Below are 55,334 nucleotides of genomic sequence, written 5' to 3'. Positions count from 1 at the left end.
GTCTCCGCTGTCAGCGTGAAGGTGACGGCTGCGGAGCTTGAGGCGCTCGATGAAGTGTTGGCCGCGGCGGGGATTGAGAGCCGGGCCGAGGGTCTGCGGCGGCTCATCCAAGCGGCTGGCGGAGTGTTCGTTCCGGACGTACAGATAGCAACAGAGATGGCGCGATACAGGGCCTCTTTGCACGAGGTCGGCAATGGGGTCGCGCAGATCGCCAAGCAGATGACGCGGGCCAACCGGATAGGGCGGGGGGCCGATGGTGGTACGCCTGCCGAGTTCTCCGAATTGCGCCTCGCACAGATGCGCGGGCTGGCGCGGTTCATTCTGGATTCCGCTGACGAGATCGACCTGCTACTGCGCCGCCGTCGGGACGCAATGCAGCTGCAGGCCACGGCCGCGCTGAGGGAGTTTGCGCATGCGGCTGAATGATGCCGTCCATGCCGTTACGGGCGAGGTCTTCCGGGACGGCTGGAGCCGGATCCGGGGCTCGATGCAGGGGCTGCATGTCGCCAAGCAGAGCCAGCTTGTGCGTGCGGCGGCAGGGCATCGGCCAGCCGTCTTCAAGGCGATCCGGGGCGGCGGTACGCATACCAAATCGCAGCTTGCAAACCAGCTCGAGTACCTCACCACCAAGTCCACTTATATCGTCGACAGCAGCGGGTTCCTCGATGGCAAGGCGAAGCTCGAGGCCAAGGACATCAAGGATCTGACCGAGCGCTTTGCCAAGCGGTGGGATGCAGGTTTCAAACCCAAGCTTGGCCAGACCACCCACATGCTCATGTCTTTCCCGATCGGCACGCGCGGCGAGGATGTGCGCGACATCGCGACGGATGTGGCCGAGCGGTTCTTCCAGACCGACGCGGGGCATTTCGACTACATCATCGCGGTGCATGAGGACCGGGATCACCCGCATGCGCATCTGGTGCTGAACCGCCGCTCGCAAGAAGGCGAGTTCTTTTTCTTGGGGCGGAACCACCGCTTCAACTATGACGACTTCCGCCTCGCCATGGTCGAGGAGGCGGAGAAGTATGGTGTGCGCCTGGAGGCCACGCGGCGTGTGGATCGCGGGGTTGTGCATTACCCCGCCCGGACCAGCGAGGTCTACGCCGCGAAAGAAGAGGGTCGCGCGCCCCGCGAGCGCGAACGAGTGGGGCAGGACCTGGCGCGGACGCTGGCGGAGATCGCCAACACCAGAACTGTCTACCACTCGCTTGCTGCGGAGGCTTCGCGCGAGGCCCGCGAGGATATTGCCACAGCCCTCTTTCGCGCGGGCGAGGTCTTGGCGCATGGCGGGCAGGTGGACCGAACAGGAGATGTGTATATGGCAGAGGATCAAAGTTTCGAGGATCTAAGAAGCCTCTATGCGGAGAAGCTCGCGCGGGTACAGGGCATGATCGCCGAGAAGGCGGACTCGGAACGCCCCCTGCTGGAAAAACGCCTCATCGAGATCCAAACGCAGGTCCAGCACATGCAGCCTCTCGGTTTGCGATCATCCACGCTATCAGACGCCCCCTCGGAGGGTGGGATCTATTCCGAGGCGAACATCGACACCAGTCAGCTGGACCGTCTGGCCGAGACGGACTTGCGGTCGCGCATAGACACTGCCCTGCGCGGCACCGGGATCAGCACAGCGGAAGTGGTCGCCCGGATCGAGACCGGGGCCTCGAATGCCGCGCTTGAACATCAATGGATCGCCGATGATCTCTCCAAGGTGGCCGAGACGCGGGACCTGAACCTCGAGCGTCGCGCTGATCTGGAACAGGCGCGCGACATTCTCAACGATGTCCATGTCGAGCTTGGCACGCTGCTGGAACGGGATAACGTGCTGCGCCGGGACGGTGTCGTGGAGGAGGACGCGGTCAGCGAGCGGTTCCACTATCACGAGGACGCGGTGCGGGAGATGGAAGGGACAATCCGTCATGAGATGCGCGCCGAGGGTTTGACAACGCAGGAGATCGAGGACCGGGACTGGGAGGTGGCCTCAAAGGCGGAGCGCCGGATCGAAACAGAGCAGCGCGCGTATCTCGAGGTACATCCGGAGCTGCTCGCACGTCCTGGCGATGTGATCGACCGGTCCGAGCCCTACAGGGAGACCATCACCGACGCGGCCCGCGCCAGCGAGATCACCCGCGAGGTCGACCGGATCATGGAGGCACGCGACCTCCGCACGCCTGTTGCAGATGCGGTCGCGGATGACATCTCGGAGCGCTATCCGGACATGCCGTCCCACCTCGCCCGCGGGCTCGGCGCGACCTATGCGGCCGTTGTGGAGATACGCGACACGGAGGCCATCAATCAGGTCCGCCGCGAAACCGAGTTGCGCGACGGGATTGGGGTTGGCACGCGCGAGGAGACCCTCGCGACAGGGGATGAAACTGCACCGCAGTTTGACCGGTCCGACCGCCTCGCAGGCGAGATTGCGCGCGTCCTGGACCATGAGCGGGCGGGAGAGTTGTCCGCGCCCTTCGAGACCGAGGCGGAGCGGGACGCCTTCCGCGAGGAGCATTCGCGGGTGCTGGATGACCGCCAATTGGGCCGCCTCACATCCGGCGATGCCGATGCGCTGGACAAGGTACTCGAGGACCGCCTCGACCGGCTCTATGTCGCCAAGGTCTATCTGCAATCGGATGCAGCGACGGCCAACACGGAGGCCTTGCGCCAGGTGGTCGATGATCTCGCCGACGCTGAGTATGAAAAACAGCGCGCGACAGACGTGGATGGCGAGACCGAGCGGGGACAGGTCCATTGAGCGCCTCCATGGGAAAAGCGCGGATCGCAACAGGGGTCTTGCTGGTGACGCTGGTGACCGCCGCCATGGGCTATACCATCGCCTCGGCGGTGCTGACCTACCAGGATCTCGGATTTGGGGCCGAGATCGACTTTGCCTATATCGCGCAGAACTATCTGGCGATTCTCGATCGCCGCCCGGAGGATGCCCAACTTATTCACCTGATCATCGGCAGCTTCGCCGCCGCCGGCCTGATGCTGAGCCTCGCCCTGTCGGGATCGGCCCTCACACGCTTTGGCCAGACCCATTGGCAGACCGCGCGCGAAATGAAGGCAAATGGGTTCTTCGGGGCGCCAGGGACCGGGTTCATCCTCGGCAAGCTGGGGACGCCGGGCTCCCGCGCAAGATACATTTGCTCCAAGGTCTTTCCGCATGCGCTGATCGTGGCGCCCACGGGCCGTGGCAAGACCACGGGCTTTGTCATTCCGAACCTGCTGACCTGGCAAGGCTCCGCCGTGATGCTCGATGTGAAGGGCGAGTGTTTCGAGGCCACGGCCCGCCACCGCGCAGTCCAAGGCGACAAGGTCTATCGCTTTGCCCCCACCGATTGGGAGGGCAAGCGCACGCATCGCTACAACCCGCTCTTGCGCATCTATCAACTGAAAGATCCCGCGCGCCAGCAGATGGAATTGCAGCTCTTAGCGACGCTGTTCCTGCAAAGCGACAACGACCGGGTGCAGGGCCTTCTGAAAGGCGGGATTGATCTCTTTGTGGCGGCAGGGCTCTTGGCCTTCCAGCGCAAGCGTCCGACCTTGGGCGAGATCTATCGCATCGCCGCTTCGGGCGGGAACAAGCAGAAGGAATACTTCGCGCGGGGCCACGAGGTGGACAACAGGTCCGCCAAGCTGATCTTCACGCGGCTCGCTTCGACCAATAACGACACGCTGACCTCTTATGTCTCGCTCCTGATGACCTCCGGGCTCGATCAATGGCAGAACCCGGCGATCGACGAGGCAACGGCGGTGTCGGACTTTGATTTCCGGACGATCCGCAAGAAGCCCTTTTCGGTCTATCTTGTCGTCCAGCCGCTGATGGTGAAACCCCTCGCGCCGCTGATCCGGCTCTTCTTCTCCGATCTTCTCTCCGCCATGCAGGAGAAGGATCCCGGGCCGGATGAGCCCTGGCCGGTGATGATCATGCTCGACGAGTTCAATCGCTTGGGCAAGATGCCCATCGTGGTCGAGAGCATCGAGACCCTGCGGACCTATCGTGGTCACCTGGCCGTGGTAACCCAAACCATCCCCGCCCTCGATGAAATCTATGGCGAGAACACCCGCCGTGCGCTGCAGGGCAATGCCGGCGTGAAGCTTTACCTGACGCCGTCGGATGAAAAAACCGTCGAAGAGCTCAGCAAGGCTGTCGGCAAGACCACGAAAACCGTCATCACGCGCTCCCAGTCCATCGGCAAGAACCCCTTCGAAGGGCGCAGCCAATCTACACGGACTGAAGAGAGCTCTCTGCTGCCCGAAGATGAGGCGCGCCGCTTGCCGCTCGACGAGATCGTCATGGTGATCGATGCCCAGATGCCTGTCCGGGCGAAGCGGATCCAGTATTTTGACGACCGGCTGTTTAAGGCCATCCATGCGGCGCAGACAGGCGAGTTGCCATTTCCAGAGCCGGGGGGAGGGGGGCCGCAAGGCACGCTGCCGCTGAGCATGCGCGCCATGCCGATGACACCGCCACTGGACGGGTCTGGCGGATCCGAGGCCGACGTTGAGGCCGAACGCCAGGCTGCTGATGGCCAATCGTCAGGGAAAACTGATGTCGCTCCAAAGAAAACTTCGCCGGTCGTTCAAGCCGTTATCGCCGAGGAACAGCGACAGATTGAAATGGATTTTGGGGGGGAAGTGGCTGCTCTTGGTTCGGTGAAAGATGCGGATGTCGAGCAGGTACGAACGGCCGTACATGATTTGGGCGAGTTGGAGACAGCCCTAACACAGGGGCTCTAACTTGATGGGTTGTTACATCCAGAAGTTGATGCAGTAAGAGGTGGTCACCAGCCGCGTTCTAGAAGTCTGAGATTTCGCTCTCTATCAGGTTTGACCCTTTGCAAGGGTAACCTCCATATCTTGTTGCTCCTCCCTTATGTTGCTCCAGATAAAGTGTTAAATCTCGAAAAGCCTGTTTTCGGGAATCGAGATGTGAATAAGAAAGTTACAACCAGCCAGCGAATTGGCGAAATCGGGGAGAAGGCGGCTAATCTTCAATTCTTGCGAATTGGGTTCCAATTCGATGGGCGTTCGCGGTTGGAAGCAGGGATAGACGGCATCGCTGAGGTGATGGACGATGATCAGCCGACTGCGAAGATGATTGCCGTTCAGGTCAAGGCTACTGAGCGTGGCAGCTATGTCGGCGAGACGAACGCCGGTTTCACCTATCGTGTCCGCGCTTCAGATTTCGACTATTGGCGTGGCTCCAACCTACCCGTCATCCTAGTTCTCTACAGGCAATTAGATGACACATTCTTCTGGAAGTCGCTCGAAAACCTCGTTGGCGAGGCCGAACGCACATTGCAGTTCGACAAGGAGCGCGACGTCTTGGACGGACGTGCGAAGGATCGCCTCGCTGCCCTGACCGTCGCCAAGCAAGGACACGGTTACTACGTCCCGCCACTTGGGGGAGGGGAGGACGCGATCATCAACATGGTGCCATTGCAGCTTCCTGAGGAAATCTTCGTCGCACAGACACAGCTCTCCACCCAGAAGGCGCTCGCCCGGATGAATAAGGTCCGGGAAGGCCAACGGTACGATTGGATGATCGATGAAACCTCGCTTTGGACATTCTGCGACCCGCTAACCACACCCGTTCGCGACCTAGTTGAGCGGGATCAGGTCGAACGGATCGAAACCGACTTTCTGGCACAACACGACGCCGTAGATCAGCAGCACAAATTTGCGGGCCTGTTGCGACATACTCTGGCGCATGACTTTCGGGATTTGCTTGGATGGGACCGAAAGAAAAAGCAGTTCTACTTCTTGCCGACACCTGGAGGCGTCGCGCGCAAGTTTCGCTATCTTGGTGCGAAGCAGAAGACACAGGCCGACGTTGTCAGCGTCTATCAGAAGTCGAAGGGGGAGGGGCCCATCGACTATGTGCGGCACCATTCATTCCATCCCCGGTTCGAGCGCTTGGCGGACCAATGGTACCTGATCATCAACCCATCCTACTACTTCACTTCGGATGGAGCGCGCGCGCTCAACTATCCGGATGCCTTGTTGTCCGGGAAGAAGCGCCTCGACACAAACAGCACCGTTCGAGGCCAGGTGATCATGTGGCATCGATTGCTGTCAGGTCTGGAATTTGAAGATGCCGGCGAACTGCTGGCACCCGACACCAAGACGGATCGTATCATCAAGTTTGGTGACCCGCCTTCCATCGAACTGCCGAAGAGTGTGCCCGAGGACGTGTGGGGCGCGAAGGCGCAAAAGTCGAGGAAGCCGTCCGGCTCGAATGAACAAGGCAGCTTCGACCTATGAGCGACTTCAAGACAAAGATCTTCCCGGAGCCTGAACTGGAATTTGGTGACCAACACCATCATCCTGATCCACGATTGGGGTTGCTACAGGCGGGCCCGTTGCAAACGAACCTGGGGGACACGATCAAAGTCGGCGTTGTTGGCAGCGCTCTGACCGTCGAAAAATCAGGCGAGTTTCTGAATGCGATCGAAGATGGGTTCGAGGGTAAGACCGAAAAGCACCCGAACCTGCACCCGGATTTCCCCGGGTTGAGAAACCAGAACCCCTATCGGTGCCGGTTTGAAATGGTGGCTGCCGAAGATGGAGTACTGACCAAAGGTCAGATCGAGAAGATTGCCAAGGAACCGAGCGATGCGCGTGCTGTGGAGATGGCCGTCGACGCAGTTATGGCGCAACTGGAAAAGCTGGAGGGGCATCATGAACGGCCGGACGTGGTCATGGTTTCTCTCCCTGTCAAGTTGATCGAACGGGTCTGGAGAAACGAGCGGGCGCGCGATGACGAAGTTATAGAGGACGAAGCGGCCGACGCGAAAGCTGGCAGAGAAACCTCTCCGAACTTCCGTGGCTTGCTCAAGGCCAGAGCGATGGACCTCAGATTCTCAATTCAGATTGTTTGGGAGGATGTCATCAACCCCGATGCCAAGATCCCTCGCAAAATCAAGGAGAACTCTGACCGCCAAACCCAAGACCGAGCTGACCTCGCATGGAACCTTATGACGACGCTCTACTATAAGGGCAGCGGCAAGGTGCCCTGGCGCAGATTGCCGGAAGAAGGCGAGTTCACCGCCTGTTACATTGGCATCAGCTTTTTCAAGGATGCCGAAACCGACGAGATATGGACCAGTGCTGCGCAAATGTTCGACGAGCGGGGCAGAGGGTTTATTCTTAGAGGCGGTCCTGCACAGTCAGAGTCGCGGGGTCGCCACCCGTTCCTCACTATCGATGAGGCTCACAAGCTTACCGAGAGCGCCTTGGCCGCCTACAAGTCGGTCCATAGAACGATGCCGGCACGCGTGATCGTCATGAAGACGTCGCGCTTTCGCGAGGACGAGGCCGAGGGTGTTGGCAAGGCGCTCGACGAGGCAGGTGTGGAACTGCGCGATCTCGTTTGGATTCATGAGAGCTATTCAGTCAAGGTGCTGCGCGACGGCGACTTCCCTGTCCTCCGCGGCACCTTCGTTGAACTGGACGGCAATGGGCTGCTCTATACCAACGGCAGCATTCCCTACTATGGGACCTATCCTGGCCTCTATGTCCCGAACCCCCTGTTGCTCTGTCCACACCCGCAAAGCGAGAGCACAATCGAACAGATTGCGAAGGAAGTTTTCAGCCTCACGAAGGTGAACTGGAACTCGACCCAGATGAACCAACGCTTGCCGATTCCGATCCGAGCAGCCCGTAAGGTTGGTGACGTATTGAAATACGTTCCCTCGGGGCAAAAGGTCAGCAGTGACTATCGGAAGTACATTTAGAGCCTCTTGGGCCTTCGGGAATTTGCAGAAAACCGATTTGAAAAAATAGAACGCTAGGGAATTCGGATGAAGATTGACACACTTTTTATACGGAACTTCCGATGCTTCGGCGCAGAGGCTGAAACTCTCAGGTTTGAGAACGGGGTTACGGCATTGGTTGGCGGAAACGGAGCCGGAAAAACGGCGGCGCTTCAGGCGTTAGCACGGCTTTTTGGTGTCTCAAGTGCAGAAAGACAGATCCAGACACGCGATTTTCATCTTAGGCCTGACCAAACCGAGCTCGATCCTGGAGCGACGCTGTCGATCGAGTGTATCCTGTCCTTCCCAGAATTAGACGGTCTTGACGAGGCGGCGGCGGCCGACGCCGTGCCGGATTTTTTCAACCATATGGCAGCAACCGGCCCTGGAGAACCGCTTAAAGCGCGCATGCGCCTGCAGGCAGTCTGGACGGATGACGGAACGCCCGATGGTACGGTGGAAGAGGACATTCGCTGGATTGGTACGCTCGGTGATGATTACGATTGGGATGAGTGCCAAAGGGTCGCCGCCGTTGATCGTGGCACCATCCAACTTGTTTATGTGCCGGCGACCCGTAATCCGGCGGATCGTGTCACTGATTTGCTTAAGGGGCGTTTGTGGCGGGCTGCGAAATGGTCGGATCGCCTGTCCAAGACGACCGAGCGCGGAGCCAAGCTCATCCAGAAGCGTTTTGAGCGCGAAGCACCCGCAGAATTCATCGTCGAGCGGCTTACGAAGCGCTGGCGGCAGGTCCACGAAGCCGACACAGATACGACGCCAGTGCTCAGACTTGTGGAAAGTCGGCTCGAGGAACTGGTCAGGCGCGTCGAATTTGCATTCCATCCCGATGAGGCCGGTCGCGAGCGGGCGCTTGTCGACCTAAGCGACGGTCAACGCTCTCTGTTTCATATAGCTCTAACTGCGGCGACGCTTGAAACCGAAAAAGATGCTCTGCGACTGGCCGCTGCCGATAGCCCGTTCGATCAGGAAAAGCTGCGGCGTGCTCATCTTACGATTCTGGCCATCGAAGAACCGGAAAACAGCCTGTCGCCGTTCTTCCTCTCTCGCATTATGAACCAAGCGCGCGACATCGGAGCGCTCAGCTCGGCGCAAGTACTGATCTCTAGCCACAGCGCTAGCATTTTGAGCCGTATCAAGCCGGACGAGGTGCGCTACTTCCGGCTCGATACGACCAGCAGGGCCTCATCGGTGAAATCTTTGACGCTACCTGACGATGCGACCGAGGCGGGTAAGTATGTCCGGCTCGCCGTGCGGGCGTATCCGGAGCTCTACTTCGCGCGGTTCGTCATCCTCGGCGAGGGGGACTCCGAACGAATTGTGTTGCCTCTGCTCGCGGAGGCGATGGGCGTCCCTCTTGATCCTTCTTTCGTGCCTGTTGTGCCGCTCGGCGGTCGCCATGTCGATCACTTTTGGCGGCTTCTTGACGCGCTGAAGATACCGCATGCAACGCTGATTGATCTCGACCTGGGGCGCTCACATGGCGGTGCGAACACGATAAGGGCGACCGTCGGATCGCTCGCCGAAATTGGAAACGATCTCAGCAACAACTTGAATGTGATGATGGAAGTGGTCGAGCTCGCCAACCTTCCTGCCCTGTCCGACGAAGAGATGACTGATGGATTTGCTGAAAACAACTGGATGCAGGCGCTGAAAGACGAAGGTGTTTTTTTCTCCGATCCACTCGATCTGGACTTCGCGATGCTCGCGGCATTTCCAGACGCCTATAAGGAGCTCGATCCGGGCGCGCACGGTCCTGACGACAGTGAAGAGGCCTTGGAGCGCAAGAAAGCCGCCACTCTCAAAAAGGACGGGAACGCTGGTCTCTACGATCCTGAGTGGGATGATTGCTTTATCTGGTATCCATACCTGTTCTTGAGCCGAAGCAAGCCTGAAACGCATCTGGCCGCGATTAATCGCATTCCGAAGGCAGATCTTGCCGCAAACGCTCCGCCTGAACTGTGCGCGCTGGTTCAATATGTCAAAATGAAGCTCGGTCTCGAGAACGGCGCAGATTGATGTTGGTGCTTCCCGATGATTGGAGGCCTCAGGGCGTCGACGAACTCGAGCCGGGCGCGTGGCAAGCGCTGCGCGAAACGGACCGAAGCGTATGCGTTACCGCCGGCGCAGGCGCGGGCAAGACAGAATTCCTAGCGCAAAAAGCAGCATACCTCCTGCAAACTGGCATCTGTCTGCCGCCCAAATGCATCCTGGCCATCAGCTTTAAAAGGGATGCTGCACAGACGCTCAAGGCGCGCGTAGGCAAGCGTTGTCCGCCCGATCAGGCGCGCCGTTTTCACTCGCTTACCTTCGATGCGTTCACCAAAAATATGTTAGACCGCTTTCGGGCCGCGATCCCTCAACCCTTTGGGCCGCCCCGCAACTATGAAATTGGGTTTCCGCGGCGCGATGATTTGGAGGACTTCCTCACCCGGAGCGGTCGGCGTGACATCGGCTGGCAAAAATTCGAAAAGGCGATCGCACGCGCGCCGCTTCCGTTCGATGCGGAGGGAATACCACCGGCTTGGCGCGAGCTACTTCATACTTATTGGCAGGAGCAATTGGAGCGTCCAACCGGTACGTTGCTCTCGTTTGCCATGATTAACAGACTTGTCGATTATTTGCTGCGCGAGAACCCCGCGATACGGCGTGCCCTGCAGCTCACCTATCCCTTCGTTTTCCTCGATGAATTCCAAGATACGACATATGCACAATATGATCTGGTGAAGAGTGCTTTTCATGGCAGTGATGCCGTTTTCACAGCCGTCGGCGACGACAAGCAACGCATTATGGGCTGGGCCGGGGCGATGGACAACGCCTTTCAGGAATTTGCTTCTGACTTCAATGCAGTGAACGGAGCGCTACGCTTTAACTGGCGGTCTCATGCGGATCTGGTCGCCATTCAACAGGTGATTGCGGAGCGCATCGATCCAAACGTAGAAGACGTTGAAGCCAGGGGGCAGCGCGCCGTCGACGGTCAGGTCGCTGCGCTTTGGCGTTTCGATACACGCGAGCAGGAAGCACAGCAAATCGCGGCTTGGATCGATAGAGAAATTGAGCACGGCATTCTGGAGCCGCATGATTGCGCCATTCTCGTGCGTATGCGCGCCGACGATGTTGAAGCCGAACTGACGGACGTATTTGCAGCGCAAGGCCTGAAGATCAGAAACTTGGCGCGTAGTGTTGGTGGAATTGCGATTCAGGAACTACTTGCCGAAGAACTGACAGGTATCTTTATACCGCTCTTGAGGCTCGGTACTGGTGAACGTAGCCCGGGTGCCTGGAACGCCACTCAAGAACAGCTGCAAGCGCTATTCGCCATCGATACTGGCGATGAACGAGCCCAGGAGCGGCTGCAGCGAAGTATTGAAGAATTCTCCTCCACTTTGCGTGCGGCTATGCGCGATAACGAACAGAATGGCGAGAGCGCGGCAAATGTGTTTCAGATCGCCCTTGAATTTGTCGGTGCCGATCGGCTGCGCCAGGCTTTTCCCGCCTATAGACGGGACGCGGACTTCGAACGGGTACGGACAGGGTTCATCACGCTGTTTTGCGAATGCGCCGAAGCTGTGGACGCTTGGTCAGACGCTCTCGATCGCTTCGAAGGCATAGGCCAGGTGCCACTTATGACGATCCACAAAAGCAAGGGTCTTGAGTTTCACACAATGATCTTCTTTGGTCTCGATGCACAGACTTGGTGGAGCCTTTCACCCGGACGGGATGAAGAGCTGAATTCCTTCTTTGTCGCCTTCACGCGTGCCATGCAAAGGGCCTTCTTCGCTTATTGCAGTGAGCGCGGACAAGCGATCGGATGGCTTGAAAACATGTTGCTGCCGGCCGGTCTGGAGCGGGTCGACGGGCTCCTGCACCTTGCGGTTGGAGATGAATAGCAAGTTTAGTTTCAATCCACGGCTTAGTGGCCCGTTGGTGCACACGGGGGTATGATCCCGGCTCAGAAGAAGGTGATCTCCCGCAGACCTTGAAATGCACCTTCTCTAAACGCGCCCGTTTTATGCAGCCGAGGGAAATCTGGAAGCCTGTCTAGCTCGACTAACGGAAGCAAAATGTCAGCGCTGAACCATGGCATTTTCGCGGACCTGCTTTCATCATACATCTTCGAAAGTGCCCTTCCGACCGCATAGGCTCCGGCCAAGTCAATTTTGGAAACGCGTGTTCTATTTCTGGGCAGCAGGCTCCCAGTTGTCGATTTACCGCCGACATTGAAATAGATCAGGTCATGGCCCCACCCGAGGCGTATGATATGTGTCCGGTCGGACCGTTGGATTGAAACTCCCGGATATAGGTCTCTGACCCAAACCTTATGTTCATCGCACCAGTCGAGGGCTTCCTTCAGCATCGCTACGCCGCCGAGGTCTTTCTTCCAGATCGGACATAGGTGCTGAAACCCGGCGAATTTGACCCGCTTCTGACTTCTGATGTCATTGGCAATGAAAGCGCCTTCGCGCGTGACCTTCGGAGACCACATTTGTTCCTCGAGCGTGGCTGCGTCCTCCAAACCTATGTGTAAGTCATGAATCGCAACTTTGGTATCCGCGGAAATGGTTCTGTGTCGTGCTTCAAGCAGTGTGATGGGCGGTAGCGGTTTCCTCGGGTATTGGTCGAGGATCGAAGGCCCGTTGGGTCGAACGATATCGTCAGAAACATCAACTGGTCTGTCCGTTTTCACGTCGTGGTCGACCAGCCAGCGGTACGGTGTCCCGAGGTCCATAGGATCATCATTCATGAGCGAAAGATGTGGCAGACCTTTTTTGAGGAACGCCATGATCTCGCGCGTATCCTGACGTTCCGCCCCCATGAGGCGTCCGTGAAAGGATTGGCGGTCTGACTTGCTTTGACGGGCTTTCAGTGTGTTTTCGATGCGCTCTCGTTCGATATCGCTTAGCTGGCGCCGCATGTACGCAATCGAAACATCTACGTCCCCATAGTCGTCAAGCTCCTCGAGCGCGCTGCCGAACAGCTTCAATGTGATACGTTGCAGGCGGTTCGGATCGCTGTTGATGACCTTGGCCCGAGCAAGCAGTTCAGAAATGATGGTCTGAACCTTATCGCGCCCGATACGCTTTCGCTTGGATTCCGTTGCGAGGCGAGTTCCGTTCGGCGTTAGCTGCCAGTAAAACAAACCGTCAAGGATGTCGGCAGGCTCCAAGTACCCAGCCTCGGCCATCTGGCGCAAGACTCGGTTGGCGTGATGTGCATCGCAATCCAGAACACGAATTGCCTCTTCAAGTCCGACAGATCTTCCATTCACTGCTGAACGCAGGATTGTTTGCACCAGCTCCAATGGTACCGTTCTTACTGGTGAATGTTTAAGGGACCTCCGTTCATCCATGGCTCGGTAGCCTTGCAAAACAAAACTTCTTCATCTCCGCCCCAGCCTTCCCAACCGAGCCAGTTGCGCCAGCATCTGGGACCCGGCACCCGGTGACCCTGTGCCGCTTCCCTGACCCGTCTGCCCCATCCCCTGCCGCAGTGGCATCTGCTGTACCCCGAAGAACTGCCGAGCCCTAAGGGCTGCATACTCCGCGCCACTCGCCCCACCGATAAGGTAGCGGTTGTAGGCCTGCTGGCTGCCCATGGCGGCGCGCGCGAAGCTGTAGCCGCCGCCGAGGCCACCGGAGAGGGCGGGCATCATGATGTTTCCCGAGATCGCACGGACGATGAAGGGTGTTGCGATGATGAAGCCCTTAGCCATCAGCACCATCATGAAGAAGGGGATGAGCGCGCCAATATTTGAGGCGCCTTCAGGGTCGCCAAGCTCGCCGATGAGTGCGGAGGAAACGCCGGTGATCGTCGCGAACACGCCGGCCACGACGATGGGGTAGAGCGCGAAGGAAACCAGCGCCGACAGCCACCGCGCGAAGTAGTCTTTGGTCACCTCGAATAGTGTCAGGAATATCATGACTGGAGCGATCCCGATCAGAAGTGCGATCATCAAACGCGAGGCCACGAGAATGAAGGCGGCTAGCCCGCCGAGGATCGAGAGTAACAGCACTCCGACAATGTCGAGCATGGCCCCTGCCATCCAATTTAACTCGGACCCGGCGGCGTTGAGATAGTCCCCTAGTTCCGCGATCAGCCGGTCGAATTCTTCGGCGAAAGTTCCAGAGGGACCGGGAGTTCCACCACCGACGGAAGCCACGAGCGCCCCCGCAATGCTATCGATTCCGGCAAGGATGGCGGAGGAGAGGGCGTTGAACTGCACCCAGTTGGTCGCGAATATTCCGATCAACCCGATCTTGACCGCGAGCCAGAAGGCTGTTCGGCCGTCCATCGCCTTGTACTGGTAGATCATGTTCAGGAAGACGAGGATCACCACGAGCGTTGTTCCCAGCACCAGAAGCGTGCCGACCGTTGCCGCGACCGACCCGAACTGGGTTTCTGCGGCGGTGTCGAGATAGCCCTGGGAGGTTTCAACGAAATAGGTGACGACGCTCATAACGGGGCTGCCTTACCAATTGCCTGCGGTTTCGCAGATGGCTTTAGCCTCAAGGCGAACGTCGTTCGCGCGCTGATTGTAGGCGTCGGATGCTTCCAGCATTTTCCAGCGTTCGTCACTCGCGTGCTGCTCATGAAACTCCGCCTCGGCAGCGTCCCAAGACGGGAACCGGATTTCACAGTCGCAGCTTTCGGTCTCGATGATGCGCTCGAGATTCTGGGCGCGGTAGATATCCTGGACCAACACGCGTTGATAGGCTTGGCGCAGGGGTATTTCTTGCATCCAGTTGGGCTCAGCGGGTCGGTCCGGACAGACGTCAAAGCTGCGATCAAGGGTCGGCACCATATTGCGCTCGGCGAAGGCAGGGACAGCCAGTAGGCTCACGGCCAGCGCGACTAGCGCAAGGGTTAGCCGCGCCGGCTTCATTCCGTGGCTCCGATGATAGTGGTTTCGCGCTTCAGGAAAACTGTGTGGCCGACATTGGCGAATTCCGAGGAGCTGATCGACACGACCTCCCAGCCTTCGGCCCCCTTCGCGTTCAGGCTGGCCTGCATGTCGGTGAGACTGGTTTTTCGGGTCATGGGAAAGGACAGGATGTCGTATTCAAATGTCTTCATCGGGAAGTTCCAATCTCAGTTGCGCCGCGGAGGTAAAATTCGGTGATGCCGCGCCGGCCATCGTGGCGACCGGCCTGGATGATCACATCGATGGAGTTTTCGATGTACTGGATCATGTCGGCATAGGTCATCGGGATCTCGGTCTTGAGTGCGGCGATGGCCAGACGCTGCACGGCAAGTTGCGGGGTTTCGGCGTGCAGTGTGGTCATGGACCCACCATGGCCAGTGTTGATCGCCTCGAGGAAGGTCATGGCCTCTTTGCCGCGCACCTCGCCCAGGATGATCCGGTCGGGGCGCATGCGCAAGGTTGCGGTGAGCAGCACATCGGCGGTCTGGAACTCCGCATCGCGATTGGCGATGAGGGTCACGGCATTGGGCTGGGTCGGCAGAAGCTCGGCGGCTTCCTCGATGGTGACGATGCGTTCCTCGGATGGCACGTGCGAGAGGATCTTGCGCGCAGCCACGGTCTTGCCGGTGGAGGTGCCGCCAGAGACGATCATGTTAAGCTTGTTGGCGACGCAAAAGGCCAGCGCATCGTCGATCACGCCCGCGGCCACCACTTCGCGCAGTTCGTGGGTTTTCTCGAGGCGGAGTTCTTCAAGCTTGCGTTCCTTGCCAAAGAGGAAATCAAGCGCAAGCCCGTCAAGCGGCAGGCTTGAAAAGAACCGCAGGCTGATCGACATGGCCGAGAGCACGGCGGGCGGGGTAATGACCTGTGCTCGGATCGGGCGACCCTTGTAGGTGATCGAGACCGAGATGATGGGGCGGTCCTTGCTCATCGTGGTGTTGGCGGAGGAGGCGATCTGGTTGCCGAGGTCTTTCACTTCGGTTGCAGTCAACGCCTGGTCCAGCTTTCGCATGAAATGATCGCCCTGGAATTCGCCCCAGCAGGAGCCGTCGGGGTTGATGCAGATCTCGATGACATCGTCGCGGGCGGCGGCTTCGATCCGGTCGAGGGAGGTTTCGAGATAGCTCAGCGACATGGGCTCAGAATATCTCCAGATCGCGGTCGACCATCACCGTGACGCGCGCGCCCTGGTCGACATAGATGACGGGGCCGATGGAGAGATAGTCGCCAATCACGCTGTCCGTGGCATCCGCTAGATCATCGCCCACGTCTTCGAGCACGTCCGCGGCTGTTTCGTCCTGGACATTTGCGGCGGCGGCGCTTGGTGCGGCGGAGATCAGTGAAATCAGCGCTGCCGAGCCAAAGCGCTCATCAAAGCGCGTATCGACAAAGCCAGTCACACCTGAACGCCCCAACTCATCACCCCCGAAGGAGCTGATCTGGACGGTCTGATTATCGGGCAGGATGATCCGGTCCCATGCGATGGTGACGCGGCGCTGCGCGATATCAACGCCCGAACGATACCGCCCGATGAGGCGGGATCCACGCGGGATCAAGAGCCGAGAACCGTCGAAACTGAACACATCTTCAGAGACCACGGCACGGGTCTGGCCGGGCAGGGAGCTGTCGAGGGCGGTTTCCATTACGGCCTGGATCATCGTGCCCTGAATGATGGTGTTGGACGGGTTGGCAATGACCTCTGCCTGTGTGACGGACGTGGGCAACGCACCGTTCAGCACGAAATCCGTCACCTCGCCAAAAGTGCGTTCGGTCAGAGCCGTTTCATTCGCTCCGGACGTGCCGCCAAAGGCGATGGTGGGTGAGGTGATGCGCCGCTCCTGGAAGGCGCGCTCTTCGGCCGCGCGGCGTTCGAGCTCAGCCAGACGTCTGGCCTCTTCTTCGCGGCGCAGTCGTTCTTGCTCGCGTTCGCGCAGCTCATCTTCCGTGGGGCCCACTGGCGCGGGTTGCGGTCGGCTGGCCTCGAGTTGGGCCAGTTCCAGATCCATGCGGAGTTGCTCAAGGCTGCGATCCCGCGCCGTCAGTTCGTCCTGAAATCGTTGCTGTGCGGCTTCCGAGGCGGCTTGCAGCGCCGCGATCTGAGCGGTCAGCGCATCGATCGCCTCTGCGGCGGCGGTGTCTTCCTCGACGACCGGTTCGGGGGCGTTGCGCAATTCCTCGATCTGGGCCTGCAGGGCGGTGATCTGCGCCAGAAGCTCCGCGTTGGGCTCGACGGGGTCTGGTCCGACGAACACAACCTCGGGCTCGGGCGGGGGCAAGGTCTCGATAGCGCCAAAGCCATCCCCTTCGTTTTGGAAGACGTCCGGAGTGGCCGTCGGCAAGGCTTCCTCTTCTTCGGGCTGTGAGAGGAGATAAAGCAGGGCACCACCCGCGCCGATGACGAGGACCACGATCAGCGCGAGAAGGGGCGACCGGCGCTGCGCCGCCGTGGGCGCGCGGGCACTGCCTTTCTCAAGGGCGGCGAGGCGTTTTTCCAGCTCGGTGTTCTCGGTATCGCTCATGAGGCGGCCTCCGCGGGCGGGATCGCCTCGATGCAGACCACCTCTTCGCCAAGTCGCAGGACCCATTGGCGGTTCACGCCGCTGACGCGGATCACGCCGTCTTCAGGGGTTTGCGTGTTGACCGTGCGCTCGCGGCCGCCCGCGTAGCGGAAGATCGCGGGCACAGGCGCGTTTCTTGGAAACGCGAAATACGTGAACGTCCCGTCATCCCAGATGCGCGTTGGCGTGAACTCGGTCCGCGCGCTGGCGCCGTAATTGTAGTTCGGCGCTTGGGCGGCGATGGCCCGGGTCGGGCGCGCATCGTCCTCCGGATAGCGGAACTGCACCACGTAGAAGGTTGGGCTGCGGGTCTCCTGGACGTTGAAATAATAGCTGCGGCGGTTGGTATAGACGGTCACATTGGTATGCACCCCGCGCGCCACAGGCTTGATCGCGAAGGCCTGACCGCCCGGGACGCCGTCGATCTCGAACCCTTCCGTGTCGCCCGCGATGATCGAGCGGATGCTTTCGCCCTCGCCGAACTCGATGCTGGTGACATGGGTGAGCGACACGTTGAGACGGTAGACCTGACCCTCCTGGTAGGTGGCCAAGCGCACCCGGCTGTCGTTGGGACCGCCACGCGGGATGGCTTCGGCAGAGGCGAGGCCGGGCAACAGGGCAATGACAAAAATAAGCGATCTTATAAACAACAACGTCAGTTCTCCAATCTGTCGGAGCGGATGGAATATTCGAGGACGGTGAAGCCGAATGGATTGGTCCAGACCTCGTCGATGGAGCGGCGGGTCTCTGGGCGGAACTCGAAGAGAAGCGTCGCAGTGAAGAGGCCGGTCTGGGTGCCGTTAATGGACGTCAGGCGCTTGCGCAGGCGGACCGTCGCGCGGTTGGTTCCGATCCGGTTGATGCTGAGGATCTCCACGTCGAGCCGAGCATTGGGGCCATAGACCGTCGGCGGGTAATTCTCGTTGGCGCTGTTCCAGATCTGGCGCAGCCCGCTCTCGGCAGCTCCGTCCGAGCGGCGCAGGACGCTGCGGATGCGCAGATCGTTGTCGAGCTGGTTATAGACCTCCCGGTCGGTCACATAGCGGAACACCTCCGCCTCGATGATCGCCTGGTTGGCGGTCACCGAGGAAGCGCCCACCGAGGCTTCGGGGAGTGCAAAGCCGGTGGCGGGATCATAGGGGACAACGACGGGGGGCGGATCGACATCTAGGATCGAGACAGCTGCCGCGCTCAGACAGCCGATGATGCCGAAGACAAGGCCTATCAGGCCAAGACGCTGCCAAAGCCGTTCACGGCGCAGGGCACCGTAGACCAGTTCTTCCTCGATGATCTCTTGTTCACTCGCCACGCGTCACACCCCGCACTCACTCGGCCCGCAGCTCGGGCAGAGTGAAATCCATGAAGCGCTGCTCCTCGGCGATGGTGGCGGCATCGATCACGCCGCCGGTGCCATCGCCCACGGTTTGAATCGCTTCCAGCTGCCACATCGCCACGAGGGCGATGGCCAATTCAGCTGTCACGCGCGTGTTGAGATCGACGCTTTGCTTGAGCTCTTCCATGTCGTCGATGAGCCCGACAAGGCGGTCGACCCGCTCGAGCGACTGGCCGGCATCTTCATAGCTGTTCTGGGCGGCGGCTGAGACGAGCGCGCCGGTTGTTGCCTGCGTCGCCACGCGGTTGGCCCCGGGATTGCCGCTGGTGGCCATTTCCGAGAGCGTGTCTTCATCGAAGCCGAGATCGGCCAGCACCCGGTCCATCTGGGTTTCGATTTCGCCTGCGCCAGAGCCGGACAGGCCGGAGAAATCCCCAGTCTTGATCGCCTCAATCGTGGCGAGGATGTCCCCGAACTCCTGGTCGAGCAGGCCATTGAGTTCGTCTTCCATCTCGGTGCGAATGATTTCTGGAAGCTCGGCGAGGCGGGTGAGGGCCTCGTAGGTTCTTTGCAGCTCCGCGAGTTGATCCGTGAGTGTGGCAAGCTGTTCGCGGAGCTGCGTCAGCTGCTCGTTTTGCAGGATCTCGTCTTCGATCATCTGCCGGAGCTGCTGGATGTTTTGCGCGATGTTCTGGGTATCGACGACGGGCACGCCTTGTGCTGAGACAGGGGGTAGGGCGCTGAACTGCAAGCCAATGCCAAGTGTCGTGGCCAAAGCTGTCCTCAAGAGCAGATGTCCCATCATTCAATCTCCCTGATCGTAAAATCCATGAACGCGCCTTCGGCCATGCGGGCGCTGGCCTGGGCCAGCTCTTCGGCGGAGAGTACGCGGGTGCGTGCCGCCTGAAGCCGGATGCGGGCGGCCACGAGACGCACGAGTTCGGCGCGGGCATAAGTGTTGAGCGCAACGCTCTCCTGCACATCCTCGGTCTCGGAAATCCGTTCGACGATATCCGCAATACGCAGGGCGGCTTGCCTGATCGCGGCGGGTGAGTTGTTGCCATAGAAGGCCGCGCCGTGCCCAGTGAGCGAGAGGTTGGCATTGGCCAGAAGCGCGGGGTCGATCGTGCCAAGCGCTTCGATCCCGCCGATACGGGTCAAATAGAGGTTATAGCGTTCGGGGATCACCTGGACGTAGTGCTGGGTCTCGCGAAAGGGCGGAACGCCGCCATACTCGAAAACCCGGCCGGGTCCGGCGTTATAGGCCGCGAGGGCGTTGATGATGTTGCCATCGAATGTGTTGAGCTGGGTCGCGAGGTAGCGCGCGCCGCCATGCACCTGCAGATAGGGGCTGTCATAGTATTCCGGGTTGATGCCGAGATCGCTGGCGGTGCCCGGCATGATCTGGGTGAGGCCATAGGCGCCGACGGGAGACCGTGCACCGATCGCAAACCGGCTTTCCTGCCAGATCAGCGCTTGCAGCAGCGCGCGCCATTGGACGGGGGAGAGCCCTGCGCGGCCAACACCCGCAAAGCCGCTGGTTTCCTGGGCGACGCGGATGATGAGCTGCTCGATGTTCTCGGCGGCGTCGCCGAACATCTGCGCACCGCCGGGATTGGGGTCGATCTCGCCCGTGCCATAGACGGCTTCCACGGCGCGGTCGGGATCGCCGCTGCCGCTTTCCAGCCCCGAGACCATAGCCGGCAAGCCCTGACCGCCGAAGCTGGTCTGGGCATCGAGGATGCGTTGCAGGGTTTCCAGCTGCTCCCGTTCGATCTCGGCGATGAGTTCGCGCACGGAAAGCTTGTCGGCCTGGATCGCGAGGTCTGCCTCGCGATCGCCAGTCTCGACGATATCACGCGCGGTCAGCCCACTGTCATTGGTCGGCACGCCCTGAGACAAGGCGAGACCTGGCAGCAGGCAAAGCGCTAGGATATGAGGCAGGCTAGACTTCAATGTCCCCCTCCGGGGTGCCAAGGGGCGTGAAGTCACAATCAGGCGCGACGGGTGCTGTGGACGCAAGGAACGTGAAGCAATTGGCCTGCGGCTCCCGATACTGGGTGCAGGAGGCCAGCGCGCCGAGCGCAGCCAAAGCGATAAGAATACGGATCATGAAAGCCTCCAAAAATCTGGGCGGTCGCGGTAATCGGCGCCGACGAGCGCCTCGCCTTTCTCCATGCCGCCGAGGATGGTGAGATTGGGCCCGAGAGCACTGAGATCGGCATCGACCACGATCGAGCCCTGATCGTCGCGGATCAGTGCGAGGCGGCTGTTGCTGCCCGTGTTGAGAAGGACGTCGAGCTCCTTCTCCGTGAGGTTCAGCATGGCGTAGTCCGCAGGCTGCGCGCGGATATTGGGCAGCAGGATCTGCGTCGGAACGGCTTCGACGATGGTCTTGCCGGTCCGGGTGCGCTCAAGCTGGCTGGCATATTGCGTCATCATCACCGCGACGGTGTTCTGCTTGCGCGCAGTCACGAGCCAGTTCGACAGCCGTTCGGCGAAATATGCGTTGTCGAGCGCCTTCCAGGCCTCGTCGATCACGATGATGGTGGGGCGGCGGTCCTCGATCTCGCGCTCGACCCGGCGGAAAAGATAGGAGAGAACAGCCATCCGCTCCTTGTCGGCCTCGCTGTCGAGAATGCCGGTCAGATCGAAGCCCACCACATCGCCTTTGAGCGAGAACGTGTCCTCGAGGTTCTGCCCGAAGATCCAGCCGTAGCGGCCGTCTTCGGTCCACTCGAGCAGGCGCTGGTGCAGATCGCCGCCATCATCTGTGGACACAAAAAGCGATGCGAAATCCCGCCAGTTCCGCAGGGCCGGATTGGAGGCCTGGGCATTCTGGCGCACGACTTCCTGGATGCGGTTGGTCTGCGCCGGGGTCAGGGGTTTGTCGGCGCGGTAGAGCAGCGTTGTGAGCCAGTCCGAGAGCCAGGCGGTGCCACGACTATCGGTTTCAGTCCAAAGGGGATTGAGACCCGTGGGCTGACCGGCGTTCAGGGATGCGTAGCGCCCGCCATTTGCGCGCACCGCCATCTCTATGCCGAGGCGGTAGTCGAAAACGAAGATCCGCGCGCCTGCGCGGCGGGCCTGGGTCATCAGGAAGGCCGAGAGTACCGACTTGCCCGACCCCGGCCGCCCCATGATCAGGGTATGCCCGCTGGTCGGTTCTTTGTCCGGGCTGCCTTGCTCGTGATAGGAAAACCGGTAGGCGCTCTGCTCCGGCGTGGGCAAATAAGTGACGACCCGGCTCCATGGGGTTTTCGCGGCGGGTTTGCCGAGCTGTGTCCGGTGAAAGGCCGCAAAATCCGCGAAGTTGCGATTGGTGACGGCGCTCGCGCGGACACGCTTGGGTTGGTTGCCGGGATGTTGGCTGAGGTAATGTGCTTTTGATGCGACCCGCTCGCCGATCATTTTCACGCCCTCGGTCGCGGCGGCGTTCACGATCTCCGCGCTGAGGGTTTGCAGCTCTTCGAGCGTTTCGCAGAAGAGCGTCACGACCATATGGTGTTCGCCGAAGCTTTGGCGCTTGGCCTCGAGATCATCGGCGGCGATGTCGAGGGCTTCCATGAGCGAGAGGGCCGCGTCCTGGCTGGCCTGCATCTGGCGCTTTTGCCGCTTGATACGGCCCGCCATGAGGTTCGAATTGATCGGCGTGAAGGAGTGCGTCACGATCATGTCGACCGGCAGGTTCAGCATGTCGAACATGGTGCAGGAGGTGCCTTCCGAGTATTCCCCGATGGTGAAACTCTTGCCGTAGCGATGCCCCACGACGCCTTCCGAGAGCTCGAAATGATCGCCATGAAACGTCACGCGGGTATTGGCGACGTTGACGGACAAAAAGCCGTAGGTGTTTGCCGGGTAGAGCGGCAGCTCGGTGCCCGTGTTGAGCGCGCCCAAAAAGCCCACCAACTCTCCCGATCCGGCTGACAGCAGGCGCGGCTTGAGCTCGGTAAGCCCCGAGAGGAAGACGTTCACGGCCTCACCGAGGCGCTGCAGGCGTTTGCGGGTCTCCTCCTTCAGTCGGTCCGGCGCGCTGCGGCTCAGGAACGGCAGGAGGCTTTTCGGAGGCGGGCGGTGAATGACGGTGAGCGTCAGCGTCTTGTCGCGCAGCCCGCTGGTCTCGAGTTTCGCGCGCCAGCGCCGGTCGACTTCTCCCGCGAAGCTGTCCTCACGGATCGGGTCGAGATCAGGTTTGATGGCCTTGGAGACCTTGTGGAGGTAATAGCTGAATTCCGGCCCAAGTTGCGCGACGATGCGGGCAAAGAGCGCCGTCACCTTGTCGAGATAGGTATCGTCGGTCGTGTAGCTGTTGATCCCCTCGAGCCGGATACACCGGAAGAGCTCGTTCACCCGGGTCCGCACGGTTTGGTCGTCGACGAGGCTCACATAGGGCAGCATATGCGCGAGCCGGGTTTCTCGGGAATACCAGTCCGGCGTCAGGGTGCGGGGATCGAGCGTTTCGTCCAGGGCTTCATTATGGCGCATAGCTGTCCCCGCCATGGATGCTTCTGTTCCGCGTGGGCGGCGTCTCCTGCAGTGCCGTCATCATCACGTCGATGAAACGCGGGTCCCAATCCGCGGCCTTCCAGAGCACCGGATAGAGCAGGGCGGCGAAACCCAGCACCGCGATGTGCTGGACCCAGACGAACAAGAGCACCGAACCGAAGAGCCAGACCATCGCGTACATGATGGGCAGGCCCAGAAGCTTCGGCGGGCGCACGAGGCCGAGAAAGAGAGGCGCGCGCTCAGCCACCGGCAAAGACCGCGGCAACGATGGTGGGGGCGGCGGCAACACCAGCGATGCCCACGAGGACCCAGAGCGCCTGGCGCAGATCGATGATGTTGAAGAACCAGCTGAGAAAGACCCCGAGAACGGCAAGCGTCGCGATGACAACGCCAAGTGGGCCGGTCAGCGCATCGACGATGCCCTGTAACAGGCTCTGGATCGGGGAGAGATCAATGCTCTGGGCGAGGGCGGGTTCGGCAATCAGCAGGAATAGCGCCAGCGTGGCGACAAAGAGGTTTGAAATCTGTTTCATGAATTTGATCCTTCCAATCGGGCCACGACGGCCATGACGCGGGCCACGTGGTTCTGGGTTTCTCGGTAGGGGGGAACGCCGCCATACTGGCGGACCGCATCGGGTCCGGCGTTGTAGGCAGCCAGCGCAAGATGCGGATCGCCGAAACTCTCCAGCATCATGGCAAGGTAGCGGGCGGAGCCGTCGAGGTTCTGCAGCGGATCACGCGGGTCGACGCCCAGATCACGCGCCGTCGCTGGCATCAATTGACCAAGGCCAATGGCACCTGCACTCGAGATCGCATCCTGCCGGTAGGCGCTCTCAACCTCGATATTGGCGCGATAGAGCGTCAGCCAATCCGTCACGGAAAGCCCCGCGCGACGCAGGCCGGGATGGCCGGCATAGCGCAAGGCCGTGGTCTGAATCCCGGAGAGGACATCGGCGCGGGGCAGGGGAGCGGGCCGCGAGAAGGCTGCAAAACGCAATGCGTCAGGTTCAGTATCGGGTTCATCTTCACCGAGGATCGCTAGCTCATCAGCAGCAGACCCCTGACCTATGCCGTCATTGTAGTTGCGGGCAAAACTGTCCTGAGACCGGGATGGGGTCAGAGAGCCGTCGCTCTCCATGACCAGCACCATCTGTGCCGAGGTTGGCGCGGCCAGAAGGCTGAAGAGAAGAAGGCTAGTCGCTGGCGCGCTTGTCGGTGGCCGCCAGCTTATGCGAAGTCCGTTGGCCTTCTTCGAGTGGCACATCGGCATGGGAGAACCCGATGCCAATGAGGAAGGAGACCACGCCAGTGATCGTCTTGAACTCGCGGATCTTGATGTCGTTGTAGGTTGTTCGTGTGCGGGCGGTGACCAAGAGCTTCTCAATACCTTCGTCAGACACGGCACGCATGATCCAGACCCCGTAGTAGCTCGGGCCCTTCTTGTGTGCCGATTCCTGGCACAGGATTTCTGCGCTATAGCCACTTTCCACGAGTTCGCGGAAACGTGCTTCCGTAACCACATTTGGTGCTTCGATGTCCCAGTTCATGGCCCGGCTCACGCTTTCTTCAAACACGCAACAACCGGGCATTCCCACTTGAAGCCCAGAGTTACGATAGTATATTATTAATCGCAAGATATATTGCGACAGATACGGCTGTATCTCGGTTACACAAACACTAGGCACGGCCAATGGAGTCTATCAAGGAAAATAGGGGTTTCAGAAACCTGTGGTTGAGCCGGTGGGTGAAGATACAGGCTGTGGCCTTGCTGATGCTCGCTCCGGTCGCAAGCGAGGCCGGGTCATGCCTCGCCCCGGTCCAGCCGTTCGTTCCAAGCGATTCGCAGGCCGCTCGGGATTATGCCGACATCATCCGACGGGACTTTGAGGTCTACATAACGGACATTCAGGACTACTTCCGCTGCCTCGAGCAGGAGCGCGCGCGCGCCTTCGAAGAAGCCCGCGAAGTCAGTCAGGACTACGGTCGGTTTCTGGAACTGGTGGGGGATTGATGGGCGATTGGGTGTGCATCAGACTTGCAGCCCATGGAAACCAGACGCCGGTAACACCCTCAAATATCTACTTTTTAGATAACAGATTTCATCCGCTAGCGACGTCACAAAAGGTATGTGACGCGTGGCAAAGACAATCAGAACAAATGGCCAGTTGGCGCTCGTCCGTGCGTTGGTTGATGCACGTCAGAATGCGGGTCTCAGCCAGCAGCAGTTGGCGGCGAAGCTCAAACGCCACCAGTCGTTTGTGGCACGTCTCGAAAGCGGCGAGCGTCGTATCGACGTCGTGGAGTTTACAGTTCTGGCGAGGGTTATCGGCTTTGATAAAGATGAAGTCCTGTCGATTGTCGAAGCCGCCACGGAGCCCGACCACAGGATATGAAGCCAATGAATTGTTGAGAACGCGGAAACCCATTTTCCCGGTCTGATGATCATTCCCTCATCGAGGACCAGGTAGCCAAAATCAACGAAGTCCGGCGCGCGGTCGTAGTGAACGCTCTGCAACCCCACGCCGCAATTCGCAGCGCCACAGTGCAGGAAGTCAGTAAACAGTGAACGATGATAGGGGTGAGGGCGTCGCGATCGCCAATCTGATCGGGACCGATGGGTGCAGTGTTGTTGGTTGGGTTTATCGTTGGAGTACAGGCTCACATGCGGTGATGTGGGACGTCCAAGGGCCCCAGCCGGTATCGGAAACCCGGCCGGATATAAGTGACGAACAGAAGCAAGAAATCGACTTCGATGCGCTCACGCGGATTCGAAAAAGTGACAGTGGATAGGATTCTCACGCAGCCGCCAGTTCATATTGATGGAAAGGGTCTGCGAGCGTACCGGTCATTTGAGCTGATGGCAGCGAAGGTCTCGAAGGAGCCCAGAGTGAGCGATGCTGCGCGCTCCACCAATGTCAGTTTTGGTGGTGATCGGCGAAATTGTGTATTTTTGGAAGCACCGCCAAAAGCTCTACAAAGTGTTCGCGGTGCGCGGTATCACGGGAACCCCGCACGCATGTATGCGATGATTTTCCAGATTTCTTCTTCAGTCAGCGCTTCCCTGAAGGCTGGCATTTCTGTTCCGAAGCGCTGACCGCCCTCAGAAATTGCCCAGAGCAGATACTCGTCTCCCGACATCGGCATCTGAACAAACCATCTAAGGAGAGCCGGAGAAGGCACGAGAGACCGACCGGCCTCACCATCCCCGAGACCCTCGGCTCCATGACAACTTGCGCAGTTCGCTGTGTATAGCGTCTGGCCTTCCGCGATAACTTCAGGCGTCGCGCGAATAGTGTTCCGAGCACCCCGATAAGCTGCGGGCACGCCCTCGTTCATGTAAGTCCAGTGTCGTTGCATGCGCTGCTGCTGGCCTGGTCCCATGTTTCCGTGCCCCCAGCCAGGCATGCGTTCAGACCACATGTGGCCCGGTCCCATCGGCCCGTGGCCCCACCAATCGCCTCGTTGCTGCTGTGCGACGGCCACAGTGGCAATGATGACAAACACCGCGCCCAAACCCATAAATCGTAGTCTATGCTGTGTCATCGTCTTCTCCCTATTATTTCTGATCGTCTAATTTCACCTCAGGCTGCGTCATAACTCGTGAACACTTCGGTGCTACCGTCGCGCCGGATCAGGAATACTTCGTAGGCTTCCCGCTGATCTTCCGGCCCCATTCCGGGTGATCCATAGGGCATGCCTGGAACGGCGAGACCGACTGCATCTGGACGTTCGTCCAGAAGGCGACGGATGTCTGCAGCCGGCACATGGCCCTCGATCATGTAGCCATCGATCTCGCCCGTGTGGCACGACATCATGTCTTGAGGGATGCCATTGTCCAACTTGTGCCGAACCAGCAGAGTGCCAAAGCTGCGCTCCTCGGTTACACGAAAGCCTTCCGCTCGAAGAATATCGACCCAAACCCGGCAACAGCTGCAATTCGGGTCCTTAAGAACGTGGATCGACGGAGCTCCCTGCGCAATCGCGGCGAAGGGTGCAATGATGGTAAGACCTACAGCGGCTATAATAATTTGACGGCGCGTTACATCAATATCAGTCGTCCTTTAGCTCTGTCCTAGTCTATTTCATCGCTTAGTGGCTGCTTATCTCCCGCGATAGTTGTCGCAGGACTCAACGCCCCCTGCGACCACATCGAGAAGTGCGTCCACATCGCTCAACAGCGTTGCGATACGTGCGCTACTGATACGGTAGCGGATGAAGCGCCCATCTCGGTCGCTGTTAACTAGCCCGCACTCCAACAAGCATCGCAAGTGGTTGGATACGTTTGGTTGTGATAGTCCCGTACGCTCGACGAGTTCGTGAACAACCAGCGGCTCCCCGCACAGCGCGCCGAGAATAGACAAGCGGCTTGGGTCGGCAAAGCCGCGAAATAGTTTTGCTCGTTGTTCAATGGTACCGACCTTGCGGTCCACAACGATCTGCGTCATATCATTGCTCACTGATATATTATCCTTTGATCCACTTTAGCAGGAGAACTGCGATCATGGCCAACGCAGAAAGCGCGATAGCAGATATCCCATCCTTTCGTTACCGCGTTTCCGGCATGGATTGCGCCAAGGATGCCGCCCAGATCGAGCGGGCGGCGCAATCTGCGGGTATCGCGCCTGACGCCGTGAAAGTGTCTACTGCAACGCACATAATGACTTTGACAGCTCCCGAAGCGCGCTTGCCGGAAATTGAAAAAGCCGTCGAGACAACAGGGTATGGGTTTGACCGCATCGAGAGCGACGAAGATATTCAGCAAGGTGCGGCCCATCAGGACCCTGGCTATCGCCGCGCGCTCTGGATCGTTGTGATCCTGAATGTTGGTTATGGCGTTCTTGAAATGATCGGCGGGTTCATTGCCGGATCACAGGCCGTGAAGGCCGACGCGTTGGATTTCATCGGCGACGGCGCAATCACCTTCCTCGGCCTGTTGGCCATCGGCTGGAGCCTCGCTTGGCGAGCGCGGTCGGCCCTGATCCAGGGCATCTTCCTCGGCCTGCTTGGTCTTGGAGTCTTTGGCACGACCATCATAAGGGCATTCGAGCCGACAACCCCAGACGCCACTTTGATGGGGATTCTGGGCCTGATTGCTCTTGTGATAAATGTCATCTCCGTGCTGCCGTTGCTGCGGTACCGCAAGGGCGACGCGAACATGCGCGCTGTCTGGCTGTTCTCGCGCAACGACGCCATCGGCAACGCCGCAGTCGTTATCGCCGCCGGGCTGGTGGTTTGGCTAGGCAGCGCATGGCCCGATCTCATCGTAGCCTTCGGGATCGCCGGACTGTTCCTGCACTCGTCATGGGCGATCATCCGCGACGCGCGGGCCGATCTGAAGGCGGTGGCATGAACAGCCGCGTTCTCGGTGGGCTTTGCGCCATCGCCGCGTTTGGTGTTGATCAGGGCACCAAGGCTCTTGCCCTGAACTCCCCGGCGCTTGAGAACGGGGTCGAGGTTCTGCCCTTTCTCAACCTCGTGCGGGTTTTGAACGATGGGGTCAGCTTCGGTATGCTCGGCGGGGTCGTACCCTGGTGGGGTCTGGTCGCACTTGCTGCCGTGGTCGTGGCATGGCTGCTGATCTGGCTGTGGAAGGCTCCGGACAGGCTGACAGGTGCGGCGCTCGGTCTGATCATCGGAGGCGCGCTTGGCAATATCCTTGACCGTCTGCGCTATCAGGCCGTCCCTGACTTTCTCGACTTCCATTACGGGTCATACCACTGGCCGTCCTTCAACTTGGCTGACGTGGCGATCTTTTGTGGGGCAGCATTGCTGTTCTGGGACAGCTTTCGCACCTCGAAAGTCAGGCCGGAAAATCGGGAACAAGACAATCGCAAGGGAGATGTCACGGGGGGATAACAGCTAACAGGCAAAGAACTTTGGGAGGGAATTCGGCTTGAGATTTTTGGATTGGATTGACCGTGGCATTCGCGGCATCGGCGTCGTGACTGCGTGGCTGACAGTTGTTTCGATTGCTGCTTATGGCGCGCTTCAGATGCTGGATCGCAAGCTACAACTTGGCGTGTCGAGCTATTTGCCGGACCTGTCCACGTCACTGCTGTTCATCCTAATTTTCTTGACCTTTGGGTATACCTATCTGCGCGACGGTCACGTGCGCGTTGATGTTCTTCGCAGACATTGGTCCGCCCGCCGCATTGCTTGGATCGAACTGATTGGCGGCCTTTTTGTCCTTCTGCCGCTCGCCGCCATCCTGACCTATTACGGATGGGACGGTTTGATGCGCACCACGAAATACGCGGAAACCCAGTTGTGGGCACAACGCATTGCCGGGGTCATCGGCCCCATCTTGCTGGCTCTTGCCGGGATGATCGTAGCCCTTCGCAACATCGCCTTTCTGACAGGGAGACGTGCGCAAGGTGCACCGGAACAAGCAAGCGGCCTGCACAATGGTGAATGAGGTCCTCACGGTTGCCATGCTTGTCGTGATGGCGATTGGGGTTTTCAGTGGCTTTCCGGTGGCGCTGGTGCTCGCGGGGACAGGCTTCTTGGGGTTTGTCGCTGCGGTTTGGGTGGGGATCACTGATTTTCAGCATCTGGGGCTGATCTACCTGCGGGCCCGTGGTGTACTGACCAATGAATCAGTCCAATTCACCAGCGTTCCAATGTTGATTTTTCTTGGCCTGATCCTGAATGCCAGCGGGATTGCCGAAACCATGTTTCGCTTGCTGGGGCGTCTTCTGACAGGCGTTCCCGGTCGCTACGCCATTGCGACTTTGCTGATCGGCCTCGTTCTTGCGCCCGCCGCCGGGGTGATCGGTGCTTCCGTCATAACTGTGGCGTTGGTGGCCTATGCCCCGATGATGGCGTCGGGCTACGCACCGCGAACCGCAGGAGGCGCTGTCGCAGCTTCTGGAGCATTGGGTGTCGTGTTCCCGCCAGCCGTGATGCTGTTCTTCATCTCGAACGTGTTCTATCTGCGCATCGGATTGATGTATGTGGCCCTCATCGTACCTGTGCTTCTGATGGTCATGGCCTTCGCGGTCTACTTTGCGGTCACCTTGAGAAAAACGGTCGAAATCCCGCTGGACACACCCAAGACCAATCTTGTGTCAGACCTCTTGTTTGTACTCGCGTCTGTCGCGGTCATCGCATCCATTCCGCTCAGCATCATTCTGGGCTTTGCGACACTAACAGAGGCGGCTGGAGTAGGGGTTTTTGGCGCGCTATTGGTCGCGCTGGCGCGAAAGCGCTTGTCTTTCTCATCGTTGAACTCTGTCACGGTGCAGACAAGCACGATGACGTCGATGGTCTTCTTCATCGTATTGGGCGCATCGGTATTCTCGCTCAGTTTCCACCTGGTCGGTGGACCGGACGTCATCTTCGAGTGGATATCCGCATTCGATCTCACCCGGTGGGAACTGTTGGCGATCCTCCTTGGCGTGATCATCATACTTGGGTTTGTTTTTGACTGGATCGAGGTGCTGCTGGTCTTTGTACCCGTACTGATGCCGATTATTTCAGAGCTCGACTTCGCAGATCACGTCGGCTCTGCCTACTTTGCGCAGATCTGGATCGCTGGCCTGATTGCGTTGGCCTTGCAAACGTCCTTCCTGACGCCTCCTTTCGGCTATGCCCTGTTCTTTGCCAAGATGGCCGCACCGAAGGGTATCAATCTGTCTGATATCTATCGCGGAGCGGTACCCCTTGTTGCCATTGAGATTGCATTGATCGCGGCGCTGATCTCGTTTCCTCAGCTTATCACTTGGCTGCCCGAAATGGCCCTTGGGGATGCCGATGCGCCGCAATTGATACAGCGGTGAGTGATGTAGCCTGCAGCGGGGGAAAGCATTCCCTTGTGGGTTCTCTAGGTTTAACCGTTTTTTCGGATTGAGCTGAAGCGGCCACTGGCGCAGCCGCAGCGAAATGGTGCTTAGTCCGCTCTCCGGACAAACGCACCGAAAGCAGCGAAGGGCCGGTATTTGAACAACTCAGCACGCTAAAATTCTCGCAGCATGATGGCAAAGCTGTCTTTGTCAGCGCTAGTAGTTCACCTGTTCGAAGCCGTAATTGCCCTCATAGTCACGCCAATCGACGAAGACAGATCGGTGATAGATACCCGGGCAATTCTGGCCCCAACGTTCAAGTCCCACATGGGCCTCGGGCAGGGCAGTTATGGAAGATCGCTGCCATGAGAAATCGCCTTGGGTCCCGTAGGTGCCGAGGACCACGGTCGCGCTTCGGTTACAATCCCCATCGCGCCCGGACTCGTGCTGTCGTGCATACCGTACATCGAAGACGCGGATGGACCGCACGAAATTGAACTCTGGCCCGCTGATATCGATGTCCGCGCGGTCCTGAACAAGCCGAAGGGTGAAGTCTGTGGGAACGAGATTATCTACTGGCAAGGATTGGAGCGGTCGACGGTTGTCGGTCCGGTACAAGGCTTCAATTATGCGGTCAGCGTTGTTTGATTGCCGATCGCTCTCATAGGACGCGCCCATGGGACAGCGCCAGATTTGCAGCGGCGGTTCCACTGGCCAAGGCGTAATCCGCCGGATGAACTCGGCGCGGGCTCGGGCGCAAGGGACGGAAGCGGGCCAGCCGCCAGACAGGCACAAGAGGATCGCGCAATCGATCGGGTAGGTCTGCGCGCGGGCGGGTGCCGGCAGCGAAAAGCTTGTCACGGCCAAAGCGACTGCGACCGAGGGGAGGAGCTTCTTGAGTAAATGGCGCATACTGGGGGACCTCCGTGAGAGGAGTTCAGCATACATACGATAATATACTATCGCAACGAAAAATATAAAGCCGCATAATGAAGTTTATGTTAACCAACTGGCGCCCTGAGCCGCTAAAACATTACGATTTGATAATGCCCCGGCAAGGGCAGTGCCACCGTACCAAAGTTACTCCTTTGCGAAAGGAGCGACCATGTTCAGAACTTTCGGATTGCTCTTGGGTCTCGCAACTGCTGTAGTTCTTTTGTTTATGGTTTCGAACAGATGCTGTCTTCTGCGAAGGCATCTGATTGAAAGCTACTCTACCTTTCACTTGCCCAGGCGATTGCCGCCTTCATTTCCGCCGGGTCGAACTGACGGAGTTCTGCCGTGGTCAGCACGTCGGCGAACCTGGTTCCCCACTCCAACAAAGCCCCTTCGCCCACCACAGCGACGCGGCGGAAGTCATTCCTATGGGCTGTGTCGATTTTCAGATCTTCGAGCAGAGCGGACGGCCCATCGTAGCCTTCGAACCTCGTGAGATCGAGAACCAGGCCGGGCTTACTTGTCTCTTGCAGGCGCTCATGAAGCAGGGCGTGCATCCGTTTCAGGTCGCTTTCGCTGAGCTTGCCCTCGCAGGCGAGGCCAATCGTGTCGTCATGAGCTGTCAGTGTCTCGGTGAACATGGTTTTCCTCCTCTTTTTCCGGTTTGCCGTGACCGTAAAGGTCAGCGTTTTCGTGTGCGCGGTCTTCGTGCTCAAATTCCAGACTCGAATGACCGATGCTGAAATCGTCCTTCAGCCGGTCCTTGATCGCGGCCTTGATCTTTTCGATTTGACCCCAGCCGTCCGCTGTCAGCACGACGTGGCAGTCCAGAGCCGCCTCGTGCTCCTGCATCTGCCACAGATGCACGTGATGAACGTCCGCGACACCATCCACACCCCGCATCGCCTGAACGACGGTTTCATTATCGATGTCCGGTGGACTGCCGAGCATCAGCGTCCGAATCGGACCGCCGATCTCGGTAAATGCGAGGTAGAGGATGTAGAGAGCGATGCCGATGGTGATCGCCGGGTCGACCCACCGCATGTTGTAGAGGAGGATGAGTGAGCCGCCGATGATGACCGCCACGGAGGCCAAAGCGTCCGATAGGTTGTGCAGGAAGAGCGCACGGATGTTCACGCTGCCTTTCTGCATCGAATAGGTGAGCAGCGCCGTCAACGTGTCGACGACCAGTGCCACACCGCCCAGGATCACCACCGTCCAGCCCTGTACCTCTGGTGGGTCGATCATGCGCATGCCACCCTCGTAGATCAGGTAGAAGCCGATCAGGATAAGTGTCGTGTAGTTGATGAGCGCTGCGACGATTTCTACCCGCCCATAGCCGAAGGTCATGCGCTTGTCCGCCGGGCGGCGAGCGATCTTACGCGCGAAGAAGGCGATCACCAGCGACGCCATGTCCGAGAAATTGTGGAGGGCATCCGCGATCAGCGCGAGGCTGCCGGAAAGGATCCCGCCGACGATCTGCGCGACCGTCAGGAGGCCGTTGGCCCAGATGGCGATGGAGACGCGACGATCACCGGATTGAGGATCGATGTGGGCGTGGCCGTGATCATGCGGCACGGTTCGTCTCCTCATGGCGGTGGTTCGGCCGATCGAATCCGGGGACCGGCGGCAAGATTCCGCGGCGGATGCGGCGAACCCTGGCATTCATCCAGTGACGGATGACGTGGCGATAGAGCAAGTCGCGCACAAATCCGAAGTTCTGGCGGTGATTGACCCATCCGTCGCCCAAGTCCACCTCTACCCAGGAGTGGAGGATTTCGGACGGCGCGAGGGGATAGACGAGTTCCGGAACGACGCCTCTCTGAAGCGCCTTGTGGATTGTGAACCCGTGCAGTCGGCAGCGAACTCCCACGCCACGCAGCAGGGCCATGAGGAGCGTGCCCTTGGTGTTGCACTGCCCGTGGCCATCTGCGAGGACCTCGGACGCCGGAATGTCGTCGGCGCGGTTGTAGCCGAAGGTAATCTCGTTCCTGACGAAATCGTAGATGGCCCCAATTCGGTCGTCGCTGGGAAGGTCTGCCCAGCCGCGCTCCTCGATCAGTTTTGCAATTGAGGTCGCGTCAAAATCCAGCAGCCGGGTTTTGGCCAAATGAGGGTCGGCGGGGTTCACGGGATATCTCCTCGAATCGTTCACGAGAATATGTAGTTGCTACAGTCACTGTAGCTTCAAGCCCCGATTTCAGGCCGAGTCCTTGGTTACCTGATCGTCATTGTGCACCGCCTTGTGGTGTTCACCATGCGCGTCTCTCAGGATTCCGACGCCACCCCAGGCCGCGATGCCGGCGACAATCACGCCCACGACAAGGTCCGGCCAATTCGTTCCGAGCCAGGCTACGAGCCCGCCTGCGACGACGATTCCGAGATTGGCCGCGAAGTCGTTCCAGCTGAACGTATTCGCCGCTCGGATGTTTACGTCTGGATCGCGAAGCCGTGCCAGCAGCCAGACGCAAAGTGCGTTGATGGCCGCCGCTACCAGCGCCATGACAATCATGATCGTGCCAAGAGGATCCGATCCGCCGACGTAGCGGCGCCACGCGTCATACAGGATTCCAAGGGCGAAGAGGATCAGCAGGCCGCCCGAAACGTTCGCCGCTCCGCGCTTCCACTTGGCGGAGCGGGACAGCGCGAAGAGGCTGATCGCGTAGACGAAACTGTCCGACAGATTGTCGAGGCCATTGGCGATAAGCGCGCTTGACTCGCCGAATGCGCCCGAGGCGAAGAAAGCGACTGCCAGCCCGATGTTGAGACCCAGCACGATCCAGAGTGTGCGTCTTTCCGTTGCGTTTCTCTGCTCCGCCATGCCGGGTATCCAAATTAGTGAATTGCCAATGAGTAACTAACACCGGGCTTTTTGCGTTCCGATCAAAGGTCGTCGAAATTGCTCAGGCGCCGATCTCTTCATGGTCGGTCAGGCATTCGGAATGGTCGCGCAGTACCTCGAGCACACGGCAATCAGAAGTCTGTCCGCCGCTGCACTCATGCACCATCCGCTTCAATTCCGTCCGCAGCGCCTCGAGCCGCGCCAATCGTTGCTCGACCTGTTTGAGTTGCCGACGGGCTATTGCATCCGCCTCAGCGCAGGACTTTCCCGGATGATCGCTGAGATCGAGGAGCTCACGGATCGCGTCCAACGAGAACCCCAGTTGCCGTGCGTGCCGGACGAATGACAAGCGGTCGAGTTCGGCGTCGCCATAGCGTCGTTGGCCCCCCTCGGTCCTGCCGGGCTCAGGCATAAGTCCGATCTGCTCGTAATACCGGATGGTCTGCACCTTTGTTCCGGTCTTCTTCGCCAGCGTCCCAATCGTCAGCATTTCCGCTCCCCACATTACCTACAGTGGGTGTAGCTTTATGCGGTGCGCATCACAAGCTTCACCCGAGTTTCACAGATCGGTGATTGTTGGCCGATCGATGACAATCACGCTTGAACCTACAGTAGCTAGAGGATGTAAACGCACACAAAATATAGAATCAGGTTCGGGCGGAGCGGCGTGAGGCTTTCAGGTCTTCAGAAGGTATTGTGGGTGTTGGCGGGCGCGGCGGCGTTCGTTTTCATCTGGCTGTTGCTATGGTCCGACTACCGTGCCGATCTTGCCCGCACCGAGAGTGAACCACCGTTTCTTGCTGATTTCGAACTGACCGATCATCGCGGCATGGTCCAAACGGACGAAGATTTCGCAGGGCGCTGGATGCTGGTCTTCTTTGGCTTCACCAATTGCCCCGACGTCTGTCCGACAACACTGTCCGAAGTCGCGGCCGTGATGGAGGGCCTGGGCGATGAGGCAGCAATGGTTCAGCCGATTTTCATAACGATTGATCCGGAGCGGGATACGCCGACTGCACTTGCCGAGTATGTGCCCCTGTTCGACGCAGGGATCATCGGGCTGACCGGTACACCGGAGCAGATCGCCGCGACATCCGAAACCTTTCCGATATTCTTTGAGCGGATCGAGCAGGCGACTGCGCCGGGCGGATACACGATGGGTCACACGTCGCATCTTTTCCTTTTCGACACGCAAGCAGGCTTCGCGGACTCCTGGCCCTACGGCACGCCCGCCGAAGAGATCCTCGCCGATCTGAGACAGAGGATCTGATCGTCATGACCCGACTTTCCGGAGAGACGGCCCTTGGCCTGGCCTGGATCATCGCGCTCACCGCGTCGCTTGCCGTGCTCTTCATCGGCGAGGTTCTGGGGCAGACACCTTGCGTGCTCTGCTGGTTCCAGCGTGCCTTCATGTTCCCCTTGGCCATCATCCTCGGGCTTGGGCTGTGGTGGCAGGATCGGCGCGTGGGTCGCTACGGGATCGCGCTGGCTTTGGGCGGTGCCGCCGTCGCGCTTTGGCACTTGGGCCTCTATGTCGGCGTTATCCCCGAGCGTATCCAGCCCTGCACGGCGACCGGCCCATCCTGTACCGACGACAATCAACTGGTCTTCGGCATTCCGATTCCTTTGATGGCGCTCGTCGCCTTCGCGATGATCGGTCTGCTGTCGGCTCTCTCACTGAAGGAAACACAAAAATGAAACGACGCGGCCTCATCCTGTCCGTTCTCGCGCTCGGGGTCGCCGGTTTCGGCGGTGCCGCCTGGTATGCCACCCGCCCCGACCCGATTGCCGCGTCCGATCCCATCGACCCTGAAATGGCCGACGCGCTGATCCGACCCTATTCCCCGATCCTCGGGCCCGAGGATGCGCCCGTAACCATCGTTGAATTCTTCGACCCGGCCTGCGAGGCATGCCGCGCTTTCTATCCGGTCGTCGAGGATATCATGGCGGAGCACGGAGACGCGGTGCGCGTTGTAATCCGCTATACGCCTTTTCACGGCGAGGCGTCGGTAGAAGCGATCCGTGTGCTCGAGGCGGCGCGCATGCAGGACGTGTTTGAACCTGTGCTCGAGGCAGTCTTGCGAGAGCAGCCCAGATGGGCGTCTCACGGGACCCCGGCACCCGGATTGATCCTTGAGATTGCAGCAAGCGGAGGTCTGGATGTCGAAGCTGCCCGGACACAGATGCTGGCCCCCGGTGTTGTGGCGGTGCTCAACCAGGACCGCGCCGATGTCGAGACAGTCGGGGTCCGCCAAACGCCCACGTTCTTCGTGAACGGCAAGCCTCTCGATCCGTTCGGTGAGGCCGAATTGCGGAGGCTGGTGGCAGTGGAAGTTGCGGCAAGCCAAAGCTGATTTGCGGAGGCAGGAGAAACGAGTGGTGAAGAAGTTGAGATATACCAATGCATTGGCCGTGCTTTTGACGGTTGCAGGGCTGTCGGCCCCCGCACTGGCCGGTTCGGAGGATGTCGTGGTCGAGAATGCGTGGTCCCGCGCCTCGATCGGCGTCAACAGGCCAGGTGCCGCCTATATGACCGTGCGCAACACGGGTGAAGACGCCGTTACGCTGACCGGACTTGCGACACCGCTGGCAATGATGCCCGAGATCCATGAGTCGAAAACCAACTCCGATGGCGTCAGTTCCATGGCGCCTGCAGGCGAGATCACGATTGAGCCCGGCCAAAGCGTGGCATTGGAGCCGGGCGGGTTGCACGCCATGCTCATGAAGCTGCAAGAGCCGATGACCGAAGGCGAGAATTTCCCGCTGACACTGACCTTCTCGGATGGCGGCAAGGTGACGGTCGAGGTCCCAATCCTCGGAATCGCCGCGCGTGGACCGGAGGGCTGATGCAACGTCGGCAGCTCCTTCTATACGGCGCAGCCGGTGCCGGCGTTCTTGGCCTGACGCTCTTCGTGGGCTGGTGGCGGGTGGACGGGCCCGGTGCGCCTGAACCAAAAGGGCAGCGGCCCCTGCCCCTATCGGCGATGGAGTTCCGGCTGACCGACCACGAGGAAAATGAGGTAGGGCCTGGCAACCTGATCGGTCGTCCCACAATGGTGTTTTTCGGGTTCACCTACTGCCCGGACGTCTGCCCGACGACCCTATCGGATATTTCCGGCTGGCTTGAGGAACTGGGCGACGAAGCATCAGAGATGAACGTGGTCTTCATCACGGTCGACCCGGAGCGGGACACGGTCGAGGCCATGGCCGAATATGTCGGCTATTTTCATCCGGTCATTCGTGGCTGGACGGGGCCGGAAGACCAAATTGCCCGCGCTGCAGAAGGGTTTCGTGCCTCATTTGAGCGCGTCCCGACTGAGGGCGGCGGCTATACGATGAACCATACGGCAAGCGTATTCCTGTTCGATGCCGAGGGTGAGCTCGTCACCATGATCGACTATCACGAGCAAAGAGAATTCGCGGTGCCGAAGATCCAGCGCGCACTGACAGAAGACGTAGAGGGGGCAACATGAAGATAAGAACTGTCTTGGCGGCCGTTGCGGTCGCAGGCGCATTTTCGGTGACCGCCATCGCCATCTCTGGCGTTCTGTCCAAAGAACCGGTGCCCCCTGCGATTGCTGAAGCGACCCTCTGGACTCCCAATCCGCTTGCGCCGCCTCGGATTACCGAAACCAATTCGGTCCGCCCTACACTCGCCCAGGCGGATATCGCATTCGAGTTCAGACCCCGGCCGCTCCTGACCGTTTCCCCCGCTGATACCTCCTTGCCATCTATCGAGCCCCCGCTGGTCACCTGGTCGCGGGAGATTGCGTCGGGCGAGACGCTTGATGCGGTCCTTTCCGATGCGGGGCTGGATGCTTCGGATCGCGCCGAAATCGCCTTGGCGATTGGCACGGAATACGATCTGCGCCGTCTGCGTCCGGGTCACATCATTACGGTGGTTTCCACAACGGACGACAACCCGCGTCGTGTAGAGCTCGCCGTCGAAGACGGTGTCCGGATAGAGGCGGTCTTCGGCGAACAGCTTGCCGCCCGCGTGTTGGACCCGGATCCCGAATTGGTGACTTTCGCCGGCGAGGCGGTGATCGAGAGCTCGATTTTCGCCGCCCTGAACACGGCAGACATCCCCGCCCGTTTTGCGGTGGACCTGGCGCAGATGCTGGGCGGCACCGTGGATTTCCGTCGTGATCTTGCGGGTGGCGAGACGATGCGCCTCCTTTGGCGCGAGGCCCGAGACGGGAACAAGAGGATTGGTCAGCCCGAGCTTGCCTTTGCCGCACTGGATATCGATGGCTCGGTCTATGAAATCGTCTGGCCGAACGACGGCAGCGGCCAAGCGACGATCTATGTCGACGGAGAAGTCCTGCGCGTGTTTGCGCAACCGGTCGAAGGTGCACGGCTGAGTTCTGTGTTCGGGCGCCGCACCCATCCGGTCTACGGCAATGTACGGATGCACACAGGAGTCGACTTCGCGGCGGCGCGCGGCACGCCGGTACAGGCGACGGCGCCGGGCCGCGTTAGCTTCATCGGCCGACGCGGTGGGTATGGCCGGGTCGTCGAGATCGCTCATGGCTCCGACACCCTGACGCGCTATGCGCATCTGAGCGCCGTACCGGACGGGCTCACACAAGGGCAACGCGTGATGGCCGGAGATATGATCGGGCGGGTCGGTGCGACGGGTACCGCGACAGGCCCCAACCTACATTACGAAGTGCTGGTGGACGGTCGCCCAACCGACCCTCTCTCTGACGACCGATTGGCAGAGGCGGCCGAGCGTGAAGCGGACGACACGGCCGCGCTTGAGCGACTGCGTGAGGCGCGTTCACTTCTTGCTGAGAGGCTCGCCAGCGAATTTGCACAGACGACAACCGAAAGGCTTTGATCCATGAAACGATTTACTCCCGCCCTTGCCATCGCATTTGCCTTGCTTCCTGCGGCGCAGGCCGTCGCAGAGGCGATTCAGATCGACGTCCGGAAGACAAACGGCTGCGGCTGTTGCCTGTCCTGGATGAAGCACCTCGAGGAGAATGGCTTCGCGCCGATGGGCGAGGACATGTTCGGAGGATCTCTTGTGCGCTTCAAACTCGACAATGGCGTGCCGCAGCGCATGGTCTCCTGCCATACGGCTTTGGTCGACGGCTATGTGATCGAGGGCCACGTGCCGGCGGCTGACATCCAACGCCTGCTGGAGGACCGGCCAGACGCGGTAGGCCTGGCGGTGCCGGGAATGCCCTACGGGTCGCCCGGCATGGGACCGGAGGACGACCGGGAGGCTTACGATGTCTTCCTGATCCACGAAGACGGATCGACCGAGGTCTACACCAGCTACTCGGCTCCTGACTGAACTCGCGGCAGAACCTTAACAATTGGAACCCCTCTCCCCCATAGCGCTTGGCTTTCTTGGAAGCCTGGCCGCCGGATCGCTGACCGCGGTCGGGGCGGTCCCCGTTCTTTTTGGGCGCATCCCGTCCCGGGCCACGCGCGATCTGCTGCTTGGCTTCGCGGCGGGTGTCATGCTCGCGGCTTCGTTCTTCTCGCTGATCATCCCGGCTCTCGACGCAGCTGAAGGACAGTTCGACAACGGTGCTCTCCCGGCGGCCATCGTATGTGTTGCGATCCTGCTTGGCATGGGCGCGGTCGCTCTGATGAACGAACGGCTACCGCATGAACATTTCAAGACGGGGCGGGAAGGTCCCGACGCCGCATCGCTGCGGCGCGTCTGGCTTTTCATCATCGCGATCACTATCCACAATTTTCCCGAAGGGCTTGCCGTCGGCGTCGGGTTCGGGGCTGACGGTTTGTCGGGCGGGTTGCCACTTGCGATCGGTATTGGATTACAGAATGCCCCCGAAGGTCTGGCGGTGGCGGTTTCGTTGCTCGGCGAGGGCTATTCCAGGCTTCGCGCCTGGGGCATCGCCGCTCTGACCGGTCTCGTCGAGCCCGTCGGTGGACTTCTCGGCGCAGGGATTATCAGTCTTTCGCAACCGCTGCTGCCCTGGGGTCTCGCCTTCGCAGCAGGTGCGATGCTCTACGTCATCAGCCACGAGATCATTCCGGAAACCCACCGATCCGGCCATCAGAACAGGGCGACGCTCGGCCTCGCCGTTGGTCTTGTGATCATGTTGTTCCTCGACGTCTGGCTGGGATAAGCTGATGAGAACTTGCCTCTTCGTCGGTCTGCTTGCTGCGCTGATCGCCTTTCTTGTCGATCAGGCAACGAAGGCAATCGTTGTGTCCAATGCGACTGTTCTTAGTTCCGGCGTATCGGTCTTTCCCGGCTTCAATCTCATCTACCTGCGCAATGACGGAGTGACCTTCGGGCTTCTCGGCGGCGCGCCGTGGTGGAGCCTTGTCTTACTGGCGCTTGGCATCTGCGTCTGGCTGGCGTTCATGCTGGTCCGTACCAGCAGCCGGGTCGAGGCCATTGCCTATGGTGCGATCATCGGCGGTGCACTCGGCAATATTCTGGACCGCCTGCGCTATCGTGCGGTGACGGATTTCCTCGATTTCTACATCGGGACGGCGCACTGGCCTGCCTTCAACATGGCCGATGTTTTTGTGGTTGGCGGCGTGATGCTGCTGCTCATTGCGCCGTGGGTTGGCGCTCGACTTCAGACCGATTCATGAAGCCGGGATTGCCGCAGTTCGTTAGTGAGGACCTGAACCTGTTCCAGCGCATGGGTCTTGCCCTTGCTGCCGGCGGATTGACGGTTTTGACTCTTCCGCCGTTTTCTTGGCTCATCGCGGTCCCTGTCGCCTTCTCCGTGCTCTTTATCGTTCTCCGGAACATCTCAACCTCGCGCGCTTTCCTTGTCGGTTGGGCTTTCGGACTGGGCCAATTCGGGATTGGAATTTCCTGGATCGCCGAGAGCTTTTACGTCGATGCCGAACGTTTCGGCGCACTGGCGATTCCGGCGGTCGCGGGTCTGTCCGCCGGACTTGCCATCTTCCCGGGCATGGCGGCGATGCTTTTTGCCGCCATCATGCAGCGCCGAGCTGTCGGCGGCATTGCGGCGGGCCTGCTGTTTGCAACCTGCTGGGTGGCCACGGAATGGCTGCGGGGTCATGTCCTGACAGGGTTTCCCTGGAACCTTGCCGCTTATGCCCTTGTCGACTATGCCGCCCTGCGCCAACCCGCCGCCTGGGTCGGAAGCTACGGTTTGGGCTTTCTCACGGTCTTCATCGGCATATTGCCAGGTGTGTTGACTGTGGCGGCGCCAAAGAGACGCGCGCCTGTTCTCGTGCTCTTCGCCGTTGCTGTGGCGGGTTTCTGGGTTGGCGGTGCGCTTCGGTCAGGGCAGGACGTGCCGCCGACAGACGTTGCTTTGCGCATCGTCCAAGGCAATGTGCCACAAGTCGAGAAGTGGGTACCGGGCAGCCGCCAGCGAACCTTGGAAAAATACCTGGGCTTGTCCGCGCAACCCGGACGTTTCGATTTGCTGCTTTGGCCGGAAACGGCCTTCCCCGGCTTTCTGGACGAAGATGCTGCGGCACGCGCGCGGATATCTGCAGCTTTGCCAGACGGCAGGATCCTACTGACAGGTGCGCCTGACCGAGTGGAGGGCGATGGGGGAACCAGATATTTCAACACGGTTCAGGCCTATGACGGCAGCGGCGAGGTTCTGACGGGGTATGCAAAACATCATCTTGTTCCGTTCGGGGAATATGTGCCCCTGAAAGGCTGGCTGCCCATCGAGCGGCTGACCGAAGGGTTGGGCGATTTCACGCCGGGACCAGGGCCGCGCACGCTGGCGATCCCTGGCGCGCCTCTGGTCGCGGTGGCGATCTGTTACGAGATCATCTTTCCGGGCCACGTGGTCGATGACCTTTTCCGCCCCGACTGGATATTCAACGCCACAAATGATGCCTGGTTCGGAACCAGCATCGGACCCGAGCAGCACCTCGCCTCCGCGCGGATGCGCGCGGTCGAGGAGGGACTTCCCGTGGTCCGGGCGGCCAACACTGGGATATCCGCGATCATCGACGCCAATGGAAATGTCGTCGCGCGTCTTGATACCGGGGAAACAGGCACCATTGATGCCGGCCTGCCGGGCGCGCGTACTCCAACGCCCTATGCGCGGTTCGGCGACTGGACCTTGTTGGTTCTTGTTTTTGGGTGCTGGGTCTTCGGCTGGCTGGCCAGTTTGCTCGGACGAGATCCCGATGCGCGGCATTTTGGAACGGAGGTATCCTGATGCTTGTGATCGTGAGCGCTATCGGAGGCGCGATCTGGGGTGGCTATCTGGCACGACGGAGGAGGGGGAATCAACTGGATATCCTCCAATATGCGGTAGCGTCTGCGATCGCCTTCGGACTTGTCGCCCTGTTTGCAACCATCGTGCTGTCGCGGGTTCTCGGCTAGCGAGCTTCGAAATTGCGCAAACGTGTCAGCGGCTTGAAGACCTGATAGCTCGAGGTCCCGATAGAGAATCGCGCGAATGTGCATCTAGGCGAGCTCATTTCTGATTGAGCCGTCGCTCGAACGCCTCCAATGTCGTCCCGCTGACGTGATGCTCGATCCCTTCCGCATCGCGTTCCGCGGTCTCTTCGTCGATTCCCAGGCTCAGAAGAAAGGCGACGACGACCCTGTGGCGGCGTCGACAGATCTCCGCGAGGTCCTGCCCGGCATCGGTGAGGAATATCGCGCGGTATGGCTCCCGCCGGACCAGACCAGCAGCCTTGAGCCGCGAGATGTTCTTGGTCACGGTCGGCGGCTTCACGCCAAGCCGCTCGGCGATCTCGACCGGTCTGGCCTCCCCGCGCGTCTCGATCAGTTCCGCGATCAGTTCGACGTAATCCTCCGCCATCTCGCTTTCATGTGCCTGACGCACGGTCGCAAAGCCATCGGCCTGCGCCTCGGGAGCCCGGTCGACCGCTTCGAATGGCTCACGCCCTTGTGATTGTAGCTTTGTCATACTCGGGACTTTGCAGCGAAACAGCGGGATTGACAACTTGTTTGCTTCGGGTAGATAAGTTAGCCATGTCTAACTTTTTACTTTGGAGGCCGTGGTGATGCGAAATATTATGAGAGTGCTGCTCGCCACACTCGCAAGTGCGCTCCTCCTGTCCGGACCTGTCGCCGCGACGCCGGCCAAGGAGGCGCCTTGGCTTCCCGAGGCAGCGGCCTACCGTCTGACGCTCTTTCTTGGAAATCTCGAGCCTCTGCCCTGGGACTACATCGAGACCGCCTGGACGGAACCCTACCGGGGTTCGGAATTCTCTGTCGGGGCGCTGGCGTGGCTGGACCGCAAAAGCGATATCGAGCCTGACGGTCTCTTGGACGCTATAATGCGCGAAGACCTGCAGGCGGTCTTCGCCGAGGCGACGCGGCTTGTAGCGCTCAGGATTGAGGAGAATTTGGACCGTGCTCTCGCGGCCGAAGAATCGGCGACAGCACAGCAGGCCGTGCGAACGGCACGCGAACTCTACCGTGTGTTTGAGGATGGTATCGCGGCGGCCGATCCTGAAGCTGCAAGACGCATCGGCCTCGCCTGGCTGGAACTCAACAGCAGCACAGGTTCCGCTGGTGTTCTCGGCGCTGGCGCAACATCCGCGGATCGAGATACGATGGCAACCGCGCGCGCGGCCATTTCCGGCTATCTCGCGGAGAACTACCTCATTGATGACTTTGCTCCGCGTCGGACGCTCAGCGCCTTGCCCGAAACCGCCGTAGCCAGTGGCCGCACCATCGAGGTGCCGCCAAGCCTGCCGCCGGGCTCTGACATTTTCGATCAGGAGCCCCTGCCGCTGCTCGTTCTCAACTTCGAGGAGCAGGGCATCGACGAGACGGATCTGCCGCTTGTTGCCTACGGCGACATGCTGTTCGACAGTGCGCAAATCTTCGGCAGCCCCGCGCGCGATCTCGGGATCGCCTGCTCGACCTGTCACAACCGCTCGGACGTCAACCAGCGGCTCTTCATCCCCGGCGCCAGCCACCAACCGGGCGCGATCGACGTGGACGGCGCCTTTTTCAACTCGATCTTCAATGACAGGCGCGACGACCCGCTCGACATTCCCAGCCTGCGCGGCTTGCGTTTTACCGGTCCCTACGGCCGCGACGGTCGTTTTGCTTCCCTGCGCGACTTCACCCGCAACGTTGTTGTCAATGAGTTCGGCGGCGCGGAGCCGACGCCTTTCATGCTGGACGCGCTGCTCGCCTACATGCTCGAGTTCGACTTCCTGCCCAACTCCATGCTGACACCAGACGGTCAGTTGACCGAAGCCGCACCCGAGGCTGCGCTGCGCGGCGAAGCGATCTTCAACACGCCCTTCGCGGGACTCGGCGACCGCTCCTGCGCCAGTTGCCATGTGCCGGACGCGAACTTCCTCGACCGGCAGGCCCACGACATCGGCTCCGTCGCGCCGGCCTATGAAGGCGCCCGCGCCGGTGCACTGGACACTCCGACGCTGCTCGGCACTGCCTATACCGCGCCCTATTTCCATGACGGATCGCTGCCGACCTTGGCGGCTGTCGTAGACTGGTTCGACGAGACGAAGACGCTCGGACTGACCGAAGCGGAGCGAACTTATCTGACCGCCTATCTGGAGACCGTGGGCGCGGCGGACGAGCCCTATGAAGCATTCGACACCGAGAACACGACCTTCCGGCTGGCATTCTCCGAATTGACGACCTTCGCCTCGACGCTCGACACATTGCTGCCGCGTCGCGATGCGGAGCACATCCTGCTCCTGACCGACACCGTGGCAGCGGACCTTTCGGCTGACGCCAGCACCATGTCGAACCTCGCCGCACGGCCCGACGTCTACGCGCTAGCAGAGAACCTGGCCGAGGTCAGCGCCGCGGTGCGCAACGAGGACTGGGAGGCCGCCGGAGCAAGCTGGAGCGCATTCAAGGCCGAGGCCGCTGATATTGAAGAGGGGGCCTTCTGATGGCGAAGCACCTGAACCGCAGAACCGTGCTTCTTTTGGCTGGCGCGAGTGCGTTATCTCTGGCGTCCCCGCTCGCTGCGCAGAATGCTGGGTTGCGGCTCGCCTTCATCCCGCAGGAGAACCCGGAGAAGTTGCTGGGTGACATCGAGGCCATCACCGGCTGGCTGGCCAGTGAGATCGGCGTCCCCGTCGAGGGGTTCGTCACCATCGACCATGCGGCCGCGGTCGAAGCTTTGAGAAACGGCGACGCAGATATCTCCTTCATGGGCGCCCTGCCCTTCGTTCTGGCCGAGGCCGAGATCGGTGCCGTGCCGCTCCTCTCGGAGGTCTATCGCGACACGCCGAGTTACACGGGCCGCATCTTCGTTCGGCGCGACAGCGGCATCGGCGCGCTCGCCAACCTGCGGGGGCGCGACATCGCATTCGCGGATCCGATCTCGGAATCGGGCTATCTCTATCCGCTCGCCGAATTCGTGGAGGCCGGGCTGATCGAAGGCCCCGGACAGGCGGAAGTATTCTTCGGCCGCGTCTACTTCGCGGGCGGCTACCAGCAGGCCATGCAGGCCATGGCTGAAGGCCTGGTCGATGCCGCAGGCGCCAGCCAGTACGCCGATCTGCTTCTGACACCGCTGCAGCAGGCAGAGGTGACCTGGATTGCGGAAAGCGAGCCAATCCCGAGTCACCTCGTGATCGCACGTCCGGGGCTCGACGCCGGCCTTCAGGACCGGTTCATCGACGCGATGCTGAGGCTCAACGCACCAGAGAACCGCGAAAAGCTGCGCTATCTCTACGGCCCGGACGGCTATGTCAGGGCCGACGGCGCCGCATATGACGGCGTGCGCGACATGGCGCGCCGATACGGGCTGTTGGAATGAGCATTGCCGCCCAAATCGACGACCTGAGCTTTGCCCATCCGGGCACGGACCTCCCAGCGCTGGAAGGCGTGTCGCTTCGCGTCCCGGCGGGCGAAAGCGTCGCTTTGCTCGGCCCGTCCGGGGCGGGCAAAACGACCCTGCTGGCGCTGCTCGACGGCAGGCTCCAAGGCTGGAGCGGGCGGGTCTCGGTTCTGGGTGCGCCGCTCGATCCCGACCACCCGCCGCCGCGCGCGCGCCGTCCGGATACCGGTTTCGTGTTTCAGGAGTTTGCGTTGGTCGAACGCTCCACGGTTCTGCGTAACGTCCTTAACGGCCGCCTGGGACGCATGTCTCCCCTGCGCGCCCTGTTTGGGTCACCGACCGCGCATGATCTGGAGATTGCCCGCGCGGCACTCACCGATTGCGGCATTGCCGATCTTGCCGAACGCCGGGTCGACAGTCTCAGCGGCGGTCAGCGGCAGCGCGTGGCCATCGCGCGGTGCCTGGCGCAGGAACCGCTCCTAATCCTCGCCGACGAACCGGTGAGCAACCTCGACCCTGCGCGTGCATGTGAGATCCTGGCGCTGCTGACCGGGGCGGCGCAAGCGCGCGGCGCGACGGCGCTGTTTTCGTCGCACCAGCCCGACCTGGCGCGGCGTTTCGCGCAGCGCATCATCGGCATTCGTGGCGGGCAGATCGCCTTTGATGTGCCGACCTCCGAGTTGAACGAGGATGCGACAGCGGAGCTCTATCGGGAGGTTGAGCCAATCCCCGGAATCAGCCTCAGGGCGGTGTCCTGATGGCGTTCCGCGGGTTTGGCGGCTTTGCGACGAGCGGTCTGATCGCAGCCGCGATCCTGTGGTCCTTCGCCACGACCGATGTCGAGTTCTCGCGACTTCTGTCGGCCGGCCCGCGGATCGCCGATTTCCTCGGTCGCATGTTTCCGCCTGACCCGACGGTGATGGCCGAGATCAAGAAGGGCAGCGCGGAAACGCTGAGGATCGCGATCCTCGGCACCCTCGGTGCTGTGATCCTGTCCGTTCCCCTCGGCATTCTCGCGTCTGAGACGATGGTATCGCCTGCGGTGTTTCGGCCGATCCGAACGCTGCTTGCCTTCATCCGGGCGATTCCGCTGATCCTCGTGGCCATGCTCATGGTGGGCGCTGTCGGGCTCGGGCCGCTGCCCGGCATCATCGCGGTCGCCTTTCATGCAACGGGGATGCTCGCCAAGTTCTATGCCGAGGCGATCGACGGCGTGTCCCGCGCGCCGATCGCAGCACTTGAAAGCGCGGGCGCCGGGCCGCTCGTGCGGCTCAGATACGCGATCTGGCCGCAGATGGCGCCGGTCGTCGCCCGCGACACGATTTTCCGGTTCGAGTTGAACCTGCGCGAGTCGCTGATCCTCGGCATTGTCGGCGCGGGCGGGATCGGCTTTTACATCCAGACCTACGTGCGCTCTTTCCAGTATGATAAGGCGGCCAGCGTCACGATTGCCGTCGTCGTCATGGTCATCGCCATCGAAGCCATCAACGTTGCGCTGCGCCGTCGCTTCACCTGACGATCAGGCATAGATGTCGATGGGGGTTCCGTCCCTGACCATGGCGTAGATATCCTCGATTTGCCGGTCTGTGACGGAGATGCAGCCTGCGGTCCAGTCGCGCTTGTTCATCGGGTCGATCCCCTTGCGCGGCCCCCCGTGGATGAAAATGTCGCCGCCCGGCGATTTTCCTTGCGCCTTCGCAAACGCGATATCGGCCTCGTTCGGGAATGAAATGCCGATGGAGAGGTGGAAGAGGCTGTCCGGGTTGCGCCGGTCAATCAGATAGGAGCCCTCCGGCGTGCGGCCGTCTCCTTCGAACTGCTTGTGGCCTTCGGGCGCGAAGCCCAATCCGATGGGATAGGTCCGCAAGACATCATCCGTTCCGTCAAGAACCAGCAGCCGCTGCGCCTTGTATATACGCAGCCGGGTCACTTCGGGTCCGTTGTAGGACCGGAACTTGCTGGCACAGCCAGACAGGAAGGTGGCCAATCCGCCCAACAGCAAGACCCGCCGTGGAATTCTGGTATTCATCACTGCTCGACGCCCCTTTTGCGAGGTCTGGTTGATGTCAGACGTTACTCTACCGAAACCGCCGGATCAATGACCGTGCGCCAGTGCTCCTTTCGCCATCTGCTCGCCCACCGGTTCTCCGCCTGAAGGCCCGGCCTCAACCTGATGGCCGTTCAGGAGCCGAAGTGCGTTGGCGACCACCAGCAGAGACACGCCTACATCCGCAGCAATGGCGCCCCACATTGAGGCCATACCGAACGCGGTCAGCCCGACGAACAGCGCCTTGGTCGCCAGCGATATGCCGATATTCTGGTGGATGATCGTCATGGCACGGCGCGAATGGCCGATAAGCCAGGGTACCTTGCCGATGTCGTCGGTCATCAGCGCGATGTCGGCCGTCTCGATCGCGGCATCCGATCCGACAGCGCCCATGGCGATGGCATAATGCGCCCGCGCCATGGCCGGTGCGTCATTCACACCGTCGCCGATCATCGCCACCATGTCGTGGCTTTCGACGAGTTCCTCAATGGCCGTCACCTTGTCTTCTGGCAAAAGTTCGGCGCGCACCTCGTCGATGCCGACTTCGGCTGCCACCGCGCGCGCGGTGCGTTCGTTGTCGCCCGTCAACATCACGATGGTCTTCACACCCTGCGCATGCAGACGCGCAACGATCCCCTTTGCATCTGGGCGGATGCGGTCGCGAAGCTCCAGTACGCCGGTCACGCCGGTCTCGTCACCCACGGCAACGAGGGTGCTCCCTGCCCCTTCGATCCGATCCCGCAGATCCGCCGGAATGGCATTGCCGAACCCCTTCTCTTCGGCGAAGCGATCCGAGCCGAGCCAGATAGCGCGCCCGTCGGCGCGTCCTTCCAGACCGCGCCCGGGCACGGTACGGGTGTCCTCTGCGGCAGACACGGAAACACCATCGGCTTCGGCGCGCGAGAGGATGGCGCGTGCCAGCGGGTGTGAAGACCGCGCCTCCAGGCTTGCTGCCAGCGCCATGAGATCGCGTGCGGAAACGCCGACCAGTGGGTGAACCGCCGCCACCTCAGGCTCGCCCATGGTGATCGTCCCGGTCTTGTCCATCGCCAGTGCCGTGGTCCGCCCCGGCGCCTCGACATAGGCGCCGCCCTTGATGAGCACCCCCGCCCGTGCCGACGCGGTCAGCGCTGCCACGATGGAGACCGGCGTAGAAATGACCAGCGCGCAAGGACATGCGATGACCAGAAGGACCAGAGCATTGTAGAACCAGTAGTCCCAGGCGCCGCCGAGCAGCAGTGGCGGCACCAGCGCGATGGCGATCGCCAAAGCCATCACGATGGGTGTGTAGATGCGCGCGAACTTGGCCACCCACTGTTCGACCGGCGCGCGGCGGGCATGGGCATCGCCCACCATGCGAATGATTTTCGCGAGCACCGTGTCCGAGGCGGCCTTCGTCGCCCGCACCGTCAGTGTGCCCTCGCCGTTGATCGTGCCGGCATAGACCTCGTCGCCTGGTTCCTTGGGCACTAGCGCGCTTTCCCCAGTAATTGGGGCCTGATCGACGGCCCCTGCCCCGTCCACGACCTCACCGTCGAGGGGGATCCGGTCGCCGCCGCGCACGATAAACCTTGCATTGACTGCCACGGCCGCGGCCGGAACGTCGGATTCAGATCCGTCGTCGTAAAGAACCCGCGCCGTTGGCGGCGCCAGATCGAGGAGCGCGGAAACCGCATTACGCGCCCGCCCCACGCTCCAGCTCTCAAGATAAAGCGAAAGCGAGAAGAAGAAGGCGACCGTCGCGGCCTCAAAAAACTCGCCGAGGCCGATGGCGCCCGCGACGGCCACCACCATGAGCAGGTTCATGTCGGGGCTAAGCCTCCGCGCCGAAGACCAGGCCTTGGGCGCGACAAGCCAGACGCCAAAAAGAATCGCGACGGCGAAGATCCCTGCTTCCACCATAGGCATAGGCACCTCGCCATGGCCCGCAAAGAGCCCGAGCGCGCCGCCCATGCCGGTCTCGACAATGTGAAAAAGGAATCCCGCCGCCCAGAAGCCGCCGCTCAACGAGGTAAAGCGCTTCTGACGTGCCAGATGCGCCGCCTGGTCCTCTGCTGCGTTGTCGGCATCCCATGGCTTGGCGCTCATGCCGGTCGTTGCGACCAACTGCGTGACTTCGTCGTCTGGTATCCTCTCGGCGCTATCGAGGATGGTCATTCGCCCGTTGATCACGTCGAATGCCAGGTGTTCGGTTCCGCCCACTTTCGGCCCGACAACCCGGTTCAGGATCGCCACCTCTTCGGCGCAATCGAGCCCGGAGACCTGAAAGCTCCTTCCGCCAGACGGCGCTGGCGCCGTGGACGCGACGTCCTTGCTGGCGTCGCAACAGGAGTTGCCTCTTGGGTCAGAATGCTCTTGATCACCCGGATGGCCGTGATCGTTGCGGTTGCCGTCGGAAGACATGGATTGACCTCAGGATTCATTGATTCCACATTGACATAGCCCCTACAGTAACTAGAGCTTCAAGGGCAACAAGTGGATATTCGTCCAGCAAGAAAGGCGCCCTGCGGAGGCTTGAAGCTAGCCGCCCCCTTGAAACGACGCGGTTGGAGCAACGCTTGCCGGTACGAAGCGATCAGAATGAGTGAGGTAGACATGCAGAAACGAAACGCGCCGATTATCGCAGCGACATTGGTGCTTGCTGGCTGCGCGGTGCCAACGCTGGACGACGGCGGCGCTCGCAACGAAGTGGGAAGTGTTCCCGAGGCCGTCATTGCCCTTGCTGCGCCTGGTCAGGATCTCACCACGGCGCGGCTTCGTCCCGAGGATGGCTGTTATTGGTATGAACACAGCGGTCCGGTGGAAAACACCTTGGTTCCGCTACGCTCGGCAGGTGGCAACCCCATCTGCACTTCGCGCCAGTCCTGATCAGCCCATAGATGCGTCAAGCCCACGCGTAACACATGATGCGCCAGTCAACTTCTCGGGGTGACGCTGTCTTCCGCCGAGTACAGGAATGCCGTCGAGCCAATCTCGACGTTGGGATAGAGATCATTGATGTGTGCCATGACCATTCGGACGCAGCCGGAACTCGCACGGCCGCCAATGCTTCTTGGATACGGTGTCCCGTGAATCCTTAGATAGGTGTCTCGGTCGCCGACGAAGAGATAGAGGGCTCGCGATCCGAGCGCGTTTTCAGGTCCGGGTTCCATACCGTCAGCGATATCGGCGTAGAGCTCTGGGTCGCGGTCGATCATGTTTTGTGTCGGCTGCCAATGCGGCCACCTGACCTTGCGCTTGATCGTATAGGTGCCCGGTTCGTAAAGTTTACCGCGCGCGATCGCCACGCCATAGCGCATCGCCGTGCCGCCTTCTTCGATGTGGTAGAGATAGCGCGCAACAGCATCGACATGGATATCACCGGGTACAAGTCCGTCCTTCGCGAGGACCCGCTGTGGCAGGAAGCGAGGGTGAAGGCCCCAAGGGTTGGACGTGGCCGGGTCGTAGCCGGGAGGTGTAACCTGTGCGTCCCAAGCTGCCTTCTGCGCATCGGTAGGCCACGTGTCTGCAAGGAGCGGGCTGGATATCGATGCCGAAAACAGCGCGGTGGTCGTCTGGATGAAATGTCGTCTTGTCAGCATATAGATTGCTCCGTTCACGCATTGGACGGCAAACCGAACCTTACCCCGAACGCAGTGTTGTTCGCCCGGGAAGGAGTGAGGCGTTATTGGCAACTTGCTCCATGGTGCCGTTCTTTGTCGGTGGCTTAACTCCTAAAGCTACTAGAGGTTCAAGAAAATTTTCTGTTATCAATAGACGCTGCTACTAATGGAGCTATCCGATCCGTCCCAGAACCGGAAATACGTCGAGCATCCAGTATGACAGCGCGCTCAACTGCCCTGTCATCATCGCCAGCCCCATCAAGATCATCACTATGCCCGCAAGCTGGTGGAGGCGGCGGCCAACCCGGCCGATGGCCCGCAACCGTCCCGCGATCTGGTCGGTGAATCCGGCCACGATCAGAAACGGTATTCCAAGGCCGGCGGAATAGACGGCAAGCAGCATGATACCTTCGCCCATCGTGGCACTCGCCGCACTGGCTGTCAGGATCGCGCCGAGGATCGGGCCGATGCACGGAGTCCAGCCGAAACCGAAGGCAAGACCGAGGACATAGGACGCAGCGGGTTGGCCCCCGGGGATGTTGAGATTGAATCGGAAGTCGCGTTCCATGACCGAAACACGCGCGGCTCCTATCATGAAGAGCCCGAAGAAAATGATGATGCCGCCCCCAACGAGGTTGAGTTCATACCGCCACCGAAGCAGGGCCTGACCCATTGCAGTCGCGGATGCGCCAAGTCCCATGAAGATGGTGGAGAAGCCGAGGACAAAACACAGGCTCAGCCAGACCGCGCGCGACGGCGAAGCGCCGACCACCCCGCCCTCAGCGGCTGTGCGCCCGGTTACGTAGGAGACATAACCTGGCACAAGAGGTAGCACGCAGGGGGACAGAAATGATATCGTGCCGGCTAGGAGGGCGGCGGTGAGGGCGCGCGCCAAGTGATGTCTTCGTCGACCCAGATCAGCAGGGACCCCCGCTTGCGCAGCGATGCGTTGTAGCTGGACCAGTTGGTCGTACGATAGCGGGCGGGAGATGGGTTGCTCATGGAATGCGGCTAACAGCATGGGTTCGCGAAGGGAATCCTGAGGCGTCAGACTTGTGCAACAACGCCCCGTATCATCGACCTAGTGGTGCCCACATGGCAGGCTATTTCAATGGATAGATTTTTCTCTATCAGTATGCCCGCGGCTCAGTTTCTTAGAAATGTCCTGCTGTTCAGCTTCGCTGCATTACTGCCGGTCCTGTTGTTCTATGTCTTACTGGCTCCGGGCTTTGCTCCGGCTCTTGCTGCCGGCGGACCGGCACTCATGCGCTTTCTAAGGCAGGTTGCGACCAACGGTTTGCCCGTGGTTTTTGCCGTCAACTACGTCAGTTTTTTCCTTTTCGCCATGACAAAGCAACCAAAGGCGGGCTCAAGAGACACGGTGTTTTTCGTGCTGGTCGATGTCTTGCTCAGAACCCTTCTCTTTCCAGGTCTCCACGTGCTTACATACGTTCTATCTGCCGACTGGTTCGGGTCATTCGGCGGCAATCGTTCAACCGCTTTGGCGGTTGTATCCCCGACTCTTGCGCGTTCGGCGTTTTTCGAGAACATCTCCGGCGTTTACCTCTATGCGACTATGATAAGCGCGTTGCCGCTCTACGTCTCGGCTCTCGGGCGGTCGGAATTTCTTGGACCGGTTGTTCGTCGCTTGCCCATGAACACGGGCGTGATGTTGCTCGCCTTGGCTGCGTTTGCCTTTTCGGTCGGGCTGATCACGATCGGCGCACAAGCCATCGCAGCTCTTCATGCCAGGTGACGGCACGCTAATCACCGTGGGCGTGTGCAGCTTGCGGTGCCATCCACTTCGACAAGTAAACGCGCTCGAAGGCGAACACGGCGATCATCCCGACAGCGGCGTAGAGAACGATCATCGGGTCGCTTTGAAGCTTCATCACGGTGAAAGCTGCCAGTACAATCGCATCGAGCGACAGGGCACTCAAAAGCACGATACCGGAGGCGCCCACATCTGTTCGACGATAGCGGAACACGCCCCAGTGTATGATCATGTCCATTACAAGGTAGAAGAAGGCACCGAGGGATGCGATCCGGCCCAGGTCGAAAAGCACGGCCAGCGCTGAAGCGATGACAACGGTATAGACCAGCGTGTGGCGCTGGATAGGGCCGGACATTCCGAAGTGGCTGTGCGGGATCATTTCCATGTCCGTCAACATCGCCAGCATGCGCGACACCGCGAAGACGCTGGCCAGAACGCCGGACGCGGTTGCGACAGCGGCCAGGATCACCGTCAGTATGAAGCCGGTTTGTCCAAGGGCGGGCTGCGCCGCTTGTGCCAGTGAATAGTCACGCGCCGAGATGATCTCCTCGATCGTCAGACTCGAACCAACCCCGAAGGCTACCAACAGGTAAACGACGACGCAGATCCCGATCGAGAACATGATTGCTCGGCCAACGTTGCGGTTGGGTTCGGTGATCTCGGCCCCGCTGTTGGTGATCGTCGTGAACCCTTTGAAGGCAAGGATAGCCAGCGCCGTGGATGCTATGAAACCGGTTATACTGTAGGATTGAGGCGTCTCGGAGGCCGCGGCGAACGCAAAACCACTGGACCACAGGGCCGCGATGCCGAACAGAGCTATGCCTCCGATCTTGATCGCTGCCATGATCAGCGAAAATAGCCCGACCGAGCGGTTTCCGGCGATGTTCACCAGAAAGGCGAAAACGATTACGGCCACGGCCAGAGCGGGGACCAATGGGCCACCTTCGATATCGAAAGGGCGCAAGACATAGGTGGCGAAGGTCCGGGCGACGAGGCTTTCCGCGATCACCATGCTGAGCGCCATCAGCAGTGCGGCCCCGCCCGCGATGGCTCCGGGGCCATAGCATTTCTGCAGGATCATGGCGATGCCACCCGAGGACGGCCATTTGTTCGACATCCTGATGTAGCTGTAGGCGCTGAAGCTTGTGACGACCGCGCCGGCGATGAATGCAAGCGGGAAAAGCGGGCCGGCGAGCTGCGCGATTTGCCCCGTCAACGCAAAGATTCCAGCGCCGATCATCACGCCTGTCCCCATCGCAACGGCTCCGCCCAGACTGATGGAATTTTCGCGGTACGTTTCTTTTTCGCTCTGCATAAATGGCCCCCTTTTAATTTTGGTTCGTCCGAACGCTGTTGCGCGCTTCTAGATACGAACGCCGCGAAGGCGCAGCGAATTGAGCACCACCGAGATTGACGACGCGCTCATGGCGAAGGCAGCAAACATCGGACTGATGAGGATGCCAAAGAAGGGAAACAGAACTCCCGCCGCGACCGGCACGCCGGAGGCGTTGTAGATC

62 protein-coding genes and 1 pseudogene (1 of these 63 running past the window's edge) are annotated in these 55,334 nt (G+C 60.4%); 31 read left to right on the top strand and 32 right to left on the bottom strand.

Annotated features, from left to right (window positions below):
* From G5A46_RS18575 to G5A46_RS18545, 7 genes are all read left to right on the top strand, one after another.
* On the top strand, nt 1-426 hold the 3' portion of the coding sequence (locus G5A46_RS18575) for a helix-turn-helix domain-containing protein (RefSeq protein ID WP_163852001.1). The gene continues 168 nt to the left of window position 1, outside the view; only the last 426 of its 594 coding nucleotides appear in the window; its start codon lies off the left edge, out of view; it ends in the stop codon at nt 424-426.
* A complete protein-coding gene (locus G5A46_RS18570) occupies nt 413-2,746 on the top strand; it encodes a relaxase/mobilization nuclease domain-containing protein (protein WP_163852000.1) in 2,334 nt (777 codons plus the stop codon). The genes G5A46_RS18575 and G5A46_RS18570 overlap by 14 nt, the downstream gene beginning before the upstream one ends.
* An 8-nt stretch (nt 2,747-2,754) precedes the next feature.
* Nucleotides 2,755-4,734, top strand: coding sequence for a type IV secretory system conjugative DNA transfer family protein (locus tag G5A46_RS18565; RefSeq protein WP_163852066.1), 1,980 nt, complete (start codon nt 2,755-2,757; stop codon nt 4,732-4,734).
* A gap of 192 nt (nt 4,735-4,926) precedes the next feature.
* Nucleotides 4,927-6,261: a DUF4365 domain-containing protein gene (locus G5A46_RS18560; RefSeq protein WP_066010410.1), complete on the top strand. Its 1,335-nt coding sequence runs from the start codon at nt 4,927-4,929 to the stop codon at nt 6,259-6,261.
* A complete protein-coding gene (locus G5A46_RS18555; RefSeq protein WP_163851999.1) occupies nt 6,258-7,733 on the top strand; it encodes an argonaute/piwi family protein in 1,476 nt (491 codons plus the stop codon). Before G5A46_RS18560 ends, G5A46_RS18555 begins: the two co-directional genes overlap by 4 nt.
* 66 nt (nt 7,734-7,799) lie before the next feature.
* Entirely contained in the window at nt 7,800-9,788 is a 1,989-nt protein-coding gene (locus G5A46_RS18550) for an ATP-dependent nuclease (protein ID WP_163851998.1), read from the top strand.
* Nucleotides 9,788-11,659, top strand: a complete 1,872-nt coding sequence (locus G5A46_RS18545) for a UvrD-helicase domain-containing protein (protein WP_239367955.1) — start codon at nt 9,788-9,790, stop codon at nt 11,657-11,659. Before G5A46_RS18550 ends, G5A46_RS18545 begins: the two co-directional genes overlap by 1 nt.
* 62 nt (nt 11,660-11,721) lie before the next feature.
* Here the strand turns inward: G5A46_RS18545 and G5A46_RS18540 are convergent, their stop codons facing one another.
* From G5A46_RS18540 to G5A46_RS18470, 16 genes are all read right to left on the bottom strand, one after another.
* On the bottom strand, nt 11,722-13,071 hold the full coding sequence (locus G5A46_RS18540) for a hypothetical protein (protein ID WP_107817817.1): 1,350 nt from the start codon (nt 13,069-13,071) through the stop codon (nt 11,722-11,724).
* Nucleotides 13,072-13,149: 78 nt separating this feature from the next.
* On the bottom strand, nt 13,150-14,226 hold the full coding sequence (locus tag G5A46_RS18535; protein ID WP_163851996.1) for a TrbL/VirB6 family protein: 1,077 nt from the start codon (nt 14,224-14,226) through the stop codon (nt 13,150-13,152).
* A gap of 12 nt (nt 14,227-14,238) precedes the next feature.
* A complete protein-coding gene (locus tag G5A46_RS18530) occupies nt 14,239-14,652 on the bottom strand; it encodes a hypothetical protein (RefSeq protein WP_150282618.1) in 414 nt (137 codons plus the stop codon).
* Nucleotides 14,649-14,843, bottom strand: a complete 195-nt coding sequence (locus G5A46_RS18525; RefSeq protein ID WP_150282619.1) for a DUF4177 domain-containing protein — start codon at nt 14,841-14,843, stop codon at nt 14,649-14,651. The genes G5A46_RS18530 and G5A46_RS18525 overlap by 4 nt, the downstream gene beginning before the upstream one ends.
* Nucleotides 14,840-15,826, bottom strand: a complete 987-nt coding sequence (locus G5A46_RS18520) for an ATPase, T2SS/T4P/T4SS family (protein ID WP_163851995.1) — start codon at nt 15,824-15,826, stop codon at nt 14,840-14,842. Before G5A46_RS18520 ends, G5A46_RS18525 begins: the two co-directional genes overlap by 4 nt.
* Nucleotides 15,827-15,830: 4 nt before the next feature.
* Entirely contained in the window at nt 15,831-17,210 is a 1,380-nt protein-coding gene (locus G5A46_RS18515; RefSeq protein ID WP_163851994.1) for a TraB/TrbI/VirB10 family type IV secretion system protein, read from the bottom strand.
* Nucleotides 17,207-17,902: a TrbG/VirB9 family P-type conjugative transfer protein gene (locus G5A46_RS18510; RefSeq protein WP_163851992.1), complete on the bottom strand. Its 696-nt coding sequence runs from the start codon at nt 17,900-17,902 to the stop codon at nt 17,207-17,209. Before G5A46_RS18510 ends, G5A46_RS18515 begins: the two co-directional genes overlap by 4 nt.
* Before the next feature lie 2 nt (nt 17,903-17,904).
* Nucleotides 17,905-18,558 carry a VirB8 family type IV secretion system protein gene (locus G5A46_RS18505; RefSeq protein WP_076981280.1) on the bottom strand — a complete coding sequence of 218 codons (654 nt, stop codon included), beginning with the start codon at nt 18,556-18,558 and terminating at the stop codon, nt 17,905-17,907.
* Nucleotides 18,559-18,574: 16 nt separating this feature from the next.
* The gene (locus G5A46_RS18500) at nt 18,575-19,384 is read right to left on the bottom strand and encodes a type IV secretion system protein (protein ID WP_163852064.1); all 810 of its coding nucleotides are present in this window, start codon (nt 19,382-19,384) and stop codon (nt 18,575-18,577) included.
* Nucleotides 19,384-20,538, bottom strand: coding sequence for a lytic transglycosylase domain-containing protein (locus G5A46_RS18495; protein ID WP_204318809.1), 1,155 nt, complete (start codon nt 20,536-20,538; stop codon nt 19,384-19,386). The genes G5A46_RS18500 and G5A46_RS18495 overlap by 1 nt, the downstream gene beginning before the upstream one ends.
* Nucleotides 20,528-20,695: a hypothetical protein gene (locus G5A46_RS19690; RefSeq protein WP_170846621.1), complete on the bottom strand. Its 168-nt coding sequence runs from the start codon at nt 20,693-20,695 to the stop codon at nt 20,528-20,530. The genes G5A46_RS18495 and G5A46_RS19690 overlap by 11 nt, the downstream gene beginning before the upstream one ends.
* The gene (locus G5A46_RS18490; RefSeq protein WP_163851990.1) at nt 20,692-23,067 is read right to left on the bottom strand and encodes a VirB4 family type IV secretion/conjugal transfer ATPase; all 2,376 of its coding nucleotides are present in this window, start codon (nt 23,065-23,067) and stop codon (nt 20,692-20,694) included. The genes G5A46_RS19690 and G5A46_RS18490 overlap by 4 nt, the downstream gene beginning before the upstream one ends.
* Nucleotides 23,057-23,335 (bottom strand): VirB3 family type IV secretion system protein, encoded by a 279-nt coding sequence (locus tag G5A46_RS18485; RefSeq protein WP_040104433.1) that lies wholly within the window; start codon nt 23,333-23,335, stop codon nt 23,057-23,059. Before G5A46_RS18485 ends, G5A46_RS18490 begins: the two co-directional genes overlap by 11 nt.
* Entirely contained in the window at nt 23,328-23,621 is a 294-nt protein-coding gene (locus G5A46_RS18480) for a TrbC/VirB2 family type IV secretion system protein (RefSeq protein WP_163851989.1), read from the bottom strand. The genes G5A46_RS18485 and G5A46_RS18480 overlap by 8 nt, the downstream gene beginning before the upstream one ends.
* A complete protein-coding gene (locus tag G5A46_RS18475; protein WP_163851987.1) occupies nt 23,618-24,238 on the bottom strand; it encodes a lytic transglycosylase domain-containing protein in 621 nt (206 codons plus the stop codon). The genes G5A46_RS18480 and G5A46_RS18475 overlap by 4 nt, the downstream gene beginning before the upstream one ends.
* 43 nt (nt 24,239-24,281) lie before the next feature.
* Nucleotides 24,282-24,635 carry a hypothetical protein gene (locus G5A46_RS18470; protein WP_163851985.1) on the bottom strand — a complete coding sequence of 118 codons (354 nt, stop codon included), beginning with the start codon at nt 24,633-24,635 and terminating at the stop codon, nt 24,282-24,284.
* Between the two features lie 224 nt (nt 24,636-24,859).
* On the opposite strand from G5A46_RS18470, the gene G5A46_RS18465 reads away from it, so the two are divergent.
* The 3 genes from G5A46_RS18465 (at nt 24,860) to G5A46_RS18450 (ending at nt 26,182) form a co-directional block, all read left to right on the top strand.
* Entirely contained in the window at nt 24,860-25,099 is a 240-nt protein-coding gene (locus G5A46_RS18465; protein WP_204318811.1) for a hypothetical protein, read from the top strand.
* 124 nt (nt 25,100-25,223) lie between these two features.
* Nucleotides 25,224-25,481, top strand: coding sequence for a helix-turn-helix domain-containing protein (locus G5A46_RS18460; protein WP_028284972.1), 258 nt, complete (start codon nt 25,224-25,226; stop codon nt 25,479-25,481).
* Between the two features lie 494 nt (nt 25,482-25,975).
* Nucleotides 25,976-26,182, top strand: coding sequence for a hypothetical protein (locus G5A46_RS18450; RefSeq protein ID WP_162797850.1), 207 nt, complete (start codon nt 25,976-25,978; stop codon nt 26,180-26,182).
* Here G5A46_RS18450 and G5A46_RS19950 read toward each other — a convergent pair.
* The 3 genes from G5A46_RS19950 to G5A46_RS18435 form a co-directional block, all read right to left on the bottom strand.
* Complete coding sequence (locus G5A46_RS19950; RefSeq protein WP_370687511.1) at nt 26,086-26,424, bottom strand: c-type cytochrome; 339 nt, start codon at nt 26,422-26,424, stop codon at nt 26,086-26,088. The two genes, G5A46_RS18450 and G5A46_RS19950, sit on opposite strands and share 97 nt — an antisense overlap.
* Before the next feature lie 245 nt (nt 26,425-26,669).
* Nucleotides 26,670-27,137 (bottom strand): DUF411 domain-containing protein, encoded by a 468-nt coding sequence (locus tag G5A46_RS18440; RefSeq protein WP_163852060.1) that lies wholly within the window; start codon nt 27,135-27,137, stop codon nt 26,670-26,672.
* 51 nt (nt 27,138-27,188) lie between these two features.
* Entirely contained in the window at nt 27,189-27,545 is a 357-nt protein-coding gene (locus tag G5A46_RS18435; RefSeq protein ID WP_239521095.1) for an ArsR/SmtB family transcription factor, read from the bottom strand.
* A gap of 44 nt (nt 27,546-27,589) precedes the next feature.
* Between G5A46_RS18435 and G5A46_RS18430 the strand changes: the two genes are divergently transcribed.
* The 4 genes from G5A46_RS18430 to G5A46_RS18415 are packed head-to-tail and all read left to right on the top strand — an operon-like array spanning nt 27,590 to nt 30,866.
* The gene (locus G5A46_RS18430) at nt 27,590-28,438 is read left to right on the top strand and encodes a cation efflux transmembrane domain-containing protein (protein ID WP_037207713.1); all 849 of its coding nucleotides are present in this window, start codon (nt 27,590-27,592) and stop codon (nt 28,436-28,438) included.
* Nucleotides 28,435-28,944, top strand: a complete 510-nt coding sequence (gene lspA, locus G5A46_RS18425; protein WP_058314162.1) for a signal peptidase II — start codon at nt 28,435-28,437, stop codon at nt 28,942-28,944. The genes G5A46_RS18430 and lspA (G5A46_RS18425) overlap by 4 nt, the downstream gene beginning before the upstream one ends.
* Nucleotides 28,945-28,981: 37 nt before the next feature.
* Nucleotides 28,982-29,503: a TRAP transporter small permease subunit gene (locus G5A46_RS18420; RefSeq protein WP_232279250.1), complete on the top strand. Its 522-nt coding sequence runs from the start codon at nt 28,982-28,984 to the stop codon at nt 29,501-29,503.
* Nucleotides 29,493-30,866: a TRAP transporter large permease gene (locus G5A46_RS18415; protein ID WP_239367947.1), complete on the top strand. Its 1,374-nt coding sequence runs from the start codon at nt 29,493-29,495 to the stop codon at nt 30,864-30,866. The genes G5A46_RS18420 and G5A46_RS18415 overlap by 11 nt, the downstream gene beginning before the upstream one ends.
* A 219-nt stretch (nt 30,867-31,085) precedes the next feature.
* Here the strand turns inward: G5A46_RS18415 and G5A46_RS18410 are convergent, their stop codons facing one another.
* The 6 genes from G5A46_RS18410 to G5A46_RS18385 all read right to left on the bottom strand — a co-directional run bounded on the left by G5A46_RS18410 (nt 31,086) and on the right by G5A46_RS18385 (nt 35,137).
* The gene (locus G5A46_RS18410) at nt 31,086-31,781 is read right to left on the bottom strand and encodes a hypothetical protein (protein ID WP_230802396.1); all 696 of its coding nucleotides are present in this window, start codon (nt 31,779-31,781) and stop codon (nt 31,086-31,088) included.
* A 302-nt stretch (nt 31,782-32,083) separates the two neighbouring features.
* Nucleotides 32,084-32,446 (bottom strand): SpoIIAA family protein, encoded by a 363-nt coding sequence (locus G5A46_RS18405; protein WP_050532584.1) that lies wholly within the window; start codon nt 32,444-32,446, stop codon nt 32,084-32,086.
* Nucleotides 32,418-33,383 (bottom strand): cation diffusion facilitator family transporter, encoded by a 966-nt coding sequence (locus tag G5A46_RS18400; RefSeq protein WP_007803480.1) that lies wholly within the window; start codon nt 33,381-33,383, stop codon nt 32,418-32,420. Before G5A46_RS18400 ends, G5A46_RS18405 begins: the two co-directional genes overlap by 29 nt.
* Nucleotides 33,373-33,936, bottom strand: a complete 564-nt coding sequence (locus G5A46_RS18395) for a transglutaminase-like domain-containing protein (RefSeq protein WP_007803479.1) — start codon at nt 33,934-33,936, stop codon at nt 33,373-33,375. Before G5A46_RS18395 ends, G5A46_RS18400 begins: the two co-directional genes overlap by 11 nt.
* 69 nt (nt 33,937-34,005) lie before the next feature.
* Complete coding sequence (locus tag G5A46_RS18390) at nt 34,006-34,626, bottom strand: cation efflux transmembrane domain-containing protein (protein ID WP_008327361.1); 621 nt, start codon at nt 34,624-34,626, stop codon at nt 34,006-34,008.
* An 82-nt stretch (nt 34,627-34,708) separates the two neighbouring features.
* Nucleotides 34,709-35,137 carry a MerR family transcriptional regulator gene (locus G5A46_RS18385; RefSeq protein ID WP_007803476.1) on the bottom strand — a complete coding sequence of 143 codons (429 nt, stop codon included), beginning with the start codon at nt 35,135-35,137 and terminating at the stop codon, nt 34,709-34,711.
* Nucleotides 35,138-35,350: 213 nt separating this feature from the next.
* Between G5A46_RS18385 and G5A46_RS18380 the strand changes: the two genes are divergently transcribed.
* From G5A46_RS18380 to G5A46_RS19685, 11 genes are read left to right on the top strand one after another with little or no spacing between them, the layout of a single operon-like run.
* Nucleotides 35,351-35,917 carry an SCO family protein gene (locus tag G5A46_RS18380; RefSeq protein WP_007803475.1) on the top strand — a complete coding sequence of 189 codons (567 nt, stop codon included), beginning with the start codon at nt 35,351-35,353 and terminating at the stop codon, nt 35,915-35,917.
* A gap of 5 nt (nt 35,918-35,922) precedes the next feature.
* Nucleotides 35,923-36,345, top strand: coding sequence for a disulfide bond formation protein B (locus G5A46_RS18375; RefSeq protein WP_007803474.1), 423 nt, complete (start codon nt 35,923-35,925; stop codon nt 36,343-36,345).
* Nucleotides 36,342-37,001 (top strand): DsbA family protein, encoded by a 660-nt coding sequence (locus tag G5A46_RS18370; RefSeq protein ID WP_054540605.1) that lies wholly within the window; start codon nt 36,342-36,344, stop codon nt 36,999-37,001. Before G5A46_RS18375 ends, G5A46_RS18370 begins: the two co-directional genes overlap by 4 nt.
* Nucleotides 37,002-37,023: 22 nt before the next feature.
* Nucleotides 37,024-37,494: a copper chaperone PCu(A)C gene (locus tag G5A46_RS18365; protein WP_008327335.1), complete on the top strand. Its 471-nt coding sequence runs from the start codon at nt 37,024-37,026 to the stop codon at nt 37,492-37,494.
* Nucleotides 37,494-38,120 (top strand): SCO family protein, encoded by a 627-nt coding sequence (locus tag G5A46_RS18360; RefSeq protein ID WP_007803468.1) that lies wholly within the window; start codon nt 37,494-37,496, stop codon nt 38,118-38,120. Before G5A46_RS18365 ends, G5A46_RS18360 begins: the two co-directional genes overlap by 1 nt.
* On the top strand, nt 38,117-39,490 hold the full coding sequence (locus G5A46_RS18355) for a M23 family metallopeptidase (protein ID WP_007803467.1): 1,374 nt from the start codon (nt 38,117-38,119) through the stop codon (nt 39,488-39,490). Before G5A46_RS18360 ends, G5A46_RS18355 begins: the two co-directional genes overlap by 4 nt.
* A gap of 3 nt (nt 39,491-39,493) precedes the next feature.
* Complete coding sequence (locus G5A46_RS18350) at nt 39,494-39,952, top strand: DUF411 domain-containing protein (RefSeq protein WP_007803465.1); 459 nt, start codon at nt 39,494-39,496, stop codon at nt 39,950-39,952.
* Nucleotides 39,953-39,974: 22 nt separating this feature from the next.
* Complete coding sequence (locus G5A46_RS18345; protein WP_054540603.1) at nt 39,975-40,757, top strand: ZIP family metal transporter; 783 nt, start codon at nt 39,975-39,977, stop codon at nt 40,755-40,757.
* 4 nt (nt 40,758-40,761) lie between these two features.
* Nucleotides 40,762-41,235, top strand: a complete 474-nt coding sequence (lspA, locus tag G5A46_RS18340; protein ID WP_007803461.1) for a signal peptidase II — start codon at nt 40,762-40,764, stop codon at nt 41,233-41,235.
* A complete protein-coding gene (lnt, locus tag G5A46_RS18335; RefSeq protein ID WP_009807490.1) occupies nt 41,232-42,803 on the top strand; it encodes an apolipoprotein N-acyltransferase in 1,572 nt (523 codons plus the stop codon). Before lspA (G5A46_RS18340) ends, lnt begins: the two co-directional genes overlap by 4 nt.
* Entirely contained in the window at nt 42,803-42,970 is a 168-nt protein-coding gene (locus G5A46_RS19685) for a hypothetical protein (protein WP_204318808.1), read from the top strand. Before lnt ends, G5A46_RS19685 begins: the two co-directional genes overlap by 1 nt.
* A gap of 94 nt (nt 42,971-43,064) precedes the next feature.
* Here the strand turns inward: G5A46_RS19685 and mntR are convergent, their stop codons facing one another.
* Entirely contained in the window at nt 43,065-43,523 is a 459-nt protein-coding gene (mntR, locus tag G5A46_RS18330) for a manganese-binding transcriptional regulator MntR (protein ID WP_008327326.1), read from the bottom strand.
* A 109-nt stretch (nt 43,524-43,632) separates the two neighbouring features.
* On the opposite strand from mntR, the gene G5A46_RS18325 reads away from it, so the two are divergent.
* From G5A46_RS18325 to phnE, 4 genes are read left to right on the top strand one after another with little or no spacing between them, the layout of a single operon-like run.
* Nucleotides 43,633-45,498 (top strand): cytochrome c peroxidase, encoded by a 1,866-nt coding sequence (locus tag G5A46_RS18325; RefSeq protein WP_239521092.1) that lies wholly within the window; start codon nt 43,633-43,635, stop codon nt 45,496-45,498.
* Nucleotides 45,498-46,373, top strand: coding sequence for a phosphate/phosphite/phosphonate ABC transporter substrate-binding protein (locus G5A46_RS18320; RefSeq protein ID WP_163851979.1), 876 nt, complete (start codon nt 45,498-45,500; stop codon nt 46,371-46,373). Before G5A46_RS18325 ends, G5A46_RS18320 begins: the two co-directional genes overlap by 1 nt.
* The gene (locus tag G5A46_RS18315) at nt 46,370-47,152 is read left to right on the top strand and encodes a phosphonate ABC transporter ATP-binding protein (RefSeq protein ID WP_163851977.1); all 783 of its coding nucleotides are present in this window, start codon (nt 46,370-46,372) and stop codon (nt 47,150-47,152) included. Before G5A46_RS18320 ends, G5A46_RS18315 begins: the two co-directional genes overlap by 4 nt.
* Nucleotides 47,152-47,910, top strand: coding sequence for a phosphonate ABC transporter, permease protein PhnE (gene phnE / locus G5A46_RS18310; RefSeq protein WP_163851975.1), 759 nt, complete (start codon nt 47,152-47,154; stop codon nt 47,908-47,910). The genes G5A46_RS18315 and phnE overlap by 1 nt, the downstream gene beginning before the upstream one ends.
* 3 nt (nt 47,911-47,913) lie before the next feature.
* Here the strand turns inward: phnE and G5A46_RS18305 are convergent, their stop codons facing one another.
* Both G5A46_RS18305 and G5A46_RS18300 read right to left on the bottom strand, forming a co-directional pair.
* Nucleotides 47,914-48,423, bottom strand: a complete 510-nt coding sequence (locus G5A46_RS18305) for a L,D-transpeptidase family protein (RefSeq protein WP_037953501.1) — start codon at nt 48,421-48,423, stop codon at nt 47,914-47,916.
* A 66-nt stretch (nt 48,424-48,489) separates the two neighbouring features.
* Entirely contained in the window at nt 48,490-50,844 is a 2,355-nt protein-coding gene (locus G5A46_RS18300) for a heavy metal translocating P-type ATPase (RefSeq protein ID WP_207287124.1), read from the bottom strand.
* A 177-nt stretch (nt 50,845-51,021) separates the two neighbouring features.
* Between G5A46_RS18300 and G5A46_RS18295 the strand changes: the two genes are divergently transcribed.
* On the top strand, nt 51,022-51,309 hold the full coding sequence (locus G5A46_RS18295; protein WP_369817429.1) for a hypothetical protein: 288 nt from the start codon (nt 51,022-51,024) through the stop codon (nt 51,307-51,309).
* 47 nt (nt 51,310-51,356) lie between these two features.
* On the opposite strand, the gene G5A46_RS18290 is transcribed toward G5A46_RS18295, so the two are convergent.
* The 3 genes and pseudogenes from G5A46_RS18290 to G5A46_RS18280 form a co-directional block, all read right to left on the bottom strand.
* The gene (locus G5A46_RS18290; protein WP_007803448.1) at nt 51,357-52,022 is read right to left on the bottom strand and encodes a L,D-transpeptidase; all 666 of its coding nucleotides are present in this window, start codon (nt 52,020-52,022) and stop codon (nt 51,357-51,359) included.
* Between the two features lie 193 nt (nt 52,023-52,215).
* Nucleotides 52,216-52,938, bottom strand: coding sequence for a cytochrome c biogenesis CcdA family protein (locus G5A46_RS18285; RefSeq protein WP_007803446.1), 723 nt, complete (start codon nt 52,936-52,938; stop codon nt 52,216-52,218).
* Nucleotides 52,926-53,045, bottom strand: a pseudogene (locus G5A46_RS18280) (IS5/IS1182 family transposase); the annotation flags it as partial. The gene G5A46_RS18285 and the pseudogene G5A46_RS18280, both read right to left, overlap by 13 nt.
* 109 nt (nt 53,046-53,154) lie before the next feature.
* Here G5A46_RS18280 and G5A46_RS18275 point away from each other — a divergent pair.
* Nucleotides 53,155-53,799 carry a hypothetical protein gene (locus G5A46_RS18275; RefSeq protein WP_163851973.1) on the top strand — a complete coding sequence of 215 codons (645 nt, stop codon included), beginning with the start codon at nt 53,155-53,157 and terminating at the stop codon, nt 53,797-53,799.
* Nucleotides 53,800-53,806: 7 nt separating this feature from the next.
* Here G5A46_RS18275 and G5A46_RS18270 read toward each other — a convergent pair whose 3' ends face one another.
* Complete coding sequence (locus G5A46_RS18270) at nt 53,807-55,132, bottom strand: APC family permease (protein WP_163851971.1); 1,326 nt, start codon at nt 55,130-55,132, stop codon at nt 53,807-53,809.
* Nucleotides 55,133-55,334: the final 202 nt, after the last annotated feature.

It is taken from the genome of Pseudooceanicola aestuarii (genome assembly GCF_010614805.1).
GTDB lineage: Bacteria > Pseudomonadota > Alphaproteobacteria > Rhodobacterales > Rhodobacteraceae > Pseudooceanicola > Pseudooceanicola aestuarii.
The sequence above is the reverse complement of the archived record's forward strand: the minus strand, read 5'-3'. Positions and strand labels throughout refer to the sequence as shown.

Excerpts from the sequence above, each read along its gene's own strand:
- G5A46_RS18570 (WP_163852000.1), top strand. The coding sequence starts at position 413 with ATGCGGCTGAATGATGCCGTCCATGCCGTTACGGGCGAGGTCTTCCGG.
- G5A46_RS18565 (WP_163852066.1), top strand. The coding sequence starts at position 2,755 with ATGGGAAAAGCGCGGATCGCAACAGGGGTCTTGCTGGTGACGCTGGTG.
- G5A46_RS18555 (WP_163851999.1), top strand. The coding sequence starts at position 6,258 with ATGAGCGACTTCAAGACAAAGATCTTCCCGGAGCCTGAACTGGAATTT.
- G5A46_RS18550 (WP_163851998.1), top strand. The coding sequence starts at position 7,800 with ATGAAGATTGACACACTTTTTATACGGAACTTCCGATGCTTCGGCGCA.
- G5A46_RS18545 (WP_239367955.1), top strand. The coding sequence starts at position 9,788 with ATGTTGGTGCTTCCCGATGATTGGAGGCCTCAGGGCGTCGACGAACTC.
- G5A46_RS18535 (WP_163851996.1), bottom strand. The coding sequence starts at position 14,226 with ATGAGCGTCGTCACCTATTTCGTTGAAACCTCCCAGGGCTATCTCGAC.
- G5A46_RS18530 (WP_150282618.1), bottom strand. The coding sequence starts at position 14,652 with ATGAAGCCGGCGCGGCTAACCCTTGCGCTAGTCGCGCTGGCCGTGAGC.
- G5A46_RS18525 (WP_150282619.1), bottom strand. The coding sequence starts at position 14,843 with ATGAAGACATTTGAATACGACATCCTGTCCTTTCCCATGACCCGAAAA.
- G5A46_RS18520 (WP_163851995.1), bottom strand. The coding sequence starts at position 15,826 with ATGTCGCTGAGCTATCTCGAAACCTCCCTCGACCGGATCGAAGCCGCC.
- G5A46_RS18515 (WP_163851994.1), bottom strand. The coding sequence starts at position 17,210 with ATGAGCGATACCGAGAACACCGAGCTGGAAAAACGCCTCGCCGCCCTT.
- G5A46_RS18500 (WP_163852064.1), bottom strand. The coding sequence starts at position 19,384 with ATGGGACATCTGCTCTTGAGGACAGCTTTGGCCACGACACTTGGCATT.
- G5A46_RS19690 (WP_170846621.1), bottom strand. The coding sequence starts at position 20,695 with ATGATCCGTATTCTTATCGCTTTGGCTGCGCTCGGCGCGCTGGCCTCC.
- G5A46_RS18490 (WP_163851990.1), bottom strand. The coding sequence starts at position 23,067 with ATGCGCCATAATGAAGCCCTGGACGAAACGCTCGATCCCCGCACCCTG.
- G5A46_RS18480 (WP_163851989.1), bottom strand. The coding sequence starts at position 23,621 with ATGAAACAGATTTCAAACCTCTTTGTCGCCACGCTGGCGCTATTCCTG.
- G5A46_RS18475 (WP_163851987.1), bottom strand. The coding sequence starts at position 24,238 with ATGGTGCTGGTCATGGAGAGCGACGGCTCTCTGACCCCATCCCGGTCT.
- G5A46_RS18470 (WP_163851985.1), bottom strand. The coding sequence starts at position 24,635 with ATGAACTGGGACATCGAAGCACCAAATGTGGTTACGGAAGCACGTTTC.
- G5A46_RS18465 (WP_204318811.1), top strand. The coding sequence starts at position 24,860 with ATGCTCGCTCCGGTCGCAAGCGAGGCCGGGTCATGCCTCGCCCCGGTC.
- G5A46_RS19950 (WP_370687511.1), bottom strand. The coding sequence starts at position 26,424 with ATGAACGAGGGCGTGCCCGCAGCTTATCGGGGTGCTCGGAACACTATT.
- G5A46_RS18430 (WP_037207713.1), top strand. The coding sequence starts at position 27,590 with ATGGCCAACGCAGAAAGCGCGATAGCAGATATCCCATCCTTTCGTTAC.
- lspA (WP_058314162.1), top strand. The coding sequence starts at position 28,435 with ATGAACAGCCGCGTTCTCGGTGGGCTTTGCGCCATCGCCGCGTTTGGT.
- G5A46_RS18415 (WP_239367947.1), top strand. The coding sequence starts at position 29,493 with ATGGTGAATGAGGTCCTCACGGTTGCCATGCTTGTCGTGATGGCGATT.
- G5A46_RS18410 (WP_230802396.1), bottom strand. The coding sequence starts at position 31,781 with ATGCGCCATTTACTCAAGAAGCTCCTCCCCTCGGTCGCAGTCGCTTTG.
- G5A46_RS18405 (WP_050532584.1), bottom strand. The coding sequence starts at position 32,446 with ATGTTCACCGAGACACTGACAGCTCATGACGACACGATTGGCCTCGCC.
- G5A46_RS18390 (WP_008327361.1), bottom strand. The coding sequence starts at position 34,626 with ATGGCGGAGCAGAGAAACGCAACGGAAAGACGCACACTCTGGATCGTG.
- G5A46_RS18385 (WP_007803476.1), bottom strand. The coding sequence starts at position 35,137 with ATGCTGACGATTGGGACGCTGGCGAAGAAGACCGGAACAAAGGTGCAG.
- G5A46_RS18375 (WP_007803474.1), top strand. The coding sequence starts at position 35,923 with ATGACCCGACTTTCCGGAGAGACGGCCCTTGGCCTGGCCTGGATCATC.
- G5A46_RS18370 (WP_054540605.1), top strand. The coding sequence starts at position 36,342 with ATGAAACGACGCGGCCTCATCCTGTCCGTTCTCGCGCTCGGGGTCGCC.
- G5A46_RS18360 (WP_007803468.1), top strand. The coding sequence starts at position 37,494 with ATGCAACGTCGGCAGCTCCTTCTATACGGCGCAGCCGGTGCCGGCGTT.
- G5A46_RS18355 (WP_007803467.1), top strand. The coding sequence starts at position 38,117 with ATGAAGATAAGAACTGTCTTGGCGGCCGTTGCGGTCGCAGGCGCATTT.
- G5A46_RS18350 (WP_007803465.1), top strand. The coding sequence starts at position 39,494 with ATGAAACGATTTACTCCCGCCCTTGCCATCGCATTTGCCTTGCTTCCT.
- lspA (WP_007803461.1), top strand. The coding sequence starts at position 40,762 with ATGAGAACTTGCCTCTTCGTCGGTCTGCTTGCTGCGCTGATCGCCTTT.
- lnt (WP_009807490.1), top strand. The coding sequence starts at position 41,232 with ATGAAGCCGGGATTGCCGCAGTTCGTTAGTGAGGACCTGAACCTGTTC.
- G5A46_RS19685 (WP_204318808.1), top strand. The coding sequence starts at position 42,803 with ATGCTTGTGATCGTGAGCGCTATCGGAGGCGCGATCTGGGGTGGCTAT.
- mntR (WP_008327326.1), bottom strand. The coding sequence starts at position 43,523 with ATGACAAAGCTACAATCACAAGGGCGTGAGCCATTCGAAGCGGTCGAC.
- G5A46_RS18325 (WP_239521092.1), top strand. The coding sequence starts at position 43,633 with ATGAGAGTGCTGCTCGCCACACTCGCAAGTGCGCTCCTCCTGTCCGGA.
- G5A46_RS18320 (WP_163851979.1), top strand. The coding sequence starts at position 45,498 with ATGGCGAAGCACCTGAACCGCAGAACCGTGCTTCTTTTGGCTGGCGCG.
- G5A46_RS18315 (WP_163851977.1), top strand. The coding sequence starts at position 46,370 with ATGAGCATTGCCGCCCAAATCGACGACCTGAGCTTTGCCCATCCGGGC.
- phnE (WP_163851975.1), top strand. The coding sequence starts at position 47,152 with ATGGCGTTCCGCGGGTTTGGCGGCTTTGCGACGAGCGGTCTGATCGCA.
- G5A46_RS18305 (WP_037953501.1), bottom strand. The coding sequence starts at position 48,423 with ATGAATACCAGAATTCCACGGCGGGTCTTGCTGTTGGGCGGATTGGCC.
- G5A46_RS18300 (WP_207287124.1), bottom strand. The coding sequence starts at position 50,844 with ATGTCTTCCGACGGCAACCGCAACGATCACGGCCATCCGGGTGATCAA.
- G5A46_RS18295 (WP_369817429.1), top strand. The coding sequence starts at position 51,022 with ATGAGTGAGGTAGACATGCAGAAACGAAACGCGCCGATTATCGCAGCG.
- G5A46_RS18290 (WP_007803448.1), bottom strand. The coding sequence starts at position 52,022 with ATGCTGACAAGACGACATTTCATCCAGACGACCACCGCGCTGTTTTCG.
- G5A46_RS18275 (WP_163851973.1), top strand. The coding sequence starts at position 53,155 with ATGGATAGATTTTTCTCTATCAGTATGCCCGCGGCTCAGTTTCTTAGA.
- G5A46_RS18270 (WP_163851971.1), bottom strand. The coding sequence starts at position 55,132 with ATGCAGAGCGAAAAAGAAACGTACCGCGAAAATTCCATCAGTCTGGGC.